Annotated in this window: 60 protein-coding genes (1 of these 60 running past the window's edge); 21 read left to right on the top strand and 39 right to left on the bottom strand. The window is 61.0% G+C overall.

The features are described from left to right. Positions 1-22: 22 nt before the first annotated feature. Positions 23-1084: a haloacid dehalogenase-like hydrolase gene (locus JJN09_RS21420; protein WP_249483593.1), complete on the top strand. Its 1062-nt coding sequence runs from the start codon at positions 23-25 to the stop codon at positions 1082-1084. Between the two features lie 61 nt (positions 1085-1145). Here JJN09_RS21420 and ilvD read toward each other — a convergent pair whose 3' ends face one another. The 5 genes from ilvD to JJN09_RS21395 all read right to left on the bottom strand — a co-directional run bounded on the left by ilvD (position 1146) and on the right by JJN09_RS21395 (position 8147). Then, positions 1146-2987 carry a dihydroxy-acid dehydratase gene (ilvD, locus tag JJN09_RS21415; protein WP_249483591.1) on the bottom strand — a complete coding sequence of 614 codons (1842 nt, stop codon included), beginning with the start codon at positions 2985-2987 and terminating at the stop codon, positions 1146-1148. Positions 2988-3253: 266 nt separating this feature from the next. Beyond that, positions 3254-4486, bottom strand: a complete 1233-nt coding sequence (locus JJN09_RS21410; protein WP_249483586.1) for a multidrug effflux MFS transporter — start codon at positions 4484-4486, stop codon at positions 3254-3256. Further along, the gene (locus tag JJN09_RS21405; protein ID WP_249483584.1) at positions 4479-5435 is read right to left on the bottom strand and encodes a diiron oxygenase; all 957 of its coding nucleotides are present in this window, start codon (positions 5433-5435) and stop codon (positions 4479-4481) included. Before JJN09_RS21405 ends, JJN09_RS21410 begins: the two co-directional genes overlap by 8 nt. Beyond that, the gene (locus JJN09_RS21400; RefSeq protein ID WP_249483582.1) at positions 5432-6505 is read right to left on the bottom strand and encodes a SagB family peptide dehydrogenase; all 1074 of its coding nucleotides are present in this window, start codon (positions 6503-6505) and stop codon (positions 5432-5434) included. Before JJN09_RS21400 ends, JJN09_RS21405 begins: the two co-directional genes overlap by 4 nt. A 445-nt stretch (positions 6506-6950) precedes the next feature. Beyond that, positions 6951-8147 carry a class I SAM-dependent rRNA methyltransferase gene (locus JJN09_RS21395; RefSeq protein ID WP_249483580.1) on the bottom strand — a complete coding sequence of 399 codons (1197 nt, stop codon included), beginning with the start codon at positions 8145-8147 and terminating at the stop codon, positions 6951-6953. Between the two features lie 266 nt (positions 8148-8413). On the opposite strand from JJN09_RS21395, the gene JJN09_RS21390 reads away from it, so the two are divergent. From JJN09_RS21390 to JJN09_RS21380, 3 genes are all read left to right on the top strand, one after another. After that, complete coding sequence (locus JJN09_RS21390; protein WP_249490836.1) at positions 8414-9226, top strand: HDOD domain-containing protein; 813 nt, start codon at positions 8414-8416, stop codon at positions 9224-9226. A gap of 25 nt (positions 9227-9251) precedes the next feature. Then, positions 9252-10064, top strand: coding sequence for a bifunctional DNA-formamidopyrimidine glycosylase/DNA-(apurinic or apyrimidinic site) lyase (mutM, locus tag JJN09_RS21385; RefSeq protein WP_102619680.1), 813 nt, complete (start codon positions 9252-9254; stop codon positions 10062-10064). A gap of 70 nt (positions 10065-10134) precedes the next feature. Then, on the top strand, positions 10135-10458 hold the full coding sequence (locus tag JJN09_RS21380) for a multidrug transporter (RefSeq protein ID WP_249483578.1): 324 nt from the start codon (positions 10135-10137) through the stop codon (positions 10456-10458). Between the two features lie 38 nt (positions 10459-10496). On the opposite strand, the gene JJN09_RS21375 is transcribed toward JJN09_RS21380, so the two are convergent. The 5 genes from JJN09_RS21375 to JJN09_RS21355 all read right to left on the bottom strand — a co-directional run bounded on the left by JJN09_RS21375 (position 10497) and on the right by JJN09_RS21355 (position 15083). After that, entirely contained in the window at positions 10497-10748 is a 252-nt protein-coding gene (locus JJN09_RS21375; protein ID WP_003195146.1) for a YfhL family 4Fe-4S dicluster ferredoxin, read from the bottom strand. Positions 10749-10850: 102 nt separating this feature from the next. Further along, positions 10851-11330, bottom strand: coding sequence for a pantetheine-phosphate adenylyltransferase (gene coaD, locus JJN09_RS21370; RefSeq protein WP_003229157.1), 480 nt, complete (start codon positions 11328-11330; stop codon positions 10851-10853). Between the two features lie 115 nt (positions 11331-11445). After that, on the bottom strand, positions 11446-13041 hold the full coding sequence (locus JJN09_RS21365) for a GMC family oxidoreductase (protein WP_249483576.1): 1596 nt from the start codon (positions 13039-13041) through the stop codon (positions 11446-11448). A 41-nt stretch (positions 13042-13082) separates the two neighbouring features. Next, the gene (locus JJN09_RS21360; protein ID WP_249483574.1) at positions 13083-13628 is read right to left on the bottom strand and encodes a twin-arginine translocation pathway signal protein; all 546 of its coding nucleotides are present in this window, start codon (positions 13626-13628) and stop codon (positions 13083-13085) included. A gap of 24 nt (positions 13629-13652) precedes the next feature. Next, positions 13653-15083 (bottom strand): coniferyl aldehyde dehydrogenase, encoded by a 1431-nt coding sequence (locus tag JJN09_RS21355; RefSeq protein WP_249483573.1) that lies wholly within the window; start codon positions 15081-15083, stop codon positions 13653-13655. Between the two features lie 146 nt (positions 15084-15229). Here JJN09_RS21355 and JJN09_RS21350 point away from each other — a divergent pair, with 146 nt between their 5' ends. Then, positions 15230-15901, top strand: coding sequence for a TetR/AcrR family transcriptional regulator (locus JJN09_RS21350; RefSeq protein WP_249483571.1), 672 nt, complete (start codon positions 15230-15232; stop codon positions 15899-15901). 27 nt (positions 15902-15928) lie between these two features. Beyond that, complete coding sequence (locus tag JJN09_RS21345; RefSeq protein ID WP_249483569.1) at positions 15929-16783, top strand: sulfurtransferase; 855 nt, start codon at positions 15929-15931, stop codon at positions 16781-16783. A 38-nt stretch (positions 16784-16821) separates the two neighbouring features. Here JJN09_RS21345 and JJN09_RS21340 read toward each other — a convergent pair whose 3' ends face one another. The 6 genes from JJN09_RS21340 to JJN09_RS21315 form a co-directional block, all read right to left on the bottom strand. Beyond that, positions 16822-17652 carry an AraC family transcriptional regulator gene (locus JJN09_RS21340; RefSeq protein ID WP_249483567.1) on the bottom strand — a complete coding sequence of 277 codons (831 nt, stop codon included), beginning with the start codon at positions 17650-17652 and terminating at the stop codon, positions 16822-16824. Positions 17653-17656: 4 nt separating this feature from the next. Next, the gene (locus JJN09_RS21335; RefSeq protein WP_249483565.1) at positions 17657-18655 is read right to left on the bottom strand and encodes a hydrolase; all 999 of its coding nucleotides are present in this window, start codon (positions 18653-18655) and stop codon (positions 17657-17659) included. A 63-nt stretch (positions 18656-18718) separates the two neighbouring features. Then, positions 18719-19327, bottom strand: a complete 609-nt coding sequence (gene rsmD, locus JJN09_RS21330; protein ID WP_249483564.1) for a 16S rRNA (guanine(966)-N(2))-methyltransferase RsmD — start codon at positions 19325-19327, stop codon at positions 18719-18721. Then, positions 19327-20817 carry a pitrilysin family protein gene (locus JJN09_RS21325; protein ID WP_249483562.1) on the bottom strand — a complete coding sequence of 497 codons (1491 nt, stop codon included), beginning with the start codon at positions 20815-20817 and terminating at the stop codon, positions 19327-19329. The genes rsmD and JJN09_RS21325 overlap by 1 nt, the downstream gene beginning before the upstream one ends. Continuing rightward, a complete protein-coding gene (locus tag JJN09_RS21320) occupies positions 20810-22165 on the bottom strand; it encodes a pitrilysin family protein (RefSeq protein WP_249483560.1) in 1356 nt (451 codons plus the stop codon). Before JJN09_RS21320 ends, JJN09_RS21325 begins: the two co-directional genes overlap by 8 nt. Before the next feature lie 152 nt (positions 22166-22317). Continuing rightward, complete coding sequence (locus JJN09_RS21315) at positions 22318-22512, bottom strand: hypothetical protein (protein ID WP_249483558.1); 195 nt, start codon at positions 22510-22512, stop codon at positions 22318-22320. On the opposite strand from JJN09_RS21315, the gene ftsY reads away from it, so the two are divergent. The 4 genes from ftsY (at position 22511) to rpoH (ending at position 26690) form a co-directional block, all read left to right on the top strand. After that, the gene (gene ftsY / locus JJN09_RS21310) at positions 22511-24031 is read left to right on the top strand and encodes a signal recognition particle-docking protein FtsY (RefSeq protein ID WP_249483556.1); all 1521 of its coding nucleotides are present in this window, start codon (positions 22511-22513) and stop codon (positions 24029-24031) included. The two genes, JJN09_RS21315 and ftsY, sit on opposite strands and share 2 nt — an antisense overlap. Continuing rightward, complete coding sequence (gene ftsE, locus JJN09_RS21305) at positions 24028-24699, top strand: cell division ATP-binding protein FtsE (protein WP_008065082.1); 672 nt, start codon at positions 24028-24030, stop codon at positions 24697-24699. Before ftsY ends, ftsE begins: the two co-directional genes overlap by 4 nt. After that, complete coding sequence (gene ftsX / locus JJN09_RS21300) at positions 24696-25721, top strand: permease-like cell division protein FtsX (RefSeq protein ID WP_096817585.1); 1026 nt, start codon at positions 24696-24698, stop codon at positions 25719-25721. Before ftsE ends, ftsX begins: the two co-directional genes overlap by 4 nt. A 114-nt stretch (positions 25722-25835) precedes the next feature. After that, complete coding sequence (rpoH, locus tag JJN09_RS21295; RefSeq protein ID WP_003229146.1) at positions 25836-26690, top strand: RNA polymerase sigma factor RpoH; 855 nt, start codon at positions 25836-25838, stop codon at positions 26688-26690. A gap of 71 nt (positions 26691-26761) precedes the next feature. On the opposite strand, the gene mtgA is transcribed toward rpoH, so the two are convergent. Continuing rightward, positions 26762-27484 (bottom strand): monofunctional biosynthetic peptidoglycan transglycosylase, encoded by a 723-nt coding sequence (gene mtgA, locus JJN09_RS21290; protein ID WP_249483555.1) that lies wholly within the window; start codon positions 27482-27484, stop codon positions 26762-26764. 74 nt (positions 27485-27558) lie between these two features. Here mtgA and JJN09_RS21285 point away from each other — a divergent pair, with 74 nt between their 5' ends. From JJN09_RS21285 to trmB, 4 genes are all read left to right on the top strand, one after another. Next, on the top strand, positions 27559-27939 hold the full coding sequence (locus JJN09_RS21285; protein ID WP_249483553.1) for a DUF423 domain-containing protein: 381 nt from the start codon (positions 27559-27561) through the stop codon (positions 27937-27939). Positions 27940-28010: 71 nt separating this feature from the next. Next, positions 28011-28211, top strand: coding sequence for a sulfur carrier protein ThiS (gene thiS, locus JJN09_RS21280; RefSeq protein ID WP_249483551.1), 201 nt, complete (start codon positions 28011-28013; stop codon positions 28209-28211). Positions 28212-28271: 60 nt separating this feature from the next. Next, the gene (locus JJN09_RS21275) at positions 28272-29066 is read left to right on the top strand and encodes a thiazole synthase (RefSeq protein ID WP_249483549.1); all 795 of its coding nucleotides are present in this window, start codon (positions 28272-28274) and stop codon (positions 29064-29066) included. 9 nt (positions 29067-29075) lie between these two features. Beyond that, complete coding sequence (gene trmB, locus JJN09_RS21270) at positions 29076-29801, top strand: tRNA (guanosine(46)-N7)-methyltransferase TrmB (RefSeq protein ID WP_249483547.1); 726 nt, start codon at positions 29076-29078, stop codon at positions 29799-29801. A gap of 63 nt (positions 29802-29864) precedes the next feature. Here trmB and JJN09_RS21265 read toward each other — a convergent pair whose 3' ends face one another. The 11 genes from JJN09_RS21265 to JJN09_RS21215 all read right to left on the bottom strand — a co-directional run bounded on the left by JJN09_RS21265 (position 29865) and on the right by JJN09_RS21215 (position 37475). Then, a complete protein-coding gene (locus JJN09_RS21265) occupies positions 29865-30413 on the bottom strand; it encodes an RNA 2'-phosphotransferase (protein WP_249483545.1) in 549 nt (182 codons plus the stop codon). Between the two features lie 29 nt (positions 30414-30442). Next, complete coding sequence (locus JJN09_RS21260) at positions 30443-30766, bottom strand: DUF3392 domain-containing protein (RefSeq protein WP_102619691.1); 324 nt, start codon at positions 30764-30766, stop codon at positions 30443-30445. Between the two features lie 20 nt (positions 30767-30786). After that, positions 30787-31992: a radical SAM family heme chaperone HemW gene (gene hemW / locus JJN09_RS21255; protein WP_249483543.1), complete on the bottom strand. Its 1206-nt coding sequence runs from the start codon at positions 31990-31992 to the stop codon at positions 30787-30789. Beyond that, the gene (rdgB, locus tag JJN09_RS21250) at positions 31989-32585 is read right to left on the bottom strand and encodes an RdgB/HAM1 family non-canonical purine NTP pyrophosphatase (RefSeq protein WP_249483541.1); all 597 of its coding nucleotides are present in this window, start codon (positions 32583-32585) and stop codon (positions 31989-31991) included. Before rdgB ends, hemW begins: the two co-directional genes overlap by 4 nt. Beyond that, a complete protein-coding gene (locus tag JJN09_RS21245) occupies positions 32582-33016 on the bottom strand; it encodes a DUF4426 domain-containing protein (protein WP_249483539.1) in 435 nt (144 codons plus the stop codon). The genes rdgB and JJN09_RS21245 overlap by 4 nt, the downstream gene beginning before the upstream one ends. A 26-nt stretch (positions 33017-33042) precedes the next feature. After that, on the bottom strand, positions 33043-33663 hold the full coding sequence (gene metW, locus JJN09_RS21240; RefSeq protein WP_115079510.1) for a methionine biosynthesis protein MetW: 621 nt from the start codon (positions 33661-33663) through the stop codon (positions 33043-33045). 7 nt (positions 33664-33670) lie between these two features. Next, positions 33671-34810, bottom strand: a complete 1140-nt coding sequence (locus JJN09_RS21235; protein WP_249483537.1) for a homoserine O-acetyltransferase — start codon at positions 34808-34810, stop codon at positions 33671-33673. Between the two features lie 242 nt (positions 34811-35052). Beyond that, positions 35053-35349, bottom strand: coding sequence for a DUF167 domain-containing protein (locus tag JJN09_RS21230; protein WP_249483535.1), 297 nt, complete (start codon positions 35347-35349; stop codon positions 35053-35055). Beyond that, the gene (locus JJN09_RS21225) at positions 35346-35936 is read right to left on the bottom strand and encodes a YggT family protein (RefSeq protein ID WP_096817605.1); all 591 of its coding nucleotides are present in this window, start codon (positions 35934-35936) and stop codon (positions 35346-35348) included. Before JJN09_RS21225 ends, JJN09_RS21230 begins: the two co-directional genes overlap by 4 nt. Positions 35937-35946: 10 nt before the next feature. Beyond that, positions 35947-36765, bottom strand: coding sequence for a pyrroline-5-carboxylate reductase (gene proC, locus JJN09_RS21220; protein ID WP_249483533.1), 819 nt, complete (start codon positions 36763-36765; stop codon positions 35947-35949). Positions 36766-36788: 23 nt separating this feature from the next. Beyond that, positions 36789-37475: a YggS family pyridoxal phosphate-dependent enzyme gene (locus JJN09_RS21215; protein WP_249483531.1), complete on the bottom strand. Its 687-nt coding sequence runs from the start codon at positions 37473-37475 to the stop codon at positions 36789-36791. A gap of 56 nt (positions 37476-37531) precedes the next feature. Between JJN09_RS21215 and JJN09_RS21210 the strand changes: the two genes are divergently transcribed. Beyond that, positions 37532-38566 carry a type IV pilus twitching motility protein PilT gene (locus JJN09_RS21210; RefSeq protein WP_249483529.1) on the top strand — a complete coding sequence of 345 codons (1035 nt, stop codon included), beginning with the start codon at positions 37532-37534 and terminating at the stop codon, positions 38564-38566. A gap of 51 nt (positions 38567-38617) precedes the next feature. On the opposite strand, the gene JJN09_RS21205 is transcribed toward JJN09_RS21210, so the two are convergent. Continuing rightward, positions 38618-39241, bottom strand: a complete 624-nt coding sequence (locus tag JJN09_RS21205; RefSeq protein WP_249483526.1) for a C40 family peptidase — start codon at positions 39239-39241, stop codon at positions 38618-38620. 248 nt (positions 39242-39489) lie between these two features. Between JJN09_RS21205 and JJN09_RS21200 the strand changes: the two genes are divergently transcribed. Continuing rightward, positions 39490-39924, top strand: a complete 435-nt coding sequence (locus tag JJN09_RS21200; protein WP_249483524.1) for a TM2 domain-containing protein — start codon at positions 39490-39492, stop codon at positions 39922-39924. Between the two features lie 79 nt (positions 39925-40003). Here JJN09_RS21200 and JJN09_RS21195 read toward each other — a convergent pair whose 3' ends face one another. The 10 genes from JJN09_RS21195 to gshB all read right to left on the bottom strand — a co-directional run bounded on the left by JJN09_RS21195 (position 40004) and on the right by gshB (position 47667). Further along, a complete protein-coding gene (locus tag JJN09_RS21195) occupies positions 40004-40408 on the bottom strand; it encodes a hypothetical protein (RefSeq protein ID WP_249483521.1) in 405 nt (134 codons plus the stop codon). A gap of 40 nt (positions 40409-40448) precedes the next feature. Beyond that, entirely contained in the window at positions 40449-40682 is a 234-nt protein-coding gene (locus JJN09_RS29640; RefSeq protein WP_254717460.1) for a lipid II-degrading bacteriocin, read from the bottom strand. Further along, positions 40679-41434, bottom strand: a complete 756-nt coding sequence (locus JJN09_RS29635) for a lipid II-degrading bacteriocin (RefSeq protein ID WP_254717457.1) — start codon at positions 41432-41434, stop codon at positions 40679-40681. The genes JJN09_RS29640 and JJN09_RS29635 overlap by 4 nt, the downstream gene beginning before the upstream one ends. A 321-nt stretch (positions 41435-41755) precedes the next feature. After that, positions 41756-43027 (bottom strand): dihydroorotase, encoded by a 1272-nt coding sequence (locus JJN09_RS21185; protein ID WP_249483519.1) that lies wholly within the window; start codon positions 43025-43027, stop codon positions 41756-41758. Next, positions 43024-44028: an aspartate carbamoyltransferase catalytic subunit gene (locus JJN09_RS21180; RefSeq protein ID WP_095164512.1), complete on the bottom strand. Its 1005-nt coding sequence runs from the start codon at positions 44026-44028 to the stop codon at positions 43024-43026. The genes JJN09_RS21185 and JJN09_RS21180 overlap by 4 nt, the downstream gene beginning before the upstream one ends. 27 nt (positions 44029-44055) lie before the next feature. Further along, positions 44056-44559 carry a bifunctional pyr operon transcriptional regulator/uracil phosphoribosyltransferase PyrR gene (gene pyrR, locus JJN09_RS21175; RefSeq protein WP_102619700.1) on the bottom strand — a complete coding sequence of 168 codons (504 nt, stop codon included), beginning with the start codon at positions 44557-44559 and terminating at the stop codon, positions 44056-44058. Positions 44560-44640: 81 nt separating this feature from the next. After that, on the bottom strand, positions 44641-45078 hold the full coding sequence (gene ruvX, locus JJN09_RS21170) for a Holliday junction resolvase RuvX (protein WP_096817618.1): 438 nt from the start codon (positions 45076-45078) through the stop codon (positions 44641-44643). After that, positions 45078-45650: a YqgE/AlgH family protein gene (locus tag JJN09_RS21165; RefSeq protein WP_096817620.1), complete on the bottom strand. Its 573-nt coding sequence runs from the start codon at positions 45648-45650 to the stop codon at positions 45078-45080. Before JJN09_RS21165 ends, ruvX begins: the two co-directional genes overlap by 1 nt. Positions 45651-45709: 59 nt before the next feature. Next, complete coding sequence (locus tag JJN09_RS21160; protein ID WP_249483517.1) at positions 45710-46609, bottom strand: energy transducer TonB; 900 nt, start codon at positions 46607-46609, stop codon at positions 45710-45712. A 107-nt stretch (positions 46610-46716) separates the two neighbouring features. Then, complete coding sequence (gshB, locus tag JJN09_RS21155) at positions 46717-47667, bottom strand: glutathione synthase (RefSeq protein ID WP_249483515.1); 951 nt, start codon at positions 47665-47667, stop codon at positions 46717-46719. A 225-nt stretch (positions 47668-47892) separates the two neighbouring features. On the opposite strand from gshB, the gene pilG reads away from it, so the two are divergent. The 5 genes in view from pilG to JJN09_RS21130 are tightly spaced (at most 60 nt apart) and all read left to right on the top strand, a layout consistent with a single transcriptional unit that may run on beyond the window. Further along, positions 47893-48297 carry a twitching motility response regulator PilG gene (pilG, locus tag JJN09_RS21150; RefSeq protein ID WP_085709083.1) on the top strand — a complete coding sequence of 135 codons (405 nt, stop codon included), beginning with the start codon at positions 47893-47895 and terminating at the stop codon, positions 48295-48297. A gap of 60 nt (positions 48298-48357) precedes the next feature. Next, on the top strand, positions 48358-48723 hold the full coding sequence (pilH, locus tag JJN09_RS21145) for a twitching motility response regulator PilH (protein WP_007953328.1): 366 nt from the start codon (positions 48358-48360) through the stop codon (positions 48721-48723). Between the two features lie 10 nt (positions 48724-48733). Beyond that, complete coding sequence (locus JJN09_RS21140) at positions 48734-49273, top strand: chemotaxis protein CheW (protein WP_085731577.1); 540 nt, start codon at positions 48734-48736, stop codon at positions 49271-49273. A 13-nt stretch (positions 49274-49286) separates the two neighbouring features. Beyond that, complete coding sequence (locus JJN09_RS21135; protein WP_249483513.1) at positions 49287-51347, top strand: methyl-accepting chemotaxis protein; 2061 nt, start codon at positions 49287-49289, stop codon at positions 51345-51347. Positions 51348-51369: 22 nt separating this feature from the next. Beyond that, on the top strand, positions 51370-54858 hold the 5' portion of the coding sequence (locus tag JJN09_RS21130) for an Hpt domain-containing protein (RefSeq protein ID WP_249483511.1). It continues 2418 nt past the right edge of the window; only the first 3489 of its 5907 coding nucleotides appear in the window; the start codon lies at positions 51370-51372; its stop codon lies off the right edge, out of view.

Here is a 54858-nt window from a genome sequence, read left to right as displayed (position 1 = left end):
TTTGACTCAGGGAGAAGTGTCCATGAAGTTTGCACCGAAATTTCTGGCTGTCGCACTGACTGTGGGGATGGGCCTGGCCACTCAGGCGTTCGCCACCGACCTGAAACACTGGCCGGCGGATCAGGCCAAGGCGCTGGACGCGATGATCGCCGCCAACGCCAATAAGGGTAACTACGCGGTGTTCGACATGGACAACACCAGCTACCGCTACGACCTTGAAGAGTCGTTGCTGCCGTTCATGGAAAACAAGGGCCTGATCACCCGCGACAAGCTCGATCCCTCCCTGAAACTGATGCCGTTCAAGGACACCGCCGACCACAAGGAAAGCCTGTTCAGCTACTACTACCGCCTCTGCGAAGTCGACGACATGGTCTGCTATCCATGGGTTGCGCAGGTGTTCTCCGGTTTCACCCTCAAGGAACTCAAAGGCTACGTCGATGAGCTGATGGCGTCGGGCAAACCGGTACCGGCGACCTATTACGATGGCGATGTGGTGAAGAACCTCGACGTCCAGCCGCCGAAAGTCTTCACCGGTCAGGCCGAGCTGTACAACAAACTGATGGAGAACGGTATCGAGGTCTACGTGATGACCGCCGCCTCCGAAGAACTGGTGCGGATGGTCGCGGCCGATCCGAAGTACGGCTACAACGTCAAACCGCAGAACGTGATTGGCGTGACCACGCTGTTGAAGAACCGCGAGACCGGCGAACTGACCACGGCGCGCAAGCAGATCACCGCCGGCAAGTATGACGAGAAGGCCAACCTCGGCCTCGAATTGACCCCGTACCTGTGGACTCCGGCGACCTGGATGGCCGGCAAGCACGCGGCGATCCTGACTTACATCGACGAATGGAAAAAACCGGTGTTGGTAGGTGGCGACACCCCGAGCAGCGACGGTTACATGCTGTTCCACGATGTGGATGTGGCCAAGGGTGGCATTCACCTGTGGGTCAACCGCAAGGACAAGTACATGACCCAGCTCAACGGCATGATGGCCAAGCATGCGGCGGCCCAGGCGAAGGAAGGTTTGCCGGTGACGGCGGACAAAAACTGGGTGATCGTGAAGCCGGAAGAGATTCAGTAAGTCTCAAGGCAAAAAAATGCCCCGCACTTGGCGGGGCATTTTTATGCGCGTCGGTTAAGCATTACAGGCCGTCGAGCATCGCCTTGTCACGTACAGCACCCTTGTCGGCGCTGGTCGCCAGCAGAGCGTAGGCCTTGAGGGCGGTGGTCACTTTGCGTGGACGTATCTCCACCGGTTTCCAGCCCTTCTTGTCCTGCTCGATCCGGCGTGCCGCCATTTCTTCGTCGCTGATCAACAGGTTGATCGAGCGGTTCGGAATGTCGATCAGCACTTTGTCGCCGTCCTGCACCAGACCGATCGCGCCGCCGGCGGCAGCCTCTGGCGAAGCGTGGCCGATGGACAGGCCGGAAGTACCGCCGGAGAAACGGCCATCGGTCAGCAGGGCGCAGGCTTTGCCCAGGCCTTTGGATTTCAGGTACGACGTCGGGTAGAGCATCTCCTGCATGCCCGGGCCGCCTTTCGGACCTTCGTAGCGAATGATGACGATGTCGCCTTCTTTCACTTCGTCGGCGAGGATGCCGCGCACGGCGCTGTCCTGGCTTTCGAAGATTTTCGCGTTGCCTTCGAAGACGTGGATCGACTCATCGACGCCGGCGGTTTTCACCACGCAGCCGTCCAGGGCGATGTTGCCGTACAGCACGGCCAGGCCACCTTCTTTCGAGTAGGCGTGTTCGAAGCTGCGGATGCAGCCGTTTTCACGGTCGTCGTCCAGGGTTTCCCAACGGGTCGACTGGCTGAACGCGGTTTGCGTCGGAATGCCGGCCGGGCCTGCCTTGAAGAAGTGGTGCACGGTTTCATCGTCGGTCTGGGTGATGTCCCACTTGGCGATGGCTTCTTCCATGCTGCGGCTGTGCACGGTCGGCAGGTCAGTGTGCAGCAGGCCGCCACGGGCCAGCGAACCGAGGATGCTGAAGATGCCGCCGGCGCGGTGCACGTCTTCCATGTGGTATTTCTGGATGTTCGGCGCGACTTTGCACAGTTGCGGCACTACGCGTGACAGGCGATCGATGTCGCGCAGGTCGAACGCGATCTCGGCTTCCTGGGCAGCGGCCAGCAAGTGCAGGATGGTGTTGGTCGAACCGCCCATGGCGATGTCGAGCATCATGGCGTTTTCGAACGCCTTGAAGTTGGCGATATTGCGCGGCAGTACCGACTCGTCGTTCTCGCCGTAGTAGCGTTTGCACAGTTCGACGATGGTGCGGCCGGCCTGCAGGAACAGCTGTTCGCGGTCACTGTGGGTGGCGAGGGTCGAACCGTTGCCTGGCAATGCGAGGCCCAGGGCTTCGGTCAGGCAGTTCATCGAGTTGGCGGTGAACATGCCGGAGCAGGAACCGCAGGTCGGGCAGGCGCTGCGCTCGTACTCGGCAACCTTCTCGTCAGAAGCGCTGGCGTCGGCGGCGATGACCATGGCGTCGACGAGGTCGAGACCGTGGCTGGCCAGTTTGGTCTTGCCGGCTTCCATCGGGCCGCCGGAGACGAAGATCACCGGAATGTTCAGGCGCAGGGCGGCCATCAGCATGCCCGGGGTGATCTTGTCGCAGTTCGAGATGCAGACGATGGCGTCGGCGCAGTGGGCGTTGACCATGTACTCGACGGAGTCGGCGATGATCTCGCGGCTCGGCAGCGAATACAGCATGCCGTCGTGGCCCATCGCGATGCCGTCGTCTACGGCGATGGTGTTGAATTCTTTCGCCACGCCACCGGCGCGTTCGATTTCGCGGGCAACCAGTTGGCCCAGGTCCTTCAGGTGAACGTGGCCCGGTACGAACTGGGTGAAGGAGTTGGCAATCGCGATGATCGGCTTCTTGAAGTCGTCATCTTTCATCCCGGTGGCGCGCCACAGTGCGCGGGCGCCGGCCATGTTGCGGCCGTGGGTGGATGTTTTCGAACGGTAATCTGGCATGGAGCACTCCGGGCGGCTAATCACTTACTAATCAGGTGCAAAAAGGGAGTGAGCTTCTATTGACGTCTGGAACACTCAGAAATGGCCGTGTGTCCTGAAGTTGCCGATGACGTTGCGGGATCGCCGCTGGTCTCAGCCTGAGCTCATAAACCCGCCGGGGATGAATGGCGATGAATCTCGCGATTCTACACCGCTGGCGTCAGGAGGGAATGACGCAAAACGTTGTTCCAGTGCTGACGCCGCGCGCGGAATGACGACTGGCAGGTTTAATCGCCACCCGGCTGTGCAACGGCGCCGGTTTGCAGGGTTCTGGCGCGACGGCTGATCCGGTTGTTCAAGGCGAGCGCCACACCACTGAGCAAGACAAAGCTGTAACCCAGGGTGGATTGCAGGTTGGTCGGGCTCAGACTGATCAAGGCACTGATCAACCCGCCGCAGATAAAGATGATCGTGCTGCCGGCCGAGGCCGAGGTGCCGGCGTTGTCCGGAAACAGGCTCATGGCCCGGGAGGTGGCCGCCGGCCGGGCAATGGTTGTGCCGGCGGTGCAGATCAGCATCGGGATCAGCACTGTCGCCGGAGCGAGTACGAAGCTCGACGACAGGTACAGCATGCTCACGCCGGCGAACAGGATCAGGCTCAAGCCGACGACCATCTGCTGGCCGCTGGTGATGCGCCTGCTCAGCACGCTGGCGAGGATGCCCCCGGTGACGTACGCCGCACCGTAGATCAGCAGGATCAACGAAAATTCGTAAGCGGACATTTGCAGCCGGTCCATGAAGATCAGCGGCGAAATCACGATGAATGAAAAGTGACAGGCGAACGCAAATGCCGAAATCAGCCAGTAGCCGACGAAGTCGAAATCCCCCAGCACCTGTCGGTAAGCCGTGAGGAAGTTTGTACGTGTGCTACTGGCGCTCGGTCGGGTGTTCTCCAGAAACAGCCAGGCCTTGAGCAGCACCACGGCGGATAATGCGATGAACACCCAGAAGCTGCCACGCCAACCCAACGTTGCCTGCATGAACGTGCCGGCCAGCGGTGATACCGAGATGAAGATCCCGCCGGCGGTGACCATCAGGATTCGCAGGCGATCGCGTTCCTCGCCTTCGAACAGATCCTGGACCAGCGCCTGGGACAGCACGAAACAACCGCAGCCCAGCGCCTGAACGACCCGGAATATCAGGAACAGCGAATAGTCAGAGGTCATCACACACCCGAGTGCGCCGAGTATTGAAACGCTCATGCCGGCGAGCAGCAGCCCCTTGCGCCCGATCACATCCGACAGCGGCCCGATCAGTAACTGGGCGAAGGCGATACCGACTGCGAACAGGCTGATGGACAGCGCGATGTCCGCCGGCGTGCGGCGAAAGTGTTCGGCCAATGCCGGGAACGAAGGCAGCAGGACATCCAGCGGAAATACACCCAGCAACACCATCGCCAGCAACAGGCTGACGGCCCCGCGACGTTGTCGGGTCGTCACCCCGGATTTTCCTTTATCCATCGATCAATCCTGCCCTGGCGAAAAGTATCTGGTTTTGAGGTTCAGCGAAAAATCCGGCTTTCTTCAGTGCATTCAACGTGGCGATGCTGCCTGCCCGTGCGCGCAACTGACTGGCTTGCCTCGTCGCCATCTTGCCGAGAATTTCCAGCACTGCGTTATCGGCAATCCCTGCGTCGCACAGACTCTGTTGCAGCCACTGTTTATCGACTTCGAAGAAGATCCCGATGATCTCAAGCAGGGTCGTGGCGGTGAACGTCCGTTGTTGCGCGCCCAGATGCAGCCAGAGGTAGTGGAACACTTCAGTGAAGTAGCGACTGTGGCGCGCTTCGTCCGTGAGGTGATCGCGCAACATGTCGTTGACCCCGGACACCAGGCTGTCCCGGCAGACGTCAAGCAGCTCCCGGGCGATGATGGTTTCCGAGACGAAGCCGAGCAGGAACCATGTCAGCGGTCGCTGTTCCTGGAGGGTTCTGTCGATCAACCCGTTCATCCGCGTGATTCGCTTGGGCATCACCGGGCGCCCGGTGATGGCGTAGAACCCGGCAATCTGTTCCGCGACCTGATGGGAAAACAGGGCGTGGTAGCCCTCATCGGTGTAGAGCTGAAACGCGGCGGTTTTCATGGCTGGCGAAACATCGACCGGCAGTTCGCCGTGGACGATGACTTCCACGGCGCGATTGACGATGCGGTGTTCGAGCAAAGTGGTGTAGTCGAGAAAGTGCACCAGATGATTGGCCGTGAGCCGATGCACTACCGAACGGCCCGCCGCTTCGATGGCCGGGTGGGCGAGATAGGGCAGAAATGCCGGCGGGAACCAGTGACGGGTTTCCAGTTGTTGCGCGATGTCAGCCGGCAAGCTGTAATCGTGGGCGCTGGAACGTACCGAAGCGCGGGTGTTCCAGTCGCCCAGTGAAAACTCGAAGGCCGGGGCCTGGGGGAGAAGGCTCATGCTGGCGTCCCGCGCAACAGGTCGCGCATTTCCTGGCACATCGCCTGACCATCGCTTTCGCCGCAACCGACAAAGAACAGCGGTTGCTCGTTACCATTTTCGAGTTGAAGCAATGTGTCGATCTGATCGTCGGTAAATGCGCCCGTCAGCCAGGTGTTCATGCCAAGCGCCGTGGCGGCCAGTTGAAACGTCTGTGAAAGATGCCCGGCCTCGACGAACGCCATTCGATAGGCGCGCGAGTGGGGATATTTCCACCAGAGCCTGTCGAAACGGGCGGTGATGAACAGGCCCAGTGGCAGGTTGTTGATGAAGTGCTGGCCTCCCAGCAGATTGCCCAGCGCTGTGTCGGGCGACCGATTGATCAGGCTCAAGGCGTGTTCGGCCGGGTGATAGGCATAGACGCCAGGTGCCAGGTCTTCGACGTTCTGGATCAGCAGGTAACCTTCGCAGGCATTGAGCCCGCCACCGGAAGGGCTGCTGCGGCGGACGTCGAGCCCTTCGGCGATGCTGTCGTCGCAATCGTCTTCGCGCTCGCGCAGATAACCGAGAGTCAGGTACAGCAACGAGCCGACATCCCTCAGTCGAATAGGTGAGCCGGTGAAGGACCGGCAGGTTTTCCGCCGGATCAAGGCGTTCGACAGACTGTCGTCTTTCGGCGCCGACGGCGAGGGGAGAGCGATGCGTCCGCCTGTAATACGGTCAGCCATGTCATGGGCCGGCGCCGAGGAGGCGAGCACTTCGTTGCAATGTTCCAGATATTGTCTGGCCCATTCATGAATGTTTTTCGGAATATGTTCGCAAGGAATGTTACGAGTGCCGATGTGATAAATCTTCGACAGTTCATCCCAGCCCCAGGCAGGGCTGTTTATTGTCGATGTTGTCAGTATTCCGGCATTGAGTAACTGTGTATCTATGATGTTGTCGTTGTCGTACAGCTCGGGATTATGTATTAGTTGTGCAAGGCGAGATGAATAGTCCAGATCAAGTTCATGTTGCGTGTGGTCCTTGTAGTTCCAGACTATTTGGCCGGGCGTGCGCGGCAATATGAAAAGATAGGGATTTATTTGCATGTTCAGGCAAGGCTCTCTGGATAGGTCATCAAAGACGCTGGGTAGCCGGCGATACCCAGCGTCAGCCTTACTTAGCGGGTTTTAGGCGCAACCAGAAAAGCCAGGTTAGCGATTTTGCGGGATTCCAGAGTAATTGCTTTCATGTTTGAACTCCTTGTTCATTGATGCTTCGTTGTTTGTTGAGTGCCACCTCGTGGTGACGACTTAATAATAGTTTGTAATGGATTAATCGCAAGTGGATATTAAGTAGGAATATTCCAGTAATTTTGTCGGAGTGATCTTCGGCTTGTAAGGTACTTGTAAGTTAGAAGTTGGTAGGTGGTGGATGTCAGGAAAAGTCCTGCACGTTGGCCGGACGGTAAATGTAGGAAGGCCAATAATGTAAGGCAAAAAGAAGGGGAGCCTGTTGGCTCCCCTTCTTTTATGCATCGATACCTTCTAACCGTTAGCTGTTGGGCAGCAGACGGCAGGTGATGCTCTTGATGTAGCGGGTTTCCGGGATGGCCGGGTGTACCGGGTGATCCGGGCCCTGACCGCCGCGCTCCAGCAGCTGGATGTTGCGGTCCAGGTGACGGGCGCTGGTCAGCAGGATGTTCTGCAGATCGTCTTCCGGCAGGTGCATCGAGCACGAAGCGCTGAACAGGATGCCGTCCTTGTTGAGCAGGCGCATGGCTTGCTCGTTCAGGCGGCGGTAGGCGCCTTCACCGTTTTTCATGTCCTTCTTGCGTTTGATGAACGCAGGCGGATCGGCAACGATCACGTCGAAGCGCTCTTCGCTGGCCTTGAGTTCCTTCAGGGCTTCGAAGACGTCGCCTTCGATGCAGGTCATCTTGTCGGCAAAACCGTTCAGCGCGGCGTTGCGCTCAACGCCATCGAGGGCGAAGCCCGAGGCGTCGACGCAGAACACTTCGCTGGCGCCGAACGCGGCAGCCTGTACGCCCCAGCCACCGATGTAGCTGTAGAGGTCCAGCACGCGTTTGCCTTTGGCGTAAGGGGCCAGGCGCGCGCGGTTCATGCGGTGGTCGTAGAACCAGCCGGTTTTCTGGCCCTGAATCACCGGGGCTTCGAATTTCACGCCGTTCTCTTCCAGCGCCACCCACTCCGGCACCAGGCCGAACACGGTTTCGGTGTAACGCTCGAGGCCTTCGGCATCACGCGCAGCGGAGTCGTTCTTGAACAGGATGCCGCTTGGCTTGAGCACTTGGGTCAGCGCCGCGATCACGTCATCTTTATGCGCTTCCATGGTCGCCGAAGCGATCTGCACCACGAGGATGTCGCCGAAACGGTCGACGACCAGACCCGGCAGCAGGTCGGAATCACCGTAGACCAGGCGATAGAACGGCTTGTCGAACAGGCGATCACGCAGGGACAGGGCCACGTTCAGGCGATGCACCAGCAGCGACTTGTCCAGCGGCAGCTTGATGTCGCGCGACAACAGGCGGGCGCAGATCAGATTGTTCGGGCTCATGGCGACGATGCCCAGCGGCTTGCCGCCGGCGGCTTCGAGGATCGCCTGGTCGCCGGCCTTGAAGCCGTGCAACGGGGTCGCGGCCACGTCGATTTCGTTGCTGTAGACCCACAGGTGACCGGCGCGCAGGCGACGGTCGGCGTTGGCTTTGAGGCGCAAGCTAGGCAGGGACATGACGTCGCTCCGGAAAAAAGAGCGGGAGTATACCGTGTTGTGCTGCACGCGGGTTCGGTGCTGGACATGTGGCGCGCAAGCCAGGCCTGTCAGCGGATGAAGGCAGAATTGGCCAAATGGTCTTGAATGAAAGTTTCCGCCGATCTGCCCCCAAAGTGTCGTCCGTCGGTTTTTAGAGGTTAGAATCGCCGCCTGTCCCAGAGTGTGTACTTATGTCCCAAGAGCTGACCACCGAACAGATTCAACAGTCCCTGCAAGGCATCAGTGTGCCCGCGCAACCGCAGATCATGGTGGATCTGCAAATGGAGCAGTACATGCCCGACCCGGACCTGGAGACGATCGCCAAGCTGATTGCCCAGGATCCCGGCTTGTCCGGCTCTCTGCTGAAAATCGTCAACTCGCCGTATTACGGCCTGAGCAACAAGATCACCTCGATCAAGCGCGCGGTGAACCTGCTGGGCAGCCGTTCTATCGTCAATCTGATCAACGCGATGTCGATCAAGGGCGAAATGAACGACGACACCATCGTCACCCTCAACCGTTTCTGGGACACCGCCCAGGACGTGGCCATGACCTGTTTGACCCTGGCCAAGCGCGTCGGCACCGAGGCGAGCGACGAGGCCTACGCGTTGGGGCTGTTCCATGACTGCGGTGTGCCGCTGATGCTCCAGCGTTTTCCGGATTACATGAAGACACTTGAACAGGCCTATGCCAACGCGGGTGCCGAGCGCCGTGTCGTGGACACCGAGAACGATGTCTACAACACTAACCACTCGGTGGTCGGTTATTACACCGCCAAGTCCTGGCGCCTGCCGGAACATGTCAGTGCGGCCATCGCCAACCACCACAATGCCCTGGCGATCTTCAGCGACGAGACCTCGCGCAACACCCAGATGAAAAACCTGCTGGCGATCCTGAAAATGGCCGAGCACATCTGCGCGTCGTACCGGGTACTGGGCAACCAGACCGAAGACTTCGAATGGCAGACAGTTGGTCCGCTGGTGCTCGAATACATCGGCCTTTCGGATTACGACTTCGAAACGTTGAAGCAGACGATCCGCGAGCTTGGCGCACATTGATTTAGCAAACTGATTCGAGACCCCCATGCCTGAATTGCCGGAAGTCGAAACCACCCGTCGCGGGATCGCCCCGCACCTGGAAGGCCAGCGGGTCAGCCGGGTGATCGTGCGTGACCGGCGGTTGCGCTGGCCGATTCCCGAAGATCTCGATGTGCGCCTGTCCGGGCAGCGCATCGTGCTGGTCGAGCGACGCGCCAAGTATCTGCTGATCAACGCCGAGGTCGGCACGCTGATCAGCCACTTGGGCATGTCGGGCAACTTACGGCTGGTCGAGGTCGGGCTGCCGGCAGCCAAGCATGAACATGTGGACATCGAACTGGAATCCGGCCTGGCCCTGCGTTACACCGATCCGCGGCGCTTCGGCGCGATGCTCTGGAGCACCGACCCGCTCAATCACGAATTGTTGATTCGCCTGGGGCCGGAGCCGTTGACCGACCTGTTCGATGGCGAGCGGTTGTTTCAGCTGTCACGCGGGCGTTCGATGGCGGTCAAGCCGTTCATCATGGACAACGCGGTGGTGGTGGGTGTCGGCAATATTTACGCGACCGAAGCGTTGTTCGCCGCCGGTATCGATCCGCGCCGCGAAGCCAAGGGCATTTCCCGGGCGCGGTATCTGAAGCTGGCGATCGAGATCAAACGCATCCTCGCTGCCGCCATCGAGCGCGGCGGCACTACGTTGCGTGATTTCATCGGTGGCGATGGGCAGCCGGGGTATTTCCAGCAGGAACTGTTTGTCTACGGGCGTGGTAACGAGCACTGCAAAGTCTGCGGCACCGGTCTGCGGGAAGTGAAGCTGGGGCAGCGTGCCAGCGTTTTCTGTCCGCGCTGCCAAAGCTGACGCGCAAAAGCTGAAAAAGTCCTACGGTCTATAGTGAGTTGTCTCACTGTTCAGCCCGAAGGATCGTGCCATGAAATCCTCGCAAGCCCTGTTCCTCGCATTGCTGCTGTGTTCCGGCCTGACCGTTCATGCCACGGAAGGCGGCAGCGGTGACCCGCGATACGCCATCCAGAACCCACCGGCCTACGCCATGATCGGCGATCTGCTGATTGCCCGCCCCTTGCTGGTGGCGGCGACGGTGATCGGTGCGGGGGTGTTTGTGGTGTCGTTGCCGTTTACCGCGCTGGGTGGCGGTGTCGGCGATGCGGGGGAGGCGCTGGTGGTGGCACCGGCGAAAGCGGCGTTCGTGCGTTGCCTGGGATGTACCGGGGAAGGATTCGAGCAGCGTGAATGACCCGATCGCAGCCTGGCGCTACGATCGCGGTCAGAAAATCAAGCCTTGCCGGTAATCTTGCGGTACTTCTCCATCAACTGTTCTTCAGTCTCCGGATGGGCTTCGTCCAGTGGAATGCAATCCACCGGGCAGACCTGCTGGCACTGCGGCTCGTCGTAGTGGCCGACGCACTGGGTGCACAGGTTCGGGTCGATCACGTAGATCTCTTCGCCCTGGGAAATGGCGGCATTCGGGCACTCGGGTTCGCAGACGTCGCAGTTGATGCAATCGTCGGTGATGATCAGGGACATGCTAACTCCAGCCGGGGCGGCGGGCCCGGGCGCAATAAATCAATGCGCGCAATTGTGCCGCATTGGCGCCCGCAGTGCACGCGGGCGCCGTTTGAACGGTCGTTACTTCTTGAAGCGCAGGGTCAGTGCATCAGCGACCGCCGGGTGGACGAACTTGCTGATATCGCCGCCCAGGGCTGCAATTTCCCGCACCAGGGTCGAGGAAATGAACGAATAACGCTCGGACGGGGTGAGAAACAGGCTTTCCACATCCGGTGCCAACTGGCGGTTCATGTTGGCCAGCTGGAATTCGTATTCGAAGTCCGACACCGCGCGCAAACCACGCAGGAACACGTTGGCGTTCTGCTCTTTGGCGAAATGCGCCAGCAGCGTCGAGAAGCCGACCACTTCCACGTTCGGCAGGTGTTTGGTGACCTCGCGGGCCAGCTCGACCCGTTGTTCCAGCGGGAACAGCGGATTTTTCTTGGGGCTGGCGGCGACGGCGATGATCACATGGTCGAACAGGCGCGAAGCGCGTTCGACCAGATCGCCATGGCCCTTGGTAATAGGGTCGAAGGTACCTGGGTACAACACTCGGTTCATCGCGTCGTCCTGGCGGGAATCCGTTGGGGAGTCGGATGGTATCGCAGCCGTCCCGGTCGGCCAAGTCGCCTTTTGGGTAAGAAAGCACTATAGACGGTACGAATCTTCGGCTTTTTCACGGGTTTCTCAACCGTTCGCCGAGGGATGTTGCCAGTTGCGCCGTCAGACCATACACCGACAGCTGCGGGTTGGCGCCGATGCTGGTGGGGAACAGTGAACCGTCGTGAATCGACAGATTGCGCAGCTGATGATGCCGGCCAAGGCTGTCGGTGACGGCGGTTTTCGGGTCTTCGCCCATCGCACAACCGCCCATGACATGGGCGCTGCCCAGGCGGGTGCGGTACAGCTCAAGGCTCAGGCCGTCGATCATCGTGCGGGCCTCGGCCAGGTTGTTTACGTAGCGCGCATCGGCGTGCATCGGCATCACCGCTTTGGCGCCGCCGGCAAACTGGATCTCGGCCATGACGTGGAAGGCCCGACGCAATCCGTCCCAGGCGTAGGACGACACCTGATAATCGAGTACCGGCGAACCATCACCGCGCAATTCGACACTGCCGCCTTGGCTGTCCTGGTGAAAGCCGTCACGCAGCAACGCGAGCATGGCGTGGGTGTGCGGAAGATCCGCCATGTGTTGCGCGTTTTCCTGGCCGAAGCCGCCGAGCAGGGTGGCGGCCAGCGCCGGGTGCAGCGGTGGCACTTCGAGTTTGAAAGCCATCGGCCCGGTGGTGCCGTCCTTCCACTGGAAGTGGTCGGAGTAGATCGATTGCGGCGCCCCATAAAACGGGTTGATGACCTCGTCGAAACGCCCGGCGGACATGTTCACCGGGTGCAGGAAGGTGCGTTTGCCGAGGCTTTGATGCGGGTCCGGCGCATCCGAACGCAGCAGCAGGGCAGGGCTGTTGATCCCGCCACCGGCCAGCACGTAATGGCGGGCCTTGACCGTGATCTTGCGCCCGGTCGTTTCGACGCAGCGTTCGTCCATCGCCACGCATTGCAGGCCGGTGACCTTGTCGCCGTTGATCAACAGTTTTTCAGCCCGGGCCAGATAGAGTAGTTCGCCACCCTTTTCCAGGGTCGCCGGAATGGTCGTGACCATCATCGATTGCTTGGCGTTGGTCGGGCAGCCCATGCCGCAGTAACCCAGATTCCAGCAGCCGCGCACGTTGCGCGGGATCACGTGCCAGCTGTAGCCGAGTTGTTCGCAGCCTTTGCGGATCACGTCGTTGTTGGCGTTGGGTGGCACCATCCAGGGCGCGACGCCGAGGCGCTGCTCCATTTTTTCGAACCACGGCGCCATGTCGGCGGGGCTGTGGCCTTTGACGTTGTGTTCTTTGGCCCAGTGTTCGAGGGTCGGCTCGGGGGTTCGGAAGCTCGAGGTCCAGTTGATCAGGGTGGTGCCGCCGACCGCGCGGCCCTGAAGGATGGTGATCGCGCCGTCCTTGCTCATGCGGCCGATGCCTTCCTGATAGAGGCTGCTGTAGGCCTTGTCCTCAAGCATCTTGAAGTCGCTGCTGGTCTTGAGCGGGCCTTCTTCGATCAGCAACACCCTGTAGCCGGCGGCGCTGAGGATTTCCGCCGTGGTGCCGCCGCCGGCACCGCTGCCGATGATGGCCACGTCGGCTTCCAGAGTCAGGTCATCGGTCAGTTGTGCGCCGTTGTAGGTTTTCCAGCCACGGGCAAGGCCTTCGCGAAACGGGTCGGGTACGGGCATCAATCAGGCTCTCTTATTATTGTTCGGGGGAGGCGCGCGTCTCAAACGGTGGGCGGGCCGGGATAACCGCAATGGGCCCAGGATTCGGCGCGGGTGTACCAGGCCATCATCACCATTTGCTGGAGGGAGCTGTGGCCCATGCGCAGCAGGTTCAACGAACTGTTTTCCCAGCGCTCGAGGAAGTGCCGGATCGCCTCGGGGCTGGAGTTTTCCCAACTGCCCCAGATCCCGGTCAGCGGTCCTCGGGTTACGGCCATGCCCAGCACATCAAACAGTTGCCGGGTGAGCTTGAGCATTTCCGGTGACAGGTGATCGAGGCTGTAGTCCAGCGACTTCAGCGCTCCGTCGACAGCAGCGGGCATCTTATCCATCGCGACGGCGCCTTCGAGCATCACCGGAATCAGCGCGCGCAGAAACAGCAGGTCGCCGCTGCGCAACGTGGTGAATCCGTTGGCCGATACGCTCGACGAACAGCCGCTGAGGCTGGCACCAAGGCCGGCGGTGGCGAGGAAAGCCGTGGCGCCGAAGCTGAATTTCAGCAGGCCACGTCGCGACAGTGCAGGTGTTTCGGTCAGGCTTGGGTGCATTGTTGTTATTACCCGGCGGTGACGTTAGCGAATGAACAGCTTCTGGATCAGTTTCTGAATGGATTTCCCGTACGGCGGGTAGATCAGCTTCGCCGCGTTGAAGCGCTGTTTAACCAGTACACCCTTGGCCTTGCTGAAGGTCAGAAAGCCTTCGTGTCCGTGGTAATGGCCCATGCCTGATGGGCCGATACCGCCGAACGGCATGTCGTCCTGGGCCACATGCAGCAACGTGTCGTTGAGGCAGACACCACCGGAGTGGGTTTCGTGGAGCACGCGCTTCTGTTCGCGTTTGTCGTAGCCGAAGTAGTAAAGAGCCAGAGGACGTGGCCGCTGATTGATGTAAGCAAATGCCTGATCCAGATCCTGATACGGCACGATCGGCAGCAGCGGGCCGAAGATTTCGTCCTGCATCACCGTCATCTCATCGCTGACATTCAGCAGCAGGCTGTGCGGCATGCGTCGGCCCTGGCCCTGGTCGAACAGCGGAATCAGCAGCGCGCCCTTGCTGGTGGCGTCGCTGAGGTAGCTGTTCAGCCGCGCCAGTTGGCGCTCGTTGATGATGGCGGTGTAGTCCGGGTTGTCGGCGAGCGTCGGATAAAACCCGCGCACGGCCTGACGATAGGCTTCGACGAAACCGCCGACCCGATCTTCCGGCACCAGCACGTAGTCCGGAGCCACGCAGGTCTGGCCGGCGTTGAGGGTCTTGCCGAAAGCGATGCGCTCGGCGGCGTCCTTGAGCGGAACATCGTGGGAGACGATGGCCGGGGATTTGCCGCCCAGCTCCAGGGTCACCGGCGTGAGGTTTTCCGCCGCCGCGCGCATCACGTGCTTGCCGATGCTGGTGGCGCCGGTGAACAGCAGGTGATCGAAGCGCAGTTTCGAGAAAGCCACGCCGACATCGGCCTCGCCGAGCACCACGCAGACCAGGTCTTCAGGGAAGATCCGCGCCAGCAATTCCTTGAGCAACAGACCGGTGGCCGGGGTCGATTCGCTGAGCTTGAGCATCACCCGGTTACCAGCCGCAAGGGCACCGGTCAAAGGGCCCATGGCCAGGAACAGCGGGTAGTTCCACGGCACGATAACGCCGACCACGCCCAGCGGCTGATACACCACTTTCGCCGACGCCGGCTGGAACGCGACACCCACTTTGCGTCGCGAAGGCTTCATCCATTTGCTGATATGCCGGCTGGCGTAATGAATGCCGTGCAGGCTCGGCATCAGCTCGGCGAGCAGGGTTTCATCGGCGCTGCGGTGGCTGAAATCGGAACTGATCGCCTCGACCAACGCTTGCCGTTCGCTGCTCAGCAGATCACGCAAGGCCTTGAGCCATTGCTGGCGCTGGGCGGCAGGCGGCATCGGGTTGGCGGCATAGGCGGCGCGCTGGGCGTGGAACAACCGGTTGAGCTCCTCCAGCGGCTGTTGCAGCGATTGCAGGTAGGCAATATCAGCGGTCATTGTCGGCTCCGGATTTGTTGTCGTGAGGAACTTTCTAGAGTCTATGCTCTAGAAAGTCAAATGACTTCCTTGCGTGCCATGGTTTTCTCCAATTCCGGTTAGGTCGTAAGATGCCCACCAACGCACTCTGAATTAAAGCTCAAGCCATGGCCCCACGGATCAAAACCAGCGAGCGCATCGTGCAGAACAGCCTCGAGCTGTTCAATCAGCAGGGCGAGCGCAGCATCAGCACCAATCACATCGCGGCCCACATGGAGATTTCTCCGGGCAACCTGTACTACCACTTCCCCAACAAGCAGGCGATCATCGCCGTATTGTTCAGTGAGTACGAAAGCCTTGTGGACAGCTTCCTGCGCCCGCCTCAGGGGCGTGCGGCGACGGTCGAGGACAAGCGTTTCTACCTCAAGGAACTGCTTTCGGCGATGTGGCGCTACCGCTTTCTGCATCGCGATCTCGAGCATTTGCTCGACAGCGACCCGGAGCTGGCCGGGCGTTACCGGCGCTTTTCCCAGCGCTGCGTGATTCAGGGGGCAGCAATCTATGAAGGCTTTGTCGCCGCTGGCATCCTGAAGATGGACCGGGTGCAGATCGAGTCCCTGACCCTCAACGCGTGGATCATCCTCACCTCATGGGTGCGCTTTTTGTGCACGACCCGGGAAAACTCCAATTACCTCAGCGAGCAGGCCATTAAACGCGGCGTGTATCAGGTGCTGGTGCTGGAAGCGGGATTCGTCACCGAGCAGGCCCGCGATGAGGTCAACGCACTGTTCGAAGAGTTCTACGTACCGTTGGCCCAGGCCCTCGAAGAAAGGTCCTGACCCATCCGCTTACAGGAGTCGTTCGCTATGCCGATTGCGCAACTGATCAGCCCGACCACGCTGGATGCCCGCAAGGAGCAACCGGGGCTGGTGATTCTTGATTGCCGTTTTGCCCTCGAAGATCCGGATTACGGCCAGCGCAGCTATGCCGAAGGGCACATTGCCGGGGCGAGCTATGCCGATCTTGAGCGAGACCTCAGCGGCCCGGTGACCAAGGGTGTGACCGGGCGCCATCCGCTGCCGGAGCCGGCAGCGTTAATTGAGCGCCTGCAAGCCTTCGGTATCAGCAACGAAAGCGACGTAGTTCTGTATGACGACGGCCCCGGTGCCTACGCGGCGCGGGCCTGGTGGTTGCTGGCCTGGCTGGGCAAGCGCGATGGCGTGTTCATTCTCGATGGCGGGCTCAAGGCCTGGCACGCGGCGGGTCTGCCGCTGAGCCTGGATGCGCCTTCGGTGGCTCGCGGAACGTTCAGCGGGCAGGCGGACAAAAACCTGCTGCTCAGCGCCGAGCAATTGCAGCAGCGCCTCGGTCAGCCAAGCCTGACCCTTCTTGATGCCCGCGCCTTGCCGCGTTTCAAGGGCGAAGTGGAACCGATCGACCCGATTGCCGGGCACATTCCCGGCGCGCGATGCGCGGCGTTCACCGACAATCTGGGCAGCGATGGGCGTTTCCTGCCGTCCGACCAGCTCAAGCAGCGCTTTGCCGCGAAACTCGGCGAGCGGTCGCCAGCCGATCTGGTGGCGTATTGCGGTTCCGGGGTGACGGCGTGTCATAACCTGTTCGCCCTGTGCCTGGCGGGTTATCCATTGGGTTCGCTGTATGCCGGGTCGTGGAGCGAGTGGATCAATGAGCCGTCGCGCGGTATTGCCACCGGCGAATAACTTTGTGGGAGCAAGCTCGCTCCCACAGTTTTTGTTGCCTATTTCAAGAACCTCGCGCTGCGATAGGCGGCTGGCCCCACGCCATAAACTTGTTTGAACTGCCGACTCAGATGACTCTGGTCGGCAAATCCCAGTTGCGTGGCAACTTCCACCGGCAGGCACCCGCTCTGCAACAAGCCCCGCGCGCAGGCGATCCGCTGCTGCATCAGCCAGCTGTGTGGCGGCATTCCGGTGGCGCGGCGGAACACCCGGGCGAAGTGGAAAGGCGAGAGGTTGACGGCCGCCGCCAGCTCTTCCAGCGAGGGCGGCGCCGCCAATTGCGCGTGCAGCAACTCCTTGGCCATCACCACCGCGCGGTGCTCTTTGCCGGGATTGCCGTTGATCTGCACCGCCGCGTGACGCTGCAACAGCAGCAGCATCATTTCCCGCCATACCGTTTGCTGTTGCAGCGCAGTGACGGGGCTTTCCAGCAAGTGATGCAACTGACAGAAACCGTTGACCAGATCCGGATCGCGATACAGGGTCGCGCCGAAGGCCGGCATCGGTGTGGTCGGCAGCTCCAGCTCATTCAGCAGCGCGACGATCTGCCCGGTGTCGGGATAAAACGCCCGGTACAGCCAGCCGTCCTCGGTGCCCTTGTAGCCGTTATGCACTTCGTCCGGATTGATCAGCACCAGCGTGCCGCTGCCCGCCAGGTGTTCGGCGCCGCGATAACGATAGCGTTGGGCGCCGGCCATGATCATGCCGATCACATAACCGTCGTGGACGTGGGGGGCGAAACGATGCTCGATGTAGCGCGCGGTCAATAGCTCGACCCCGGCCAGAGGCGCGGCTTGCCAGAAGCGGATCGATTCGCCCTGATCGCTCATGACCTCACCCGCGCCCCGCGTCGGCCAGCCACTGCGGAATCCGTCGTTCCAGGTAATAACCCGGCTGGCGGACCGTGCCGTCGACGAAGCCGACGTGCCCGCCCTTGTTCTGCAATTCGAACTGCGTCGTGGCCGACAACTCACTGGCCTGCGGCAGGCTGTGGGGGAACACGAACGGATCATCCGCCGCCTGAATGATTAGGGTCGGCGTGCGGATTTCGCCGAGAAAGTAGCGGCTTGATGCCCGGCGATAGTAATCCTCGGCATCGGCAAAACCATGCAGCGGCGCGGTCACCCGGCCATCGAAATCCCAGAAGGTGCGCATGTTTTCCAGCGAGCCAAGGGCTGCCAGTGCGGCGAGACCATCCTCGCGGCCGTCATGCTGGAACTGACGCTGCTTGTTCTTGATGTAGGCCACCATCTCGCGCATGAAGTGCGCCTGATAGACCTTCGAGAAACCCTGGCCGATACGGTCGGCGCATTGATCGAGGCGAAACGGCACGGACACCGCCACTGCGCCGAGCACGCCGCTGGTGCTGCCGGTTTCACCCAAATGCTTGAGCAGCACGTTGCCGCCCAGGGAGTAACCGACCGCATACAGCGGCGCCAGTGGTCGCTTGGCTTTCAGGTGTCGTATGGTCTCGGCGAGGTCTTCGCTGGCGCCGGAATGGTAGCTGCGCGGCAACAGATTCGGCTCGCCCGAGCAACCACGCCAGTTCAGCGCGACACTGGCCCAGCCTTGCGCGCCGAGCGCTGCCTGAATTCCGGCGACGTAAGGGGAATTGGAAGAACCGGTCAGCCCGTGCAGCACCAATACCAATGGCGCTTCGGCGCTGTGCGGGCCGTGCCAGTCGAGGTCGAGAAAGTCGCCGTCCTCCAGCCACAGTCGTTCGCGCTGGCGATCAAGGTGTACGGTTTTGCGCCACAGCGGCCCCCACAAGGTTTGCAGGTGCGGATTGCCGAGGCCGAAGGCGGGGATGAACGGTTTTGACGAAAGGGACACGATTGCTCTCGATGCAGCGCAGCGAGCCTCGGCTGAGGCCCGCCGCTTTTTCAGGCCGGTCGGTTAACCGGCGATCACTGCCATACGTTGCCACAACGCGTAGTACACCCGCCCGGATTTCTGCTCGCGGTGCAGGCGCCAGTTGCCTGGCAGGCCGAGGGTCGATGGCGCGGTTTCGCTTTCAGTGTAGATCCACGCTTCATCGGCCAGCCAATGGCGCTCTTCCAGCAGCGTGCACACGGCGGGCAGCAGGTTCTGGTTGAACGGCGGGTCGAGGAACACCAGGTCGAACGTGGTCGCCGTCTGGGTTTCCAGGTAGCGCAATGCGTCGGCGGTCTGCACATGGCCGTTGGTGCAGCGCAGCGTGCCGAGGTGTTCTTTCAGGCTGGAGACCGCGACATGGCTGGCATCCAGCGCCTGGCCCATGGACGCGCCCCGGGACAGCGCTTCCAGAAACAGTGCGCCGCTGCCGGCGAACGGATCGAGCACCTTGGCCCCGGCAACATATGGCGCGAGCCAGTTGAACAGGGTTTCGCGCACACGGTCCGGCGTCGGGCGCAGGCCCGGCGCATCCGGGAAGCTCAGTTTGCGGCTGCGCCATTCGCCGCCGATGATGCGCAACTGGTTCACACCGTTGTGCAGTTTTTGTACAGGTTTCTTTGGACTGGCCATTAATGCTCCGGAACCCCGAGCGGCTGCTCGGCAGGTTTATCAGATGGGGCCGGTAACGGCTTTTGCGGCACGGTCGGGCCAGCGCTGACGATGACCAGTTTATCCGTGCTCAAGTGTTTGTTCAGGGCGTCGCGGACCTGCTCGACGGTCAGACTCTGGGACTGACGCATGAAGTCGTCCAGATAGCTCAGCGGCAGGTTGTAGAAACCCATGGCGCCGAGCTGGCCGACGATGTCGGCGTTGCTCGCGGTGGACAGCGGGAAGCTGCCGGCCAGTTCGCGCTTGGCGTCGTCGAGTTCTTTCTGGGTCGGGCCGGTCTTCAGGTAATCGGCGAGCACATCCTGCACCAGTTTCAAAGTGCCTTCGCTCATTTCCGCGCGGGTCTGAAGATTGATCATGAACGGGCCGCGCGCCTGCATCGGGCTGAACCCCGAGTACACGGTGTAGGCCAGACCGCGTTTCTCACGGACTTCGCTCATCAAGCGGGTGCCGAAACCACCACCACCGAGAATCTGGTTGCCCATGGACAGCGCGGCGTAGTCCGGGTCGTCACGGTCGATGCCCAGTTGCGCAAGCATCAGGTTGGTCTGCTTGGACGGGAACTCGATGTGGCCGACGCTGGCTTTCGGCTCCTGCGGTTGAGCGATCTTCGCCAGCGCCGGGCCTTTTGGCAGGGCGGCGGACACCTGATTGGCAATTGCCTCGGCCTCGGCACGGGACAAGTCGCCGACCAGCGCAATCACCACGTTGCCGGCGGCATACGCCTTGGCGTGGAACTCACGCAGTTGCGCCAGGGTGATCTTCGGTACGCTTTGCGCGTTGCCATCGCTGGAGTGTGCATACGGGTGATCGCCGTACAGGCGCTTCATCAATTCCAGGCTGGCGAGTTTGCCGGGGCTCTGTTTTTGATACTCGAAACCGGCAAGCATCTGGTTCTTGATGCGCGCGAACGAGTCGGCGGGGAAGGTCGGTTTGCCGATCACTTCCGAGAACAGTTTCAGCGCCGGCTCGCGTTTGTCGGCGGCACTCAGGCTGCGCAGCGAAGCGATAGCCATGTCCTTATAGGCGCCGTTGCCGAAGTCTGCACCCAAGCCTTCAAAGCCCTGGGCGATGGCGCCGACATCCTTGCCCGCGACGCCTTCGTTGAGCATGGCGTTGGTCAGCAGGGCCAGGCCCGGCGCGTTGCCGTCCTGGCTGCTGCCGGCGGCGAAGATCAGGCGCATGTCGAACATCGGCAGTTCGCGAGCCTCGACGAACAGCACCTTGGCGCCTTCGGCGGTGTTCCAGGTCTGCACGTCGAGTTTGCGGCTTGCCGGGGCCTTGCCGTCGAGTTCGGCCAGTGATTGCAGCTTCTGGCTGGACTTGGCGTTATCCAGCGCTTCGCTGGCCTTGCTGTCGTCGCTCGGCGCCAGAAAGAGCGCGGCGGAGCCGATCACCGCCAGGGTGATCAGGCCGAGCAGTAACAGGCGTGGGGTTTTGCGCTCACTCATGAGTCGTCTCCAGTGGCAGGACGTGGGCGACGCTGAGACGTTCGCGGGTGAAATACAGCTTGGCGGCGTTCTGGATGTCTTGCGGGGTGACGCTTTCCAGATCGGCCAGTTCGGTGTCCATCAGTTTCCACGACAGGCCGACGGTCTCCAGTTGGCCGATGGCAGTGGCCTGGGCAGTGATCGAGTCACGTTCGAAGACCAGGCCGGCGATGACTTGCGCACGCACTCGTTCCAGTTCTTCGGCGGACGGTGCGGTGGTTTTCAACTGTTCCAGCAGTTTCCACAGACCGGCTTCAGCCTGGGCCATGGTTTTTTTCTTCTGGGTGTTCGGCGTGGCCGACAGGGTGAACAGGCTGTCACCGCGGGTGTAGGCGTCGTAGCTTGCCGAACCGCCGGACACCAGCTCTTCACCACGCTCAAGCTGGGTCGGGATACGACCGCTGTAGCCGCCGTCCAGCAGCGCCGAAATCAGGCGCAAGGCGTTGATCGAGCGTTTGTCTTCGGCAGTGCTCAGGCTCGGCACGTTGAAGCCGAGTATCAGGCTGGGCAGTTGGGTCTGCACGTGCAGGGTGAGCTGGCGTTCCCCGGGTTCGGCCAGTTCCAGCGGCTTCTTCGCCGGAGGAATGTCGCGTTTCGGGATGGGGCCGAAATAGCGCTGGGCGAGGTTTTTGACTTCGTCCGGGGTCACGTCACCGACCACCACCAGCGTGGCATTGTTCGGCACATACCAGGACTGATACCAGTGGCGCAGCTCTTCGACCTTCATCCGGTCGAGATCGGCCATCCAGCCGATGGTCGGCGTGTGATAACCGCTGGCCGGGTAAGCCATGGCCTTGTAGCGCTCGTAGGCCTTGGACATCGGCTTGTCGTCGGTGCGCAGGCGACGCTCTTCCTTGATGACTTCGATTTCCTTGGCGAACTCGTCGGCCGGCAGGCGCAGATTGGCCATGCGGTCGGCTTCCAGTTCGAAGGCTACGCCCAGGCGGTCGCGGGCCAGCACCTGGTAGTAGGCGGTCAAGTCATCGCTGGTGAACGCGTTCTCTTCGGCGCCCAGGTCGCGCAGGATCAGCGAGGCTTCACCGGGGCCGGCTTTCTCGCTGCCCTTGAACATCATGTGCTCGAGGGCGTGGGACAGACCGGTCTGGCCCGGTGTTTCGTAGCTGGAGCCGACCTTGTACCAGACCTGCGAAACCACCACTGGCGCGCGATGGTCTTCGCGCACGACGACCTTCAAGCCGTTGTCGAGGGTGAATTCGTGGGTCGGTTGCGGGTCGGCCGCCAGGGCCGAAAGGGGCAGGCAGACTGTGCTGAGCAGCAGGCCTGCGGCGCGGCGGGCTAGAGCATTCATTCGTTTTTAAACCTGTTGGGTTGCCCGCTTGGTCTTAGCCTAGGCGGGCGAGGAGGTGCTAGGATACTGATCCGTTTTACTGGCGGCCACGCCTATCAGGCCACTGATCGGTCTATAGGTTGTACGGGTTACCGGCAGAAGCTTTGAGTTTGTCAGCTAAACTCTGCGTTTTCGCCGACGATGCCGTTCCAGTCCTTGGTATTTACAGACCTTTGGGGTGCTTTTTGTGCCTCGACAAAATGTTGCGCGTGAACAAGCTGGGTGAAACACAGTCTGTTCTGCATCGAATATTTATTTGCCGGGGCGCCCCTGTGGCGCGTCGCTACCGTGAGATAGCCGTCCTCCATGTTTGGTTCCAACGACGACAAGAAGACCCCAGCTGCGGCTGGCGAGAAGAAAAGCCTGTTCGGATGGCTGCGCAAAAAGCCGCAGGAACCCGTCGTCGAACAGCCGACAGCCATTCCTGAGCCAGCCCCAGCGCCCGCTCCCGTAATACCCGTAATGGAAGAAGCGCCGGCACCGGTTGTGCTGCCGATCGCCGAACCGGTGTTGCAACCAGTGGCCGAAGTCGAGCCTGAAGCGCCGGCTGCCGCTGAACTGCCGCTGACCCCGGTCACCCAGCCATGGCTGACCTTGCCGGTGGCCGAGGAGCCGGTGGCATTGGTTGAAGAGGCTGCGCCGCATGTGACGCCGGTGATTCCTGCGCCGGTTGCTTTGGTGCCTGAGCCGGTTCCAGTTTATGTGGCTGAACCTGAGCCTGTGATTGAGACCGCGCCAGTTCCTGCCGAGCCTGTTGCGGTTGCTCCGGTTGCTCCTGTCATTGAAGTCCCCGAGCCTGCACCTGCACCTGCACCTGCACCTGCACCTGCACCTGCACCTGCACCTGCACCGGTCGTCGACACTCCGGTCGAGGCGCCTCGCACCGAAGAAACGAAGGCCGGCTTCTTCGCCCGCCTCAAGCAAGGCCTGTCCAAGACCAGTGCCAGCATCGGCGAGGGCATGGCCAGCCTGTTCCTCGGCAAGAAAGCCATTGATGACGAGTTGCTCGACGACCTCGAAACCCGTCTGCTGACCGCCGACGTCGGCGTCGAAGCCACGTCGGTGATCATCCAGCGTCTGACCCAGAAGGTCGCTCGTAAAGAGCTGGCCGACGCCGACGCGCTGTACAAGTCCCTGCAAGCCGAGTTGGCTGCAATGCTCAAACCGGTTGAGCAGCCGCTGAAAATCGTTTCGCAGAACAAGCCGTTCGTAATCCTCGTGGTCGGCGTCAACGGCGCCGGCAAGACCACCACCATCGGCAAGCTGGCGAAGAAGCTGCAACTGGAAGGCAAGAAAGTCATGCTCGCCGCCGGTGACACCTTCCGTGCCGCGGCGGTCGAGCAGTTGCAGGTCTGGGGCGAGCGCAACAAGATTCCGGTGATCGCCCAGCACACTGGCGCGGACTCGGCTTCGGTGATCTTCGACGCCGTGCAGGCCGCCAAGGCCCGTGGCATCGATGTGCTGATCGCCGACACCGCCGGTCGCCTGCACACCAAAGACAACCTGATGGAAGAACTGAAGAAGGTTCGCCGGGTGATCGGCAAGCTCGACGCCGATGCGCCGCACGAGGTGCTGCTGGTGCTCGACGCCGGCACCGGTCAGAACGCCATCAACCAGGCCAAGCAATTCAACCAGACCGTCGAACTGACCGGCCTGGCGCTGACCAAGCTCGACGGTACCGCCAAGGGCGGGGTGATTTTTGCCCTGGCCAAGCAATTCGGCCTGCCGATCCGCTACATCGGCGTCGGTGAAGGCATCGACGATCTGCGTACCTTTGAAGCCGAACCCTTTGTCCAGGCACTGTTTGCCGAGCGGGAGCGTTCATGATTCGTTTCGAACAGGTCGGTAAACGCTACCCGAACGGTCACGTCGGCTTGCATGAGCTGAGCTTTCGAGTCCGTCGCGGCGAGTTCCTGTTTGTCACCGGCCATTCCGGTGCCGGTAAATCCACGTTGTTGCGCCTGTTGCTGGCGATGGAACGTCCGACCAGCGGCAAACTGCTGCTGGCCGGGCAAGACCTGAGCACCATCAGCAATGCGCAGATTCCGTTCCTGCGCCGGCAGATCGGCGTGGTGTTTCAGAATCACCAATTGCTCTTCGATCGCACGGTGTTCAACAACGTCGCGCTGCCCTTGCAGATTCTCGGGCTGTCCAAAGCAGAAATCGCCAAGCGCGTCGATTCGGCGCTGGAGCGCGTAGCCCTGTCGGACAAGACCGATCTGTACCCCGGCGACCTGTCCACCGGTCAGCAACAGCGCGTCGGCATTGCCCGCGCCATCGTTCACCGTCCGGCCCTGCTGCTGGCGGACGAACCGACCGGTAACCTCGACCCGCGTCTGGCGGCCGAGATCATGGGGGTGTTCGAAGACATCAACCGTCTGGGCACCAGCGTGCTGATCGCCAGTCACGACTTGGCCCTGATCGCGCGCATGCGCCATCGCATGCTGACCCTGCAACGCGGCCGATTGATCGGTGACGGGGAGGCTGGCGAATGAGTGCGACACGCAGTCCGAAGGTTTCCGAACGCGTGGCCCCGAAAGCCGCCGATCCGCAGCCGCCAAAGAAGAAAAAGCATGACGATGACGATGGCCCGGATTTCGCCACATTGTTCCGTGCCTGGGTAGAAAACCACCGTGCCAGCCTGCTCGACAGCCTGCGTCGCCTCGGTAAGCAGCCGATCGGCAGCTTCTTCACCTGCATGGTGATGGCGGTCGCACTGAGTCTGCCGATGGGGCTTTCGTTGTTGCTGAACAACGTCGAGCGTCTGGGCGGTTCCTGGCAGCGTGCGGCGCAGATCTCGTTGTATCTGGAGCTCGAAGCCAGTCCGGCTCAGGGCGAGAAGCTGCGGGATCAGATCAAGGGTATGCCGGGCGTAGCTGATGCTGAATATGTCGGTCGCGATCAGGCACTGGAAGAGTTCCAGCAGCAGTCCGGACTGGGCGAAGCCTTGCGCGAGCTGCCGGAAAACCCGCTGCCAGGCGTTGTGCTGGTCACGCCGAACGAGGTCGACAAGTCGACGCTGGAAGCATTAAGACAAAAACTTTCCGAGCTGCCCAAGGTACAACAGGCGCAACTTGATCTAGTCTGGGTCGAGCGTCTGGCTGCCATCCTCAAGCTCGGCGATCGTTTTGTCTTCGGTCTGACGGTGTTGCTGGTTTCCGCATTACTTTTGGTGATAGGCAATACCATTCGTCTTCATATTGAAAACCGCCGCACAGAGATAGAAGTGATTAAACTCGTCGGCGGCACTGACAGCTATGTGCGTCGTCCCTTCCTTTATATGGGCGCGTTGTATGGCTTCGGTGCGGGGCTGCTGTCCTGGGGTGTGCTGGCGTTCGGCCTGAACTGGCTGAACGACGCGGTGGTTGGGCTGGCCGGCTTGTACGGCAGTGATTTTGCGCTGGCCGGAGTGCCAGTTGCCGACGGTCTGTCGCTCTTGCTTGGCGCGGTGCTGTTGGGTTATATCGGTGCATGGATTGCAGTCGCACGTCATCTCAGGGAGCTGGCGCCGAAGTAGAATCTTTTTTGCGCGTGATTGACCTTGCGGTTTTTTGGGAACTTGTACCTGAGTTTCCGGTCAATTTTTCGCAGTGCCGAAAGGCGCGAGTATGTAAGTCGGAGGTTTTTTCGTATGACCAATTCTTTGCAACCTGCGTATGCATTGGTTCCGGGCGCAAACCTGGAAGCCTATGTACACACCGTCAACAGCATTCCATTGCTGACGCCGGAGCAGGAGCGTGAACTGGCCGAGAGTCTCTACTATGAGCAGGATTTGGGGGCGGCTCGGCAGATGGTGCTCGCCCACCTGCGTTTTGTCGTACACATTGCCCGTAGCTATTCCGGCTACGGTCTGGCTCAGGCTGACCTGATCCAGGAAGGCAACGTCGGCCTGATGAAGGCCGTGAAGCGCTTCAACCCGGAAATGGGCGTGCGTCTGGTGTCCTTCGCGGTTCACTGGATCAAGGCCGAGATTCACGAGTTCATCCTGCGCAACTGGCGCATTGTGAAAGTCGCGACCACCAAGGCCCAGCGCAAGTTGTTCTTCAACCTGCGCAGCCAGAAGAAGCGTCTGGCCTGGCTGAACAACGAGGAAGTCCACCGTGTGGCGGAAAGCCTCGGCGTCGAGCCACGTGAAGTGCGTGAGATGGAAAGTCGCCTGACCGGCCATGACATGGCCTTCGACCCGGCTGCTGAAGCCGACGACGACAGTGCTTTCCAGTCGCCGGCCAACTACCTGGAAGACCACCGGTACGATCCGGCGCGTCAACTGGAAGATGCCGACTGGAGCGACAACTCCAATCACAACCTGCACGAAGCGCTGGAAGTGCTGGACGAACGTAGCCGTGACATCCTTTACCAGCGCTGGCTGGCGGAAGAGAAAGCCACGCTGCACGACCTGGCGCAGAAGTACAACGTGTCGGCCGAGCGGATCCGTCAGCTCGAGAAGAGCGCGATGAACAAGCTCAAGTTGTCGATTGCCGCGTAACCGGTGTATCAGAAACAAAAAAACGCCCTGATCAGTGATGATCGGGGCGTTTTTGTTTGCGTGTCAGAAACTCATTGAGCCCAGGGCGCCTTGCGCGAATCATTGAGTGTCAGCAGATAGCTGTCGCCACCCAGTTGGCTCATCTGTTGACGAATCCATCCGGCCCGGCGTGAAACATAGGAGGTCGGGTGGCTGGCGCTCCAGACCCGGGGATTGGGCAATACGGCCGCGAGATAACTCGCCTGCTGCCGGGACAAGGACTTGGCACCTACACCAAAGTGATGCCTTGCCGCCGCTTCGGCACCAAACACGCCGTCATCCCACTCGACACTGTTCAGGTACACCTCAAGAATCCGCTGCTTGGGCCAGAACACTTCGATCAGCGCGGTGAACCAGGCTTCCAGGCCTTTGCGCAGATAGCTGCGGCCGGACCACAAAAACAGGTTCTTCGACACTTGCTGGCTCAAGGTGCTGGCACCGCGGATCGAGCCGCCGAGTTCGTTGTGAGCCAGTGCGGCCTTGATCGCGCTCAGGTCAAAACCCCAGTGCTCGGGGAATTTCTGGTCTTCGCCGGCAATCACCGCGACCTTCAGGTCATCGGAGATCTCGTCCCACGGCTTCCAGGTGCGCTGCAGATCGATCGGCTCGCCGTCGACCCAGGATTCGATCTTGCGCTCGACCATCAGCGCCGTGCCCGGTGGCGGCACGAAGCGAAACACCAACACTAGCAATACGCTGCCGCCCGCGAACCAGAGCAGGGCCTTCGTGAAACGACGGAGAAATAAACGCAGCATAGAGATGGCTTGGCCGAACCGGTTGAGCGAGCCATTATACAGACCCTGCCGATCGAGTCTGACTGGAGTTCTACATGCTGCGTAGCTTTCTGATGCTGGCTGCCTTCTTTGGTTTCACCGGTGTCGGCCTCGGCGCATTCGCCGCCCATGGCCTGAAAAACCGCCTGACCCCCGAGTACCTCGCGATCTTCCACACCGGCGTCACCTATCAACTGGTGCACGCGCTGGCGCTGTTCGGCGTGGCACTGCTGGCAACGCAGCTTCAGGGGCGTCTTGTCGCCTGGGCCGGTATCTCGTTCAGCATCGGCATCCTGCTGTTCTCCGGCAGCCTGTACCTGCTGACCACCATCGGCATCGGCAAGCTCGGCATCGTCACCCCGTTCGGTGGTCTGGCGTTCCTGATCGGCTGGCTGTGCCTCGGGCTCGCCGCCTGGCGCCTGCAGCCAACCGCTTGACGCTTGGTGCTGACCTTTAGGTCATGATCGGGCTAGAATGCCACCCCCTAAAAATGATGGCGGCATCCGGCATGCGCATTCAGTTGAACGGCGAATCCCTTGAACTGCCCGACGGTGAAACCGTTGCGGCCCTGCTGACCCGTCTGGACCTGACCGGACGCCGGGTGGCGGTCGAACTCAATCTGGATATCGTCCCGCGCAGCCAGCATGCCGGCACCACTTTGAACGACGGCGACAACGTCGAAGTGGTGCACGCCATCGGCGGCGGCTAGCCACCAGGCCTGCATGGGCCGAGAATTCTGCAAGACCCTCACCCCAACAGAGGATTTCCCATGAGCATCGTTCGTAGCGACAAGCCTTTCGTTCTGGCCGGTCGTACTTACCAGTCGCGTTTGCTGGTTGGTACTGGCAAGTACCGTGACATGGAAGAAACCCGCCTGGCCATCGAAGCCTCGGGTGCCGAGATCGTCACCTTCGCCGTGCGCCGCACCAACCTGGGCCAGATCGAAGGCGAGCCGAACCTGCTCGACGTACTGTCGCCGGATCGTTACACCTTCCTGCCGAACACCGCCGGTTGCTACGACGCAGTCGAAGCCGTGCGCACCTGCCGCCTGGCCCGTGAGCTGCTCGATGGCCACAACCTGGTGAAGCTGGAAGTGCTGGCCGACCAGAAAACCCTGTTCCCCAACGTGATCGAAACCCTCAAGGCCGCCGAAGTGCTGGTCAAGGAAGGTTTCGACGTGATGGTTTACACCAGTGATGACCCGATCATCGCCCGTCAATTGGCGGAAATCGGCTGCATCGCGGTAATGCCGCTGGCCGGTCTGATCGGTTCGGGCCTGGGGATCTGCAACCCGTACAACCTGCAGATCATCCTCGAAGAAGCCAAGATCCCGGTGCTGGTGGATGCCGGCGTCGGTACGGCTTCCGACGCCACCATCTCCATGGAACTGGGCTGTGACGCGGTGCTGATGAACTCGGCCATCGCCCACGCCGGGCAACCGATCATGATGGCTGAAGCCATGAAACACGCGATCGTCGCGGGCCGCCTGGCCTACCTCGCCGGCCGCATGCCGAAAAAACTCTATGCCAGCGCCTCTTCGCCGCTGGATGGTCTGATCAAGTAAGAGCTATTGATGACTGAATCGAACGACACGCCAATCCAGACGGAAGAAGGCGACGAGCGCCAACACCGCCGCATCAAGAGTTTCGTGATGCGCGCCGGGCGCATGACCGAAGGCCAGCAACGCGGCCTGGATCAGGGCGCGCCGAAGTTTGTCCTGCCTCTGGCCGATGCGCCGGTGGATTACGACCAGGTGTTCGGCCGCTCCGCGCCGCGCTCGCTGGAGATCGGTTTCGGCATGGGTCACTCGCTGCTGGAAATGGCAGCTGCTGCGCCGGAACAGGATTTCATCGGTGTCGAAGTTCACCGTCCGGGTGTCGGCGCGCTGCTCAATGGCGTGCTGACTCAGGGCCTGACGAACCTGCGGGTCTACGATTGCGACGCGATCGAGGTGCTCAACCGCTGCATCGCCGACAACAGTCTCGATCGCCTGATGCTGTTCTTCCCGGATCCATGGCACAAAAGCCGTCACCACAAGCGTCGCATCGTTCAGGCGTCCTTCGCTGAGCTGGTGCGCAGCAAGCTGAAGGTTGGCGGCATTCTTCACATGGCCACCGACTGGGAGCCGTACGCCGAATACATGCTGGAAGTGATGAACGTCGCCCCGGGCTATCGCAACCTCGCCGAAGACGGCAAATGCGTACCGCGCCCGGCCGAACGCCCGATCACCAAGTTCGAACGCCGTGGCGAACGTCTTGGGCATGGCGTTTGGGATCTGAAGTTCGAAAAGCAGGCGTAAGACTTACGCAATAACACTGTGGGAGCCATTGGCTCCCACAGTTGTTTTGGCAGTACTCGGAAATTACACCGTAGAAAGAAACTCCGACGGGACCCGCTCTGTCAGCCAGACACCATTCTCGGCCTGATAGAACTTGAAACCCTGTTCCTGCATCTGTCGCGCGGCGACTTTCAGAACCACGACCGTTCCGTAACGTTGCCCAACCTCCGAAGCGGTGGCGGTTTCCTGGGACAGATGCACGTGATGGCGCGATCCCGGGATCAATCCCTGCTCGTTGATCGAGTCCATGAAACGTGTCGCCGTGCCGTGATAAAGCGTTTCCGGAGGCTGCTTTTCTTCGAACTGCAGCTCCACGCTTTTTGTCGAGTGGCCCTGTACGGCGCGAATCGACTGGCCATCTGCGGAGATTGAAAAGCGCTTCTTGTCACTGCTTGCCACGACGTTTTCGATCAGCGTGCGATCCAGCGTTCTGCCGTCCCGCGCCGCTCCACCGATCAAGGCCTCGATGTCCGCCCAACCTTCGGAGTCCAGCTTCAAGCCGATCGCCTGTGGCTCATGACGCAGCACGAAGCTGAGAAATTTGCTTGTTTCGTCCAGCAGTTTCTTGCTCATGAACTTCCCTGTCTGTTTTCAATGCGCGGTCAACGGCGATCCGCGACCACGCCGATCAAAACGAGCACCACCAACAAAACCGGCGCCAGGCTGTAGTTATTGAACTGGCTCAGCCCCTTCACCACCCAAGGCGTGGCGTAGATCAGCGCCGCGCCGCTGCCGATCAGGCAGAGCAGGGCCATCAGCGGGACGCGCAGGGCGCCGGCGATGCTGCCCAGGCGTTGGTCTACCCAGGCCTTGAAGTCCGCGCCGAACAGCACCAGCAGGCAGCCCACCAGGGCCAGAGCGATTTCCGAAAGGTTGCTGCGGCTCCAGCGGGACACGGTGGCGAGCAGGTCGAGTATCAAATCCATGCGGTTTCCTTGAGAGCGGGTCAGCTCAGAAATTTCTGCAGCAAGTCATTGAGGAACAGTTGTCCGCGTTCGGTGGCCGCCAGACGTGACGGTTCGACCTGCAACAGACCGCTTTGTTCGGCCTCGCGGCGGTGTTCGTCGAGGCTTTCCAGCGGCAGGCCGGTGCGCTCGGGGTACAGGCGTGATTCAACACCGGCGGTCAGGCGCAGGGCGTTCATCAGGAACTCGAACGGCATCTCGTCATTGGTCAGGGCTTTCTCGCCGGCCTGGAAGCTTTTGGCCGGGTTGAGGTAGTCCTTCGGCAGTCGGGTCTTCCAGGTGCGCACGATGCGCCCGTCCGGATGGCTGAGCTTGCCGTGGGCGCCGGCGCCGATGCCGATGAAGTCGCCGAAACTCCAGTAATTGAGGTTATGTCGCGCCGGGCGACCCGGTTGGGCATAGGCTGAGACTTCGTACTGCGCGTAACCGTTTTCGGCCAGCAGTGCTTGCCCGGCCTCTTGAATGTCCCACAGCGTGTCGTCTTCCGGTAGCACCGGCGGCTGGTTCCAGAACACGGTGTTCGGCTCCAGTGTCAGCTGATACCAGGAAATGTGCGTCGGCTTCAGCTCTATCGCCTGGCGCAGATCGCTCAAGGCATCGTCCAGCGACTGGTCCGGCAAGCCGTGCATCAAGTCGAGGTTGAAGTTATCGAACCCGGCCTGGCGCGCCATGCCGGCAGCGCGGATGGCTTCATCGCCGTTGTGGATACGGCCGAGGGCCTTGAGCTTTTCCTGCTGGAAGCTTTGGATACCGATCGACAGGCGATTGATCCCCAGTTTGCGGTAGGCGACGAACTTCTCTTGCTCGAAAGTCCCGGGGTTGGCTTCCAGGGTGATTTCGATGTCATCGGCAAACGGGATGCGTTGTTTCACGCCTTCCAGCAAGCGACCGAGCGCTTCGGCGCTGAACAGGCTCGGCGTGCCGCCGCCAAAGAAGATCGAACTCAACTCACGGCCGTACACCGCGTGCAGATCCTGATCGAGGTCGGCGAGCAACGCGTCGACGTATTCCTGCTCCGGCAGCACCGGGCTGGCGGTGTGGGAGTTGAAGTCGCAATACGGGCATTTGCGCACACACCACGGAATGTGGATGTACAGCGCCAGGGGCGGCAGCGTCGGCAACGGCGCCCGAGGCGAGGAGGCGGCGCCGCCGATGATCAGCGACGACGCGGAGGAGCTATCGGTCATTTCAGGCCCAGACGCTGGCGCAGCAGATCCATTGCACGGGCGCGGTGGCTGATCTGGTTCTTGTCGCTCGGGCTCAGTTCGGCGCTGGAGACGTTACGCTCCGGAACCCAGAACAGCGGGTCATAACCGAAACCGTGCTCACCGCTGGCGGCGGTCAGGATACGCCCGTGCCACAGGCCTTCGCACAGGATCGGCAGCGGATCGTCGGCATGACGCACCAGCGCCAGCACGCAGACGAACTGCGCCCCGCGCTCGGCTTCAGGCACATCCTTCAAGGCGTCGAGCAGTTTGGCGTTGTTCGCCGCGTCGCCCTTGCCGTCGGCATAGCGCGCCGAGTAAATGCCCGGCGCACCGCCGAGGAAATCCACCGCCAGGCCCGAATCGTCGGCCAGCGCCGGCAGCCCGGAGATGCGCGCAGCGTTGCGGGCCTTGAGGATCGCGTTCTCGACGAACGACAGGCCGGTTTCTTCCGGTTCGACCTTGCTCCATTCGCCAATCGAGCGCAATTGCACCGAGTCGCCAAGCATGGCCTGTAGTTCTTTGAGTTTGCCGGCGTTATGGCTGGCCAGTACGAGTTGCTTGAGGTTCATCATTCGCCGGGGAAAAGCTCTTGGTTGAAATTGATGGTGTTGATCTTGTCACCGTTCTGCACCTTGATTTCAAAGGTGCGGGTTTCCTGCTGTTCCACCGGGTACTGGGCGATGTAATAGATCGCGCCCTGTTCGGTGACCTGGCGGAAATTGAGCGTCACGCTCTGGCTGGTCAGGTCTTTGACCGTGCCGGTGACATTGGCGATCAACGGCTTGCCATCCTTGATCACCGAGACATTGATCACGCCCTGATTCTTGCTGCGAATCAGCTCGGCAGCCTTGGCGATGTCCGGTTGCAGGTACGTCGAGTTGAAGGTGTTGTAGTGCACCGTCACGTCGCCGAAGGTTTCCTGGCGCTCGCCTTTGATGACGTCGGCAGCCATGGCCGACAGGCTCAGGCAGGCGGCCAATAGCGCGGTAATCAAGCGTCCCATGTTCGTTCTCCTCGCAATGTCGTGGTTCAGACCGCGATTCTGTGATCCGCAAGCCCCGGGCTGCTGACGCGGTAGATACCGATCTCACCTAACAGATTAGGCCATAGCTTACTGGCCCACCCGTGGCGGTGCTGTTGATCCACGGCAAGCCGATCAATGACCTTCGCCTCACGTTCGCGACAAAGTTCTTCAAAGTCTTCGAAGGTGCAGAAGTGAATGTTCGGCGTGTTGTACCAGGTGTACGGCAGGAACTCGGACACCGGCATCCGGCCCTTGCTCGCCAGATACCAGCGGCAGCGCCAGTGGCCGAAGTTCGGGAACGTGATGATGCACTGGCGACCGACCCGCAGCATTTCGTCGAGGATCTTGTCCGGGTAGTGCACGGCTTGCAGGGCCTGGGTCATCACGACTACGTCGAAGCTGTTGCTGGCGAAGTTGCCCAGGCCCTTGTCCAGGTCCTGTTCGATGACGTTGATGCCCTTGGCCACGCATTCGGCGATGTTGTCCGGGTCGTTTTCCAGGCCATAACCGGTGACCTGCTTGTGGTCGCGCAGCCAGGTCAGCAACTCGCCGTCACCGCAACCGAGGTCGAGCACGCGGCTGCCGGCGGGGATCCATTCCTGGATGATTTCCAGATCAGCTCTCATGGCTTTCTCACAACGAAATGCGGTTCATGTAATTGCCGAACGCCTGCAAATAACGCGGGATCGGAATCAGGAAGGCGTCGTGGCCTTGGGGGGCGTCGATTTCCAGGTAGCTGACGTCCTTGCGCGCGGCCATCAGCGCATCCACCAGTTCCCGCGAGCGGGCCGGGGAGAAGCGCCAGTCAGTGGTGAACGACATCACGCAGAACTTGGCTTTGGCACCTTCGAAGGTTTTCGCCAAGTTATCGTCGAAGTTAGCGGCCGGATCGAAGTAGTCCAGCGCCTTGGTCATCAACAGATAGGTGTTGGCATCGAAGCGCCCGGAGAACTCTTCGCCCTGATAGCGCAAGTAACTCTCGACCTGGAACTCGACACTGTGGAAGTCGTAGTTGAGCTTTTCGCTCTTCAGGCCACGGCCGAATTTCTCGCCCATGGAGTCGTCGGACAGGTAGGTGATGTGGCCGACCATCCGCGCCAGCATCAGCCCGCGCTTGGGGATCACGCCTTGTTCCTGGAACGAGCCGCCGTGGAATTCAGGGTCGGTGAGGATCGCTTGGCGCGCCACTTCGTTGAAGGCGATGTTCTGCGCCGACAGCTTGGGGGCCGAGGCGATGGCCAGGCAGTGGCGCACGCGATCCGGATACGTGATGGTCCATTGCAGCGCCTGCATGCCACCGAGGCTGCCGCCGATCACCGCGGCCCACTGGCCAATGCCGAGCAGGTCGGCGAGGCGTGCCTGGCTGTGCACCCAGTCTTCCACTGTCAGCACCGGGAAGTCGGCGCCGAATGGCTTGCCGGTTTCCGGGTTGAGGCTGCTCGGGCCGGTGGAGCCGTTGCAGCCGCCGAGGTTGTTCAGGCTGACCACGAAGAACTTGTTGGTGTCGATCGGTTTGCCGGGGCCGATGCAGCTGTCCCACCAACCGGGCTTGCGGTCGTCGACGCTGTGATAACCCGCAGCGTGGTGGTGGCCGGACAAGGCGTGGCAGATCAGCACGGCGTTGCTCGCTTGCGCGTTCAGCGTGCCGTAGGTTTCGTAGATCAGGTCATAAGCGGCCAGCGACCGGCCGCAGGCCAGGGCCAGCGGTTCGCTGAAGTGCGCCGTTTGCGGCGTCACCAGACCAACAGAATCGGGGGGAAAGGCAGCTGGCATCGACCCTGCTCTCGTTGAAATGAGGCGTAAGTCTAAAGAGCATGGGGGTTAGCAGCAAGCAGCCCTCACCCTAACCCTCTCCCGGAGGGAGAGGGGACTGACGGCGGTGACTTTTAGAGTTACGCCGACCTGATATTTTCGAGTTGAACTCGGGTTTGAAAACAACAACGATCGGCTCCCTCTCCTGGGGGAGAGGGCTGGGCGGTCGGCGTTCCGATGAGGGGGGGGCGGCGACGCAAGAATCAAGACGATTGAGAAACCAATCCCGGCAAATCCGGCAGTTTTTTGGGGGCGTGGATGCGCACACGTTTCTGCCGATTCAACTCACCACTGATCAGGCTCACCTGACTCTTGGAAACCCCAAAAGCCTTGGCCAGAAACCCCATCAGGTACGCATTGGCCTTGCCCTCGACCGGCGGGGCGATCAAGCGGATCTTCAGGCGATCGCCGTGCAGCCCGGCGAAGTCATCGCTGCGGGCTGCCGGTTGCAGGTGACACTCGAGAATCAAGTCGTCACCGTCCCAACGAAACCAGCTCACATCAACAGGCGCAGGATTTCCGGCATCATCGTCATCGCCGCGAGGTTGTTGATCACCAGCATGTCGATCAGCTTCAGCGCGAGGAAGGCGAAGATCGGCGACAGGTCCAGACCGCCCATGCTCGGCAGGAAGCGGCGGAACGGCGCCAGGGCCGGTTCGCAGATCTGGTTGACCAGCTCGGCGCCCGGGTTATGGCTGCCCGGAGCGACCCACGACAGGATCACGCTGATGATCAGGGCGAAGAAGAAAATCTTCAGGAACAGCGCGGTCACGCCGATGATCGACCAGATGAACAGTTGCAGCGGATTGCCGGTGGTGCCATAGGTCAGCAGCAGGGTCAACGCCATCAGCGCCAGTTGCACGAGGATTGCCAGTACCAGCGACGACATGTCGAGGCCGAAGACGCTCGGAATGATCCGGCGCAGTGGCTTGAGCAGTGGCTGGGTAGCCTTGACCACGAACTGGCACAGCGGATTATAGAAGTTCGCCCGTACCAGTTGCAGGACGAAGCGCAGCAGCACGATCAGCAGGTACAGGCTGCCGAGGGTTTGCAGCACGTAGACCGCTGCAGTGTTCAATCCAATCATGTAAGGCTCCTTATTTGCCCAGTTGTTCGGCCATTTCGGCCGAGCGGTGCGCGGCGGCGCCGAGTGCTTTTTCCACCAGGGCTTCGAAGCCGCCGGCCTGGAACGATTTGATTGCAGCTTCGGTGGTGCCTGCTGGCGAGGTCACGCGGCGACGCAGTTCGGCGGCGTCGACGTCGCTGGAAGCCGCCATGTGCGCGGCGCCCAGCGCGGTTTGCAAGGTCAGCTGCTCGGCGGTTTCTTTCGGCAGGCCGAGTTTGACGCCGGCAGCGGTCATCGCTTCGATCAGCAGGAAGAAGTACGCCGGGCCGGAACCGGAGACGGCGGTGACCGCGTCCAGTTGCTGCTCTTCGTTCAGCCACAAGGCGATGCCTACGGCGGACAGCAGTTCTTCAGCCTGCTGGCGCTGTTCGGCACTCACTTCGCCGGTGGCGTACAAACCGCTCACGCCCTGGCGCAGCAGCGCCGGAGTGTTGGGCATGCAGCGCACGATCGGCTGCTCGCCGAGCCACGCGGTCATGCTGGCGCAAGTGATGCCGGCGGCGATGGACACCACCAGTTGATTCGGTTTCAGGCTCGGGCGAATGGCTTCGCACACGGCTTTCATGGCCTGTGGCTTGACCGCCAGTACCACCACGTCAGCGCCGTCGATGGCCTGGGCGTTGTCAGCGAAGGTCTCGATGCCGTGTTCGGCGCTGACCCGGTTGCGGGTCTCTTCGCCCGGATCGCTGGCGCGGATGTGTGCAGCTTCCAGACCCTTGGCCCGCAGGCCGCCGATCAGGCTGGCGGCCATGTTGCCGGCACCGATAAAGGCAATACGCGTGTTGCTCATGTCAGGTCCTTATCTGGAAATCATCAAGATTGGGAGTAATCGCGAGCGCCAAACAGAGCCGTACCGATACGAACCCAGGTGGCGCCCTGGGCAATGGCCGACTCGAGGTCGTGGCTCATGCCCATGGAAAGTGTGTCGAGCGGCAAATTGAGGCTGGCCTGCAGCTTCTGAACGGCGGCGAATGCGGCGTCTTGCTCGGCGCGATCGTCGGTCGGCTCGGGAATCGCCATTAACCCGCGCAGCTTCAGGCGCGGCAGGGCGGTGATGGCCTGAGCCAGCGCCGGCAGGTCGGCTGGGGTGCAGCCGGACTTGCTGGCTTCACCGCTGACGTTGACCTGAATGCAGATATTCAGTGGCGGCAGCTCCGCCGGGCGTTGTTCGGACAGGCGTTGGGCGATTTTCAGACGATCCACGGAGTGCACCCAGGCGAAATGCTCGGCGATCGAGCGGGTCTTGTTCGACTGAATGGGGCCGATGAAGTGCCAGATCAAGGGCAGGTCGGCCAGTTCGAGCTGTTTGCCCAGCGCCTCTTGCAGATAGTTCTCGCCAAAGTCGCGCAGGCCGGCGGCGTACGCTTCGCGCAGGGCTTCGGCCGGTTTGGTCTTGCTCACGGCCAGCAACTGGACGCTGTTTTCATCGCGCCCTGCGGCAGCGGTGGCGGCATGAATGCGTGAACTAACGAGGGCAATGTTGTCTGCTATCGTGGACATCAAGAGGCGCCAGCGGTCTGAAGGTTCGCGGCATTCTACTGGAATTGAGGGACGCTATGGATATCACTGAACTGCTGGCCTTCAGCGCCAAACAGGGCGCTTCCGACCTGCACCTGTCGGCTGGACTGCCGCCGATGATCCGCGTGGATGGCGATGTGCGGCGGATCAATCTGCCCGCGCTGGATCACAAACAGGTGCATGAGCTGATCTACGACATCATGAACGACACCCAGCGAGTGGCGTTCGAGAAACATCTGGAAACCGACTTTTCCTTCGAAGTCCCGGGTGTGGCGCGCTTTCGGGTCAACGCGTTCAACCAGAACCGTGGTGCCGGCGCGGTGTTCCGCACCATCCCGTCGAAAGTGCTGAGCATGGAAGATCTCGCCATGGGCGACGTCTTTCGCAAGATCACCGACGCCCCGCGCGGGCTGGTGCTGGTGACCGGGCCGACCGGCTCCGGCAAGTCCACCACCCTGGCGGCGATGATCGATTACCTCAACACCCACCGTCATCACCACATCCTGACCATCGAAGACCCGATCGAATTCGTTCACGAATCGCGCAAATGCCTGATCAATCAGCGTGAAGTCCACCGCGATACCCGCAGTTTCGCCACAGCATTGCGTTCGGCACTGCGCGAAGACCCGGACGTGATCCTGGTGGGCGAGATGCGCGACCTGGAAACCATCCGTCTGGCGTTGACCGCCGCCGAGACCGGGCACTTGGTGTTCGGCACGCTGCACACCACGTCGGCGGCCAAGACCATCGACCGGGTGGTGGACGTGTTCCCGGGGGATGAGAAGTCGATGGTGCGCTCGATGCTGTCGGAGTCGCTACTGGCCGTGGTGTCGCAGACGCTGATCAAGAAGATCGGCGGCGGCCGGGTGGCGGCGCACGAAATCATGCTGGGCACGTCGGCGATCCGGAACCTGATCCGCGAGGACAAGGTGGCGCAGATGTATTCGGCGATCCAGACCGGCGGGTCGCTGGGGATGCAGACACTCGACATGTGCCTGAAGGATCTGGTGACCAAGGGCCTGATCAGTCGCGAACATGCGCGGGAGAAGGCGCGGACACCGGATAATTTCTAGTGACGAAAAAAAACGCAGCCCGAGGGCTGCGTTTTTTGTGATCTGCAAAGATCAGCGCTGAACCACGCGCATCTGCTTGCTGCCCGGTTCTTTCGGCAGCACGCGCTTGGCGACCACGTAATGCTGTTCCCAATACGGCTTGTTCAGCGTATCGATGCTCACCGCTTTGCCACGACGCGGCGCGTGGATGAAGCGGTCGTTGCCCAGGTAGATGGCAACGTGATTGACCCGACGGCTCTTGATGTTGAAGAAAATCAGGTCGCCAGGCTTGAGATCCTTGCGCTCGACTTTCTCGCCGTGGCCGCTGGCCATGGCATTCGAGGTACGGGGCAGGTCGAACGTGGCGTCGTTGAACGCGTATTTCACCAGACCACTGCAATCGAAGCCTTTACTTGGGCTGCTACCACCCCAACGGTAAGGTGTACCGAGGACGTTCACCGCGCGACTGAGGACGTTGCTGCTTTCCTTGTTCGCCATCGGTGGGACCAGCTTGCCGTGACTCTTGCTGGCGAGCGTGGTGTGTTTCGTTTGCTTGCCTTTGTTCGATGGAGCAGAGGCATGGGATTTAGGGGTGAAGCCGTTGACGTTGGGAAGACGTTGCTCACGATTGGTGGCGTGGGCGGCCAGTGGCATTAATAGGCAAATGGTTAGCCATGTCTTGAAAAATGGACGCATTAGGCAGGGCTCTTATGTGTTAGCGCGCAACTTTATAACAGCTTTTTTGTCCCTTCCGAGGCCGTTGGTCGATTCAAAAGGCGGGCAACGGAACCAAACAAGCGGCAAATAGACGCAATTGTCGGACAGAAGTCAGGTGCTATAAGGCTTTGACGTAACACAAGGTAGCATTTGCCGTACGTCGGCGACCTGTAAAAAAGTCACAAAGAATTCAAGAATATTTATCTATCGTGTGAATCGAGGTCTTCATGAACAGCTATCAGCTACCCCGTGTTAAGGAAAAAGACACCCATAGCAAGGTCATCGGTTACCTGCTGTGGATCTTCGGTTTCACCGGTGCCCACCGTTTTTATTACGGTAAGCCGGTGACCGGAACGATCTGGTTTTTCACTTTCGGGTTGCTGGGGATTGGCTGGCTGATCGACGTGTTCCTGATCCCGGCGATGGATCGAGAAGCGGATCTTCGCTTTGCCGACGGGCCGATCGAGTACAGCGTGGCGTGGATCCTGCTGGCGTTTCTCGGGGTACTCGGCGTCCACCGGATGTACCAGGGCAAGTGGATCAGCGGCCTGCTGTACCTGCTGACGGGCGGGTTGTTCTTTATTGGCGTGCTGTATGACTTCTGGACGCTGAACGATCAGGTATCGGTGCGTAATGCCGAAGGGCGGGGCGCCTTTCAGTAAATGATGCCGAGGGGGAGGACCTCCGGCGCAGTTCGTGCGCTGGCAGGTTCCCCCCCCCCTCGACACTTGGTCTTGCGCGTTATTTCAATCGCACCAAGGTTTGTATTTGGAAAACGGCAAACGTGATGGCAGTCACACCATAAAGGATTGCAATGACGGCGTGATGGGGTATCGACCAATGCACAATCCTGTCCACCAAAATCACCAAGGATATCGTTGCAATCAGGTAGGCGGATATTTTCAGTAGCAGACCTGCAAACGAATTGGCGCGTGCCCGGCGTAATAAGAGAATCTGCAGTAAATGCATCAGTGAAAGTGTCAGGAAAATAATCAGCGTTACACCAATGGGTAGACCGATAGAATCCTGATTTATGTCATATGTTCCTGCTTTGAGGTTCTTTATTAATGTGAGTACTCCTGCGCCAGATGTAAGTGCGAGAGCGGTTGGGTACAAATAACTCAATAGTGTGTAAATTATGCTCATTCACTTTCCGTTGTGCAGGTGTCTGTAAAGTTATTGATGCTCACGGGGTAGGGTGAAATCCGGTCCCGCTCAGCCTTATTTTATGCTCGCCGAAAATGTCGATTTCGTAATGTGTTCCAGAAAATACTCTGCCTGCTGTAGTTAATAACTCAAGGGCAGTTGATCTGTTGCTTGCGTCGAAGTCGTAAGTGTCAGTATAAGCTCTGATAACGCCATCGAAAACCCAGGATCCTGCTTTGTCGCGCGAAAAGTTCCCTTCCATCTTTAACGTTATTCTTCCCAGATAAGCCCCGGTGACATTGCTGTCATTAATGGTGGCGTAAGGGATCTTCGGTCAGATAAGTAATAAGTGCCGGCTTCTCGAGTGCTCGCGATAGAGCTTGTCAGCAGTGGCAGTTCGTTGGCTCTGACATTCAGGCCAATATTGTTGATATTGACCCTCATCCTCTCACCCTTTCCCCAGAGATAATGAGCAAAGGCTTTGATCGGGCTGAAGGTTCCTCCAGAAAGTTCGTTTGTGAGTGTTTCGTAATTCAGATTGTACGGAGCAGTCGCGGAGACTTTGATCAAGGCTTCTATGGTGCTTAGTTTTTGCTGCGCCGCAAATGAATCAGCCAAGCTAAAGTTGATGACTTTGTTCTTGAAATAACCATGACTGATAATGGCGGAGTTGCTGAGCAGATAGTTGTCGCTTTCCGTGATTCTCCAAAGGTCCCGAATTCCACCCAGAGCATCGTTGTTAATTGCCTTGTTCACCATTTGCAGTTCATAGGTGAAGGCTTTAATTCCGGATTTCATTTCAAGCCAGGCATGGAACATGTCCATCTCTGCTGAGGTTATGACTGGGCCATTGCTCAGTGGTAGTGAATAGGTTTGACCGTCATTGGTGACAATAGCCTCTCCTGCACCCTGCCAATCTGCTGTTGCGTAGGTTCCCCATCTGAAACCGGAGTCGACTGTAAATCCGCCAGAGTTTCCTGTTGTGCCTCTGGTGACAATAGGGGGGAGCGTAAGTCCATTTTTCATATGCTCATCCTTGTGGGTGTTGGTTATCCTTTTGGTAGTTTTATATTAAAGGCTGCGCGTAATTGTCGCCTACGAGAACTTTGTAGGCTGTTTCTGATTGTGTCGAAGCTGTTTTTACGAGAGTGTAAAACGTCGGATATTTCTTTATGGCGGGCGGCCGTTTTCCTACATCAGTCGGTGTAGATCTAACGACGGAGATGGCGCTAAGGAGATGGTGTTGCGAGGAATGACTTTAAGCGTGACTTTACCAGCAAGGATGTTTGGCGCTATTAAATAAAATTCAGGAGATAGCAGGCCATTACAGCCTGCTATCTCTTGTCTTCATGCCTGATGGCTGATTCGGCCATCCACCAGCGTGTAACGCACCACACCCGGCAGGCTATGACCGAGGAACGGGCAGTTCTCGCCCTTCGACAGCCAGGTTTCACCGGCCACGGTCGAAGCCTTCGGATCGAACAGCACGATATCCGCCGCGCCACCCACCGCCAGTTTGCCTGCCGGTAGGCGCAGGGCCTCGGCCGGGCCGGCGCTCAGGCGTGCGAGCAGGGTCGGCAGGTCCAGCAGACCATCCTCGACCAGCGTCATCGCCAGCGGCAGCAACAGCTCGACGCTGCTGATGCCGGGCTCGGTCGCGCCGAACGGTGCCAGTTTGGCATCGCGCTCGTGGGGCTGGTGATGGCTGGAAATCGCCGAGACCACCCCGGACTTCACCGCTTCACGCAGACCGTCGCGGTCGGCGCGGGTGCGCAGCGGCGGTTGAACGTGATACAGGCTGCTGAAATCGATCAGCGCTTCATCCGTCAGGATCAGTTGATACAGGGCGACATCCGCGGTGACTTTCAAGCCACGGGCCTGGGCCTGAGCGATCAGCGCCACGCCGCGAGCGCTGGTGAGCTGGCTGAAGTGCGCGCGCACGCCGGTCTGCTCGACCAGCAGCAGATCCCGGGCCAGAGCCACGGTTTCAGCGGTTTCCGGAATGCCCGGCAACCCTAGGAAACTGGCGACAGCGCCTTCATGAGCCAAGCCGCCTTCGGCCAGGTCGTGATCCTGCGAGTTGAAAATCACTGTCAGGTCGAAGGTTGCCGCGTAGTCCAGCGCCCGGCACAGGGTGCGGGTGTTGCGGAAGCTTTCCAGGCCGTTGCCGAAGGCCACGCAGCCGGCGTCGCGCAGGGCCACCAGCTCGGCCAGTTGCTCGCCGTCCAGGCCTTTGCTCAGGGCGCCGATCGGGAACACCTTGGTGTTGCCGGCCTCGCGGGCGCGGTCGAGGATCAGTTCGGCCACGGCGGAGGTGTCGAGCACCGGTTTGGTCTTTGGTGGACAGCACAGGCTGGTCACGCCGCCGGCCGCCGCCGCGCGGGTTTCGCTGGCGATGCTGCCTTTGCGGCTGTAACCCGGCTCGCGCAGGGCGACGTTCAGGTCGACGAGGCCAGGAGCGGCGACAAGGCCTTGGGCGTCGATGGTTTCGACGGCGGTGAAACCAGCCGGGGCCGCGCCTAGGGCGACGATCTTGCAGGCTTCAACGTGAATATCGGTGATTTGATCCAGGCCGCTGCTTGGATCGATGACGCGGGCGCCGAGAATGCTGAGCTTCACTGGGCGTTCTCCTGCTCGAATTGGCGCTGGGCTGTTTGTCCGCTCATGGCCATCGACAACACGGCCATACGGATCGCGATGCCGTAGGTGACTTGATTGAGGATCACCGAGTGTGGGCCGTCGGCCACTGCCGATTCGATCTCCACGCCACGGTTGATCGGCCCCGGGTGCATGACGATGCAATCGGGCTTGGCACCCGCCAGGCGCGCAGTGGTCAGGCCGAACAGGCGGTAGAACTCGCCCTCGCTCGGCAGCAGGCCGCCGGTCATGCGTTCACGCTGCAGGCGCAACATGATCACCACGTCGACGTCTTTCAGGCCTTCGGTCATGTCGGTGTAGACTTTCACGCCGTACTGCTCGATGCCGATCGGCAGCAGGGTTTTCGGCGCGATCACGCGGATGTCCGGGCAACCGAGGGTCTTCAGGGCGAGCATGTTCGAGCGCGCCACCCGCGAGTGCAGGATGTCGCCGACGATGGCCACCGAAAGGTTTTCGAAGCTGCCCTTGTGCCGACGGATGGTCAGCATGTCGAGCATGCCCTGGGTCGGGTGGGCATGACGGCCGTCGCCGCCGTTGATGATCGCCACCTGCGGGCAGACATGCTCGGCGATGAAGTGTGCGGCACCCGAGTCACCGTGGCGCACGACGAACATGTCGGCGGCCATGGCTTCGAGGTTGCGCAGGGTGTCGAGCAGGGTTTCGCCCTTGCTGGCCGACGAAGTCGACACGTTCAGGGTGATCACGTCCGCCGACAGCCGCTGGGCCGCCAGTTCGAAGGTAGTGCGGGTGCGGGTGGAGTTTTCGAAGAACACGTTGCACACGGTCTTGCCGCGCAGCAACGGGACCTTCTTCACGGCCCGGGCGCCGACTTCGAGGAACGAGTCGGCGGTGTCGAGGATTTCCGTCAGCAACTCGCGGCGCAGGCCGTCGAGTGAGAGGAAGTGGCGCAGCTGGCCCTGATCATTGAGCTGCAGCGGGCGCTTGGTATCTAGAGGCGTCATCGCGAAGGGGACTCTCAATAGGGCGGATTAAAGGGCGAGGTCTTGCAGTTCGAGGGCCAGCTCCGGGCCGGACAGCTTCACCCGTTCGTGGGGGCTCAGCGACAGCGTCGCACCGACCACGTTCGGGCGGATCGGCAGTTCGCCGGCGTCCAGGTCCAGCAGGCAGACCAGTGTCACGCTGGCCGGGCGGCCGTAGTCGAACAGTTCGTTCATGGCGGCGCGGATGGTCCGGCCGCTCATCAGTACGTCGTCGATCAGCACCAGATGCTGGCCTTCGATTTCGAAGGGCAGGGCGGACGGGCGCACTTGCGGGTGCAGGCCGTTCTGGCTGAAGTCGTCGCGGTAGAAAGAAACATCCAGCGTGCCCAAGGGTGCATCGCTGCCCAGCTCTTCGAGCAGGGCCTGGGCGACCCAGACACCGCCGGTGCGAATGCCGATGTAACGCGGTTCGCTGATATCACGCTGGGCGAGGTGCGCCTTGAGGCGGGTCGCCATCTGGCTGATCAGATCGGCGGGATTGGGCAGGCTCATGGTTGCTCCTTCTTGGGGGCAAGCCGGTTCTCGCGAACCGAGGCTCGGGTTGTAACCAAAAGAAAAGCGCCGTAGCGCTTGTCAGGATTCAAAGAGTGCGGTGTTTTCGTCGAGCCAGCCTTGCAGCAGCAGGGCGGCGGCGATGGCGTCCACCGGGTTGTCGCGGTAACTGCCTTTCTGCCCGCCGCGTACCAGTCGTTCGCCCTTGGCTTCGAAGGTCGTCAGGCGCTCGTCGTGGGTATAGAAGGGCAGGTTGTAGCGGCCGTTGAGGCGACGGGCGAATTTCTCGGCGCGCAGGCACATCTCGCTGGGCGTGCCGTCCATGTTCAGCGGCAGACCGACCACCACAGCGTCGGGTTTCCATTCCTTTATCAGGGCTTCGACCTGATTCCAGTCCGGCACACCGTTTTGCGCCTTCAAGGTGCACAGTTCGCGGGCCTGGCCAGTAATCACCTGACCGACCGCCACGCCGATCTGTTTGGTGCCGTAGTCGAAGCCGAGGATCAGGCGCAGGGCCATCAGGCGTGCCCTGCCTGGCTGGTCAGCAGGTTGAGGTTGATCCCCAAGTGCTTGGCCGCCGCTTCCAGGCGCAATTCGCTGCTGGTGTTGAACAGGATGTCGGCGTCATACGGGCAAGTCAGCCACGCGTTGTCGGCCATTTCAGCCTCCAGTTGCCCTGCTTCCCAACCGGCGTAGCCGAGGGCGATCAGGCTTTTCGCCGGACCCACACCGTCAGCGATGGCGAACAGCACGTCTTGCGAAGTGGACAGTGCCAGCTCGCCTTCCAGCTCGACGGTAGCCTGGAAGGTCTTGCCCGCCGGGTGCAGCACGAAACCGCGATCGGTCTGCACCGGGCCGCCGATGAAGATCGGCACATGCTGGCATAGCGCTGGCGGATCAATGTCCGGGCGCAATTGCTCGAGGATGTCGGCCAGATTCAGCTCTTGCGGTCGATTGACCACCAGCCCCATGGCCCCATTGGCCGTGTGCTCGACGATGTAGGTCAAGGTGTGGGCAAAGTTCGGGTCGGCCATGTGTGGCATGGCGATCAGGAAGTGATGCTTGAGGTAGCTGGGGCTGACGTTTTTCATGTGCGGTAGTGTGGCGTTCGGGGGGCGAACTGACAAGCTGGAGCAGTCAAAAGATCGGCTCAGTTACTGGACAGCCGGTCGCCCCGGGCGAATTTCCAGGTGCGGATGATTTCCAGTCGGTCGATGTCCGACAGGTCGCCGGTAAACGGTGCGAAAGGCGCGGCCAGCCGTACGATGCGCTGCGCCGCCTGATCCAGCAGCGGCTGGCCGGAGGATTCCAGCACCAGCACTTCATACAGCGAGCCGTCTCGGTTGATCGACACCATCAGGCGCAGATTGCCGTAGATCTGCTGACGACGGGCTTCGTCGGGGTAATTGAGGTTGCCGATGCGCTCGACCTTCTTGCGCCATTCGTCCTTGTACCAGGCGCCCTTGTCGCGCATGGTCGAGGCCGCGCTCAGGCGGTGAATGCGCGGGCGTTTGGCGTACAGCTGTTGTTCGTTGGCCAGTTCGGCTTCGAGACTGGCGATGTCGCTGGAGAGCTGCGAGCTGTCGAACGTCGGGGCGTCGACCGTCGGTTTGGTCTCGGTCTTGGTTTCTTCTTTCTTGGTCGGCGCCTTTTTCGGTTTTGGCGCGATGGTGGTCACGGCAGCCTTGGGCGCGGCTTCCTGCACTTCCGGCTTGGCGGCCGGCGGCGGGGTGACTTTCTTGACCTGATTGTCCTGGAACGGCGCGACCTCGGTGGTCTTGGGGATCGCCTTCTTGTCGAGGGTGCCGCTGCCTTCCTGGTTTTCCTGAGCGATGAAATCAGCCTTTTTCGGCTTGGTTTCGCTCTTGAAGGTGGCGAGGGTGATTTCCAGGGTTTTGCTGATCTGTTTGGGCTCGACCATGGTGAAACCCACGCCGAGCAGCAGCGCCAGATGGATCAGCGCCGCGAGAAACAGGGTAAATCCGAGGCGATCGACCGGGCGCACGCCTTTATGGGCGAGTTCAGCGGGCAGATCGGACGGAAGTGTCATGACAAGAAAACCAACATCGCGTTTTTCACAGGCCGCGCATGATAACGCAATGTTGGTTTCTCGCCTTGGGCTTCAAGCATCAAGCGACAGGCTGCATGTGACACACATCAAGCTTGCAGCTTTTTCTCGATGGCATCTATCAGCAGGCCGCCGATGTCGGTGCCGAAGGCATTGTCGATCTCGCGGATGCAGGTCGGGCTGGTGACGTTGATTTCGGTCAGGTGCTCACCGATCACGTCCAGGCCGACGAACAGCAGGCCCTTCTCGCGCAAGGTCGGGCCGACCTGAGCGGCGATCCAGCGATCCTTGTCGGTCAACGGACGGGCTTCGCCACGACCGCCGGCGGCGAGGTTGCCACGGGTTTCGCCCTGGGCCGGAATCCGCGCCAGGCAGTAATCCACCGGCTCGCCGTCGATCATCAGGATGCGCTTGTCGCCGTCCTTGATCGCCGGGAGGTACGCCTGGCCCATGATCTGCTGGGTGCCGAGGGCGGTCAGGGTTTCGAGGATCACCGACAGGTTCGGGTCGCCGACGCGGTGACGGAAGATCGAAGTACCGCCCATGCCGTCCAGCGGCTTGAGGATCACGTCGCCATGCTTGGCGGCGAATTCGCGCAGCACGTCGGCGCGGCGGCTGACCACGGTCGGCGGCGTGCACTGCGGGAACAGGGTGGCGAACAGTTTTTCATTGCAGTCGCGCAGGCTCTGCGGCTTGTTGACCACCAGTACGCCGGCGGCTTCGGCCTGTTCGAGCAGGTAGGTGGAGTAGACGAACTCCATGTCGAACGGCGGATCCTTGCGCATCAGGATCACGTTCAGGTCGCTCAGCGGCAGATCCTGTTCGGTGCCCAGTTCGAACCACTTTTCCGGGTTGGCGAAGACTTTCAGCGGCTTCATCCGCGCCCGTGCCTGACCTTCGCCCTGATAAAGGTCTTGCTGTTCCATGTAGAACAGTTCCCAGCCGCGCTTCTGCGCCGCCAGCAGCATGGCCAGCGAGCTATCCTTTTTATAGGAAATGCTGGCAATTGGGTCCATGACTATCCCGACGCGAACGCTCATTGGGTTTTCCTCGAAAATTGGCTACCGGATCGGTATGAAAAAAGTGCCGCCAGAGTGGCTCCGGGCGGGTTTTCGGTCAAGGAAAAACCCGTCGATAGATTGCTTCTGGAGACTGTGCTAAAAAGGCTGCCATATCGTGCTGGCCCTTAAGCATCAAGGGTTTCCGGCCATTACGCATCGCAAAACGGACAAATTGATTCGCAAAGGCGACGGTAGAGCCCCCTTATGGAACAGCAGTCCAGCGCCTTGAAGGTCATGGTGATCGACGACTCGAAAACGATTCGTCGCACCGCCGAGACCCTGTTGAAAAATGCAGGGTGCGAAGTCATCACGGCGATCGACGGTTTCGACGCCCTGGCGAAGATCGCCGACAACCACCCCGGGATCATTTTTGTCGACATCATGATGCCGCGTCTGGATGGTTATCAGACCTGCGCTTTAATCAAGAACAACAGTGCCTTCAAGGCAACGCCGGTGATCATGCTGTCGTCCCGCGACGGGCTGTTCGACAAGGCCAAGGGGCGGATTGTCGGTTCCGATCAATTTTTGACCAAGCCTTTCAGCAAGGAAGAACTGCTCGACGCAATTGCGGCCCATGTTCCGGGCTTTGCCGCTGATTTGCCGCAGTAAGACACGCACAGTGACGCTCGGCCAGCGGGCCCGGTGTCGACAAGAAAAATGGGGAAGACCATGGCACGTATTCTGATCGTCGATGATTCGCCGACCGAAATGTACAAACTGACCGGCATGCTGGAAAAGCACGGTCACGAAGTGTTGAAAGCCGAAAACGGCGCCGACGGCGTGGCCCTGGCCCGTCAGGAAAAACCCGACGCCGTGCTGATGGACATCGTCATGCCCGGCCTCAACGGTTTCCAAGCGACCCGCCAACTGACCAAGGACGCTGAAACCAGCCACATCCCGGTCATCATCATCACCACCAAGGATCAGGAAACCGACAAGGTCTGGGGCACTCGCCAGGGCGCCAAGGATTACCTGACCAAACCGGTCGACGAAGACACGCTGATCAAGACCCTGAACAACGTGCTGGCCGGTTGATCGCGCCGCCATGAGCGAGTCGCTGACCGCGTTCGAACTGTTGTGGCAGATCGACCAGCGCTGTCGCCTGCTGGCGGCGGACCTGCCGTCGCAACCGGCGCGCCAGGATCGCTGGAGCGGTATCGGTTTTCGCTTGGGCGAGCACTGGTACGTCGCGCCGATGGGCGAAGTCAGCGAAGTGCTGCCGGAACCGCGTTTCACCCAATTGCCGGGGGTAAAGCCCTGGGTCAAGGGCGTGGCCAATCTGCGCGGGCGGTTGTTGCCGATCATGGACCTGTGCGGATTCTTCGGTCATGAGCTGTCACCCATGCGCAAGCAGCGGCGGGTATTGGTAGTGGAGCATCAGGACGTTTTTGCCGGTGTGCTGGTCGATGAGGTTTTCGGCTTGCAGCACTTCGAGCAGGACAGCTTCGAACCCGTCTCGATCCGTAAGCGGCAAGGCTCCAAGGGCGAGTTCGTCAAAGGCTATTTCCGGCGTGAGCAGAATTGGCGAGTGTTCAGCCTGTTTGCGCTGGCGCAGTCACCGAGTTTCATGCACGTCGCGGTTTAACAGGCGAGGACCGATGATCAAAGCAAAAACCAGCAAGCCCGCAGAAGGCTCGCGCAGCCGCTCGCAGATCATCGTGCTGTTCATCGCGCTGATCGTGTTCATCATGCTGTTGTTCGCCAACTTCGCGTATCTCAACACGCAGGCCAACTACGACAAACAGTACATTGGCCACGCCGGTGAGCTGCGGGTGCTGTCCCAGCGGATCGCCAAGAACGCCACCGAAGCGGCGGCCGGCAAGTCGGCCGCGTTCAAGCTGCTCAGCGATGCGCGCAACGATTTCGCCCAGCGCTGGGGTTACCTGAAGAAGGGCGACCCGGCCACCGGCCTGCCGCCGGCACCGTCCACCGTGCGCCCGGAAATGCGCGCCGTGCAGCTGGACTGGGAACGCCTGCTGAAAAACACCGACGCGATTCTGTCCAGCGAACAGACCGTATTGTCCCTGCATCAGGTCGCCGCGACCCTGGCCGAAACCGTGCCGCAGTTGCAGATCGAATACGAAAAAGTCGTCGAGATCCTCCTGCAACGCGGCGCCCCGGCGGCGCAGGTGGCGATGGCCCAGCGTCAGTCGCTGCTGGCCGAGCGGATTCTCGGCGCGGTGAATACCGTGCTCTCCGGTGATGAAAACTCGCAACAGGCTGCCGATGCCTTTGGCCGTGACGCCGCGCGTTTTGGTCAGGTGCTCAACGGCATGCTGCAAGGCAACCCGACACTGAAGATCAGCCAGGTCGAAGACCGCGATGCCCGCGCTCGTCTGAGCGAGATTTCCGAGTTGTTCCAGTTTGTCTCCGGTTCGGTGGATGAAATCCTCGAAACCTCGCCGGAGCTGTTCAAGGTCCGCGAGTCCGCCACCAATATCTTCAGCCTGTCGCAGACCCTGCTCGACGAAGCCTCGCACCTGGCCACCGGATTCGAGAACCTCGCCGGCGGGCGCAACACCGACACCATCGGCGGTTATGTGCTGGGCCTGCTGGCGCTGGCGTCGATCATCCTGATCGGCATGGTCATGGTCCGGGAAACCAACCGCCAGTTGCAGGAAACCGCTGAGAAGAACGAGCGCAACCAGAACGCGATCATGCGTTTGCTGGATGAAATCGAAGACCTCGCCGACGGCGACCTGACCGTGACCGCCTCGGTGACTGAAGACTTCACCGGGACCATCGCCGACTCGATCAACTATTCCGTCGACCAGTTGCGCGACCTGGTGGCGACCATCAACCTCACCGCCGGCCAGGTCGCCGCCGCGGTGCAGGAAACCCAGGCCACCGCCATGCACCTGGCCCAGGCTTCGGAGCATCAGGCCCAGCAGATTTCCGAAGCCTCGACCGCGATCAACGACATGGCCCAGTCCATCGATCAGGTGTCGGCCAACGCCGCTGAATCCACGGCGGTGGCCGAGCGGTCGGTGGAGATTGCCAACAAGGGCAATGAGGTGGTGCACAACACCATCCACGGCATGGACAACATTCGCGAACAGATCCAGGACACCGCCAAACGCATCAAGCGCCTGGGCGAGTCGTCCCAGGAAATCGGCGACATCGTCAGCCTGATCGACGACATTGCCGACCAGACCAACATCCTCGCCCTCAACGCGGCGATTCAGGCCTCGATGGCCGGTGACGCCGGCCGTGGCTTTGCCGTGGTTGCCGACGAAGTGCAACGGCTGGCAGAACGTTCGTCCGCCGCGACCCGGCAGATCGAGACGCTGGTGCGGGCAATCCAGACCGACACCAACGAAGCCGTGATTTCCATGGAACAGACCACCACCGAAGTGGTGCGCGGCGCGCGGCTGGCGCAGGATGCCGGTGTGGCTTTGGAAGAAATCGAAGGCGTGTCCAAGACCCTCGCGGCGCTGATCCAGAGCATTTCCAACGCGGCGCAGCAGCAGACGTCTTCGGCCGGGCAGATTTCCCTGACGATGAACGTGATCCAGCAGATCACCTCGCAGACCTCGTCCGGCTCCACGGCCACCGCCGAAAGCATCGGCAACCTGGCGAAAATGGCCAGCCAGTTGCGGCGTTCGGTGTCCGGGTTCACCTTGCCCGCGGCGGCAGCGCCCGCCACGGACAAGGCGTGAGTTCATGTCGAGCGGAGTGGTTATGGGTGACCGGCACGACTACGTGGCCCTCGAATGGGTCAAGGGCGAAATTGCCGAAACGCTGAGACAGGCGCATCAGGCCATCGAAGCCGTGCTCGACGATCCACAGTCGGTGCCCGGGCTGGACGAGTGTCTTGCGTGCATTCATCAGGTTCACGGCAGTCTGCAGATGGTCGAGTTCTACGGCGCGGCCTTGCTCGCCGAAGAGATGGAGCATCTGGTCGAAGCCCTGCAGAACGACCGCGTCAGCCACCGCGACGAAGCCTTGCACCTGCTGTTGCAGGCCTTCGGCCAATTGCCGATCTACCTCGACCGCGTGCAAGGCGCCCGCCGTGATTTGCCGCTGGTGGTGCTGCCGCTGATCAACGATCTGCGCAGCGCCCGGGGTGAAAGCCTGTTGTCCGAGACCAGTCTGTTCAGTCCGCAGTTGCCCGAGTTGCCGCCGCTGAGCCCTGAAGCGTTGGCCCTGCTGGAGCCGGCGGATCTGCCCAATGTGCTGCGCAAGTTGCGGCAGATGTTGCAGATGGCATTGGTGGGATTGCTCCGCGAACAGGACGACCAGACGCACCTCGGTTATCTGAGCAAAGTCTTCACCCGCCTCGAAGCGTTGAGCGGCGAGGCCCCGCTGAGTCCGTTGTGGCAGGTCGCCTCGGCGTTGGTCGAAGGCATGCGCGAAGGCCGAATCGCCAACAGCCCGGCGCTGCGCAGTCTGTTCAAGGACGCCGACAAGGAACTCAAGCGTCTTCTCGAGCAAGGCATGGCCGGCCTCAACCAGCCACCGCCGCCCGAGCTGTTCAAAAGTCTGCTGTTCTATATTGCCAAAGCCGAACATCCCACCGGGCAGATGCTGACCATGAAAGATCGCTACTCCCTGGACGACGCGTTGCCCGACAGCGCGATGGTCGACGAAGAACGCGCGCGCCTGGCCGGCCCCGACCGCGATGCGATGCGCTCGGTGCTTGCGGCGTTGTGCGAAGAACTGGTGCGGGTCAAGGAACGCCTCGACCTGTTCGTGCGCAGCGATCGTCAGCACACCTCGGATCTGGACAGCCTGCTGGCGCCGCTGCGGCAGATCGCCGACACCCTGGCGGTGCTCGGTTTCGGCCAGCCGCGCAAGGTCATCATTGATCAGCTGGCGGTGGTGCTCAGCCTCGCTCAGGGCCAGCGCGAACCGAACGACGCCACGCTGATGGACGTCGCCGGCGCCTTGCTCTACGTCGAAGCGACGCTCGCCGGGATGGTCGGCACAGTGGAGCCGGAGAGCCCGGAAGACTCGCGCCTGCCGACCACCGACCTGACGCAGATCCATCAGATCGTGATCAAGGAAGCACGCATCTGCCTGCAACAGGCCAAAGACATGATCGTCGACTACATCGACGCTGACTGGGATCGCCAGCAACTGCAACCGTTGCCAGCGCTGCTGACCCAAGTGCGCGGCGCGCTGGCGATGATTCCGTTGACCCGTGCGGCGAGCCTGCTGGAAGCCTGCAACGGGTTCATCCGCGAGCATCTGCTGCTCGACCCGCACGAGCCGGGCTGGCAGCAACTGGATAACCTCGCCGATGTCATCACCAGTCTCGAGTATTATCTCGAACGCCTGACCGATGACCCGCAAGCGCCGAGCGAGCAACTGCTGGATGTCGCGCAGAAAAGCCTGGCCAGCCTTGGCTACTTTCCTGACGAGCAGCCAAACGCACAACGGGTGCCGCTGCTCGACGACGTACTCAGTCCCAGCGAAGCGCTGGTGATGCAGGACCTGCAGGAACTTGATGACCCGGACATCGTGCAGTCGCTGGCCGATGTGCTGGCCAGCCCGGTGTCGGCGGTCAACCCGCCGGCGCTGACCACGCCCGGCAGCCTGCTGCCGCCACCGGCCGATGAAGAGCCGGTGGACGATGAGCTGCGTGAAGTGTTCCTCGAAGAGACCGAGGAAGTGCTCGATGTGCTGCGCGAATACCTGCCGCGCTGGACCGCCGACCCTCAGGATCGCGCAGCCCTCAGTGAACTGCGCCGGGCCTTTCACACCCTGAAAGGCAGCGGGCGCATGGTCCGTGCGCTGGTCCTGGGCGAACTGGCCTGGGCAGTGGAAAACCTGCTCAACCGCGTGCTGGAGCACAGCGTCGAACCCGGCCCGGCGGTACAGCAATTGCTGGCCGATACGTTGCTGTTGCTGCCGGACCTGATTGCCGAATTCGCCATCAACCACCAGCGCCAGCGTCAGGATGTCGATCAACTGGCGGCCCGCGCCCATGCATTGGCCAAGGGCGACACGCCGCTGCCAGCCGAAGACGTGGAAGACGTCGCCGCGCTCGATCCGCTGTTGCTGGAGATTTTCCGCAACGAAGCCGAAACCCACCTCGCCAGCCTCAACCGCTTCCTCGATCAGGCCGCCGAACACTTGCCGTTGCAGGCCAGCGATGAACTGCAGCGAGCGTTGCATACCCTCAAGGGCAGCGCGTCGATGGCCGGCGTATTGCCGATCGCCGAACTGGCGGCGCCGCTGGACAAACTGGCCCGGGAGTTCAAGGCCCACCAACTGGCGCTGGACCTCGACGAAGTGGAATTGTTGCTGGAGGCCGAAGGCCTGTTCCGCGTCGGTCTGCGCCAGCTCAAGCACGATCCGCTGGCACCGATTGTCGGTGCGCAGTCGTTGATCAAGCGCACCGAAACCCTGCTGAGTGAGCGGCTGGAATCCATCCTCAACGCGCCGAGCAGCAGCCTGCGGGTCAAGCGTGATCCGCAACTGATCAACAACTTCCTGGCCCAGGGCATGGACATCCTGCTCGACGCCGAAAGCCTCTTGCAGCGCTGGCAGCAGCACCCCGGCGAACGCCAGGAACTCAGCGCGTTGCTGGATGAACTGACGACCCTCGGCGAGGGCGCGCACCTGGCGGATCTGCTGCCGGTGGATGTGTTGTGCGAAGCTTTGCTCGACCTGTACGGCGCGGTGGAAGAAAGCAGCCTGGCGGTCAGCGAGCGGTTTTTCCATGAGGCGCAGCAGGCCCACGAAGCGCTGATCAACATGCTCGACGAACTGGCCGCCGGCCAGGAAATTACCCCGCAACCGCAGCGCATTCGTGCGCTGCACGAACTGCTCGACGAAGGCCTCGACCCGTCGGCCATGGGCCTGATTCGCAGCGACGGCAGCCGTACCTTGAGTATTTCCGAGCTGGGCAGCGCCACTGCCGAACTGCAAAAAAGCACCCGCGCAATCGGCGCGGATGACGAGATCGTCGAAATCTTCCTCGAAGAGGCGGTGGACATCCTCGACAGCGCCGGGCAAGCCTTGCAGCGCTGGTTGGGTGACCCGGAAAACGCTGCGCCGCTGTCGTCGCTGCAACGGGATCTGCACACCCTCAAGGGCGGGGCGCGAATGGCCGAGGTCGAGGCGGTCGGCGACCTCGCCCAGGAGCTGGAGAACCTTTACGAAGGTCTGGTGGATCGCCGCTACAACCACAGCGATGCCTTGGGCTGGCTGTTGCTGCAATGT

The organism is Pseudomonas sp. HS6 (genome assembly GCF_023375815.1).
In the GTDB taxonomy this organism is placed as follows: domain Bacteria; phylum Pseudomonadota; class Gammaproteobacteria; order Pseudomonadales; family Pseudomonadaceae; genus Aquipseudomonas.
The sequence above is the reverse complement of the archived record's forward strand: the minus strand, read 5'-3'. Positions and strand labels throughout refer to the sequence as shown.

Excerpts from the sequence above, each read along its gene's own strand:
- JJN09_RS21420 (WP_249483593.1), top strand. The coding sequence starts at position 23 with ATGAAGTTTGCACCGAAATTTCTGGCTGTCGCACTGACTGTGGGGATG.
- ilvD (WP_249483591.1), bottom strand. The coding sequence starts at position 2,987 with ATGCCAGATTACCGTTCGAAAACATCCACCCACGGCCGCAACATGGCC.
- JJN09_RS21410 (WP_249483586.1), bottom strand. The coding sequence starts at position 4,486 with ATGGATAAAGGAAAATCCGGGGTGACGACCCGACAACGTCGCGGGGCC.
- JJN09_RS21405 (WP_249483584.1), bottom strand. The coding sequence starts at position 5,435 with ATGAGCCTTCTCCCCCAGGCCCCGGCCTTCGAGTTTTCACTGGGCGAC.
- JJN09_RS21400 (WP_249483582.1), bottom strand. The coding sequence starts at position 6,505 with ATGCAAATAAATCCCTATCTTTTCATATTGCCGCGCACGCCCGGCCAA.
- JJN09_RS21395 (WP_249483580.1), bottom strand. The coding sequence starts at position 8,147 with ATGTCCCTGCCTAGCTTGCGCCTCAAAGCCAACGCCGACCGTCGCCTG.
- mutM (WP_102619680.1), top strand. The coding sequence starts at position 9,252 with ATGCCTGAATTGCCGGAAGTCGAAACCACCCGTCGCGGGATCGCCCCG.
- JJN09_RS21380 (WP_249483578.1), top strand. The coding sequence starts at position 10,135 with ATGAAATCCTCGCAAGCCCTGTTCCTCGCATTGCTGCTGTGTTCCGGC.
- JJN09_RS21375 (WP_003195146.1), bottom strand. The coding sequence starts at position 10,748 with ATGTCCCTGATCATCACCGACGATTGCATCAACTGCGACGTCTGCGAA.
- coaD (WP_003229157.1), bottom strand. The coding sequence starts at position 11,330 with ATGAACCGAGTGTTGTACCCAGGTACCTTCGACCCTATTACCAAGGGC.
- JJN09_RS21365 (WP_249483576.1), bottom strand. The coding sequence starts at position 13,041 with ATGCCCGTACCCGACCCGTTTCGCGAAGGCCTTGCCCGTGGCTGGAAA.
- JJN09_RS21360 (WP_249483574.1), bottom strand. The coding sequence starts at position 13,628 with ATGCACCCAAGCCTGACCGAAACACCTGCACTGTCGCGACGTGGCCTG.
- JJN09_RS21355 (WP_249483573.1), bottom strand. The coding sequence starts at position 15,083 with ATGACCGCTGATATTGCCTACCTGCAATCGCTGCAACAGCCGCTGGAG.
- JJN09_RS21350 (WP_249483571.1), top strand. The coding sequence starts at position 15,230 with ATGGCCCCACGGATCAAAACCAGCGAGCGCATCGTGCAGAACAGCCTC.
- JJN09_RS21345 (WP_249483569.1), top strand. The coding sequence starts at position 15,929 with ATGCCGATTGCGCAACTGATCAGCCCGACCACGCTGGATGCCCGCAAG.
- JJN09_RS21340 (WP_249483567.1), bottom strand. The coding sequence starts at position 17,652 with ATGAGCGATCAGGGCGAATCGATCCGCTTCTGGCAAGCCGCGCCTCTG.
- rsmD (WP_249483564.1), bottom strand. The coding sequence starts at position 19,327 with ATGGCCAGTCCAAAGAAACCTGTACAAAAACTGCACAACGGTGTGAAC.
- JJN09_RS21325 (WP_249483562.1), bottom strand. The coding sequence starts at position 20,817 with ATGAGTGAGCGCAAAACCCCACGCCTGTTACTGCTCGGCCTGATCACC.
- JJN09_RS21320 (WP_249483560.1), bottom strand. The coding sequence starts at position 22,165 with ATGAATGCTCTAGCCCGCCGCGCCGCAGGCCTGCTGCTCAGCACAGTC.
- ftsY (WP_249483556.1), top strand. The coding sequence starts at position 22,511 with ATGTTTGGTTCCAACGACGACAAGAAGACCCCAGCTGCGGCTGGCGAG.
- JJN09_RS21315 (WP_249483558.1), bottom strand. The coding sequence starts at position 22,512 with ATGGAGGACGGCTATCTCACGGTAGCGACGCGCCACAGGGGCGCCCCG.
- ftsE (WP_008065082.1), top strand. The coding sequence starts at position 24,028 with ATGATTCGTTTCGAACAGGTCGGTAAACGCTACCCGAACGGTCACGTC.
- ftsX (WP_096817585.1), top strand. The coding sequence starts at position 24,696 with ATGAGTGCGACACGCAGTCCGAAGGTTTCCGAACGCGTGGCCCCGAAA.
- rpoH (WP_003229146.1), top strand. The coding sequence starts at position 25,836 with ATGACCAATTCTTTGCAACCTGCGTATGCATTGGTTCCGGGCGCAAAC.
- mtgA (WP_249483555.1), bottom strand. The coding sequence starts at position 27,484 with ATGCTGCGTTTATTTCTCCGTCGTTTCACGAAGGCCCTGCTCTGGTTC.
- JJN09_RS21285 (WP_249483553.1), top strand. The coding sequence starts at position 27,559 with ATGCTGCGTAGCTTTCTGATGCTGGCTGCCTTCTTTGGTTTCACCGGT.
- thiS (WP_249483551.1), top strand. The coding sequence starts at position 28,011 with ATGCGCATTCAGTTGAACGGCGAATCCCTTGAACTGCCCGACGGTGAA.
- JJN09_RS21275 (WP_249483549.1), top strand. The coding sequence starts at position 28,272 with ATGAGCATCGTTCGTAGCGACAAGCCTTTCGTTCTGGCCGGTCGTACT.
- trmB (WP_249483547.1), top strand. The coding sequence starts at position 29,076 with ATGACTGAATCGAACGACACGCCAATCCAGACGGAAGAAGGCGACGAG.
- JJN09_RS21265 (WP_249483545.1), bottom strand. The coding sequence starts at position 30,413 with ATGAGCAAGAAACTGCTGGACGAAACAAGCAAATTTCTCAGCTTCGTG.
- JJN09_RS21260 (WP_102619691.1), bottom strand. The coding sequence starts at position 30,766 with ATGGATTTGATACTCGACCTGCTCGCCACCGTGTCCCGCTGGAGCCGC.
- hemW (WP_249483543.1), bottom strand. The coding sequence starts at position 31,992 with ATGACCGATAGCTCCTCCGCGTCGTCGCTGATCATCGGCGGCGCCGCC.
- rdgB (WP_249483541.1), bottom strand. The coding sequence starts at position 32,585 with ATGATGAACCTCAAGCAACTCGTACTGGCCAGCCATAACGCCGGCAAA.
- JJN09_RS21245 (WP_249483539.1), bottom strand. The coding sequence starts at position 33,016 with ATGGGACGCTTGATTACCGCGCTATTGGCCGCCTGCCTGAGCCTGTCG.
- metW (WP_115079510.1), bottom strand. The coding sequence starts at position 33,663 with ATGAGAGCTGATCTGGAAATCATCCAGGAATGGATCCCCGCCGGCAGC.
- JJN09_RS21235 (WP_249483537.1), bottom strand. The coding sequence starts at position 34,810 with ATGCCAGCTGCCTTTCCCCCCGATTCTGTTGGTCTGGTGACGCCGCAA.
- JJN09_RS21225 (WP_096817605.1), bottom strand. The coding sequence starts at position 35,936 with ATGATTGGATTGAACACTGCAGCGGTCTACGTGCTGCAAACCCTCGGC.
- proC (WP_249483533.1), bottom strand. The coding sequence starts at position 36,765 with ATGAGCAACACGCGTATTGCCTTTATCGGTGCCGGCAACATGGCCGCC.
- JJN09_RS21215 (WP_249483531.1), bottom strand. The coding sequence starts at position 37,475 with ATGTCCACGATAGCAGACAACATTGCCCTCGTTAGTTCACGCATTCAT.
- JJN09_RS21210 (WP_249483529.1), top strand. The coding sequence starts at position 37,532 with ATGGATATCACTGAACTGCTGGCCTTCAGCGCCAAACAGGGCGCTTCC.
- JJN09_RS21205 (WP_249483526.1), bottom strand. The coding sequence starts at position 39,241 with ATGCGTCCATTTTTCAAGACATGGCTAACCATTTGCCTATTAATGCCA.
- JJN09_RS21200 (WP_249483524.1), top strand. The coding sequence starts at position 39,490 with ATGAACAGCTATCAGCTACCCCGTGTTAAGGAAAAAGACACCCATAGC.
- JJN09_RS21195 (WP_249483521.1), bottom strand. The coding sequence starts at position 40,408 with ATGAGCATAATTTACACACTATTGAGTTATTTGTACCCAACCGCTCTC.
- JJN09_RS29635 (WP_254717457.1), bottom strand. The coding sequence starts at position 41,434 with ATGAAAAATGGACTTACGCTCCCCCCTATTGTCACCAGAGGCACAACA.
- JJN09_RS21180 (WP_095164512.1), bottom strand. The coding sequence starts at position 44,028 with ATGACGCCTCTAGATACCAAGCGCCCGCTGCAGCTCAATGATCAGGGC.
- pyrR (WP_102619700.1), bottom strand. The coding sequence starts at position 44,559 with ATGAGCCTGCCCAATCCCGCCGATCTGATCAGCCAGATGGCGACCCGC.
- ruvX (WP_096817618.1), bottom strand. The coding sequence starts at position 45,078 with ATGGCCCTGCGCCTGATCCTCGGCTTCGACTACGGCACCAAACAGATC.
- JJN09_RS21165 (WP_096817620.1), bottom strand. The coding sequence starts at position 45,650 with ATGAAAAACGTCAGCCCCAGCTACCTCAAGCATCACTTCCTGATCGCC.
- JJN09_RS21160 (WP_249483517.1), bottom strand. The coding sequence starts at position 46,609 with ATGACACTTCCGTCCGATCTGCCCGCTGAACTCGCCCATAAAGGCGTG.
- gshB (WP_249483515.1), bottom strand. The coding sequence starts at position 47,667 with ATGAGCGTTCGCGTCGGGATAGTCATGGACCCAATTGCCAGCATTTCC.
- pilG (WP_085709083.1), top strand. The coding sequence starts at position 47,893 with ATGGAACAGCAGTCCAGCGCCTTGAAGGTCATGGTGATCGACGACTCG.
- pilH (WP_007953328.1), top strand. The coding sequence starts at position 48,358 with ATGGCACGTATTCTGATCGTCGATGATTCGCCGACCGAAATGTACAAA.
- JJN09_RS21140 (WP_085731577.1), top strand. The coding sequence starts at position 48,734 with ATGAGCGAGTCGCTGACCGCGTTCGAACTGTTGTGGCAGATCGACCAG.
- JJN09_RS21135 (WP_249483513.1), top strand. The coding sequence starts at position 49,287 with ATGATCAAAGCAAAAACCAGCAAGCCCGCAGAAGGCTCGCGCAGCCGC.